57 protein-coding genes and 1 pseudogene (1 of these 58 running past the window's edge) are annotated in these 56903 nt (G+C 64.8%); 30 read left to right on the plus strand and 28 right to left on the minus strand.

The features are described 5' to 3' along the window. Positions 1–485 precede the first annotated feature (485 nt). The 4 genes from QOC76_RS22955 to QOC76_RS22970 all read left to right on the plus strand — a co-directional run bounded on the left by QOC76_RS22955 (position 486) and on the right by QOC76_RS22970 (position 2433). Positions 486–800 carry a hemophore-related protein gene (locus QOC76_RS22955; RefSeq protein ID WP_526360823.1) on the plus strand — a complete coding sequence of 105 codons (315 nt, stop codon included), beginning with the start codon at positions 486–488 and terminating at the stop codon, positions 798–800. A gap of 12 nt (positions 801–812) precedes the next feature. Next, entirely contained in the window at positions 813–1112 is a 300-nt protein-coding gene (locus QOC76_RS22960) for a hypothetical protein (RefSeq protein ID WP_526360720.1), read from the plus strand. Positions 1113–1283: 171 nt separating this feature from the next. Continuing rightward, a complete protein-coding gene (locus QOC76_RS22965; RefSeq protein ID WP_526360722.1) occupies positions 1284–1637 on the plus strand; it encodes a VOC family protein in 354 nt (117 codons plus the stop codon). A gap of 49 nt (positions 1638–1686) precedes the next feature. Next, positions 1687–2433 (plus strand): class I SAM-dependent methyltransferase, encoded by a 747-nt coding sequence (locus QOC76_RS22970; RefSeq protein ID WP_526360724.1) that lies wholly within the window; start codon positions 1687–1689, stop codon positions 2431–2433. Between the two features lie 125 nt (positions 2434–2558). Here QOC76_RS22970 and QOC76_RS22975 read toward each other — a convergent pair whose 3' ends face one another. Together QOC76_RS22975 and QOC76_RS22980 are read right to left on the minus strand one after the other, a co-directional pair. Further along, positions 2559–2996, minus strand: coding sequence for a hypothetical protein (locus tag QOC76_RS22975; RefSeq protein WP_526360726.1), 438 nt, complete (start codon positions 2994–2996; stop codon positions 2559–2561). Continuing rightward, positions 2983–3360, minus strand: coding sequence for an HNH endonuclease signature motif containing protein (locus QOC76_RS22980; RefSeq protein WP_526360728.1), 378 nt, complete (start codon positions 3358–3360; stop codon positions 2983–2985). Before QOC76_RS22980 ends, QOC76_RS22975 begins: the two co-directional genes overlap by 14 nt. Positions 3361–3562: 202 nt before the next feature. On the opposite strand from QOC76_RS22980, the gene QOC76_RS22985 reads away from it, so the two are divergent. Further along, entirely contained in the window at positions 3563–4642 is a 1080-nt protein-coding gene (locus QOC76_RS22985; protein WP_526360825.1) for an LmeA family phospholipid-binding protein, read from the plus strand. A gap of 6 nt (positions 4643–4648) precedes the next feature. Here QOC76_RS22985 and QOC76_RS22990 read toward each other — a convergent pair whose 3' ends face one another. Together QOC76_RS22990 and QOC76_RS22995 are read right to left on the minus strand one after the other, a co-directional pair. Further along, positions 4649–5149 (minus strand): nitroreductase/quinone reductase family protein, encoded by a 501-nt coding sequence (locus QOC76_RS22990; protein ID WP_526360730.1) that lies wholly within the window; start codon positions 5147–5149, stop codon positions 4649–4651. Positions 5150–5292: 143 nt separating this feature from the next. Then, complete coding sequence (locus tag QOC76_RS22995) at positions 5293–5988, minus strand: guanylate cyclase (protein WP_526360732.1); 696 nt, start codon at positions 5986–5988, stop codon at positions 5293–5295. Between the two features lie 27 nt (positions 5989–6015). Between QOC76_RS22995 and QOC76_RS23000 the strand changes: the two genes are divergently transcribed. Next, complete coding sequence (locus QOC76_RS23000) at positions 6016–6177, plus strand: hypothetical protein (protein WP_526360734.1); 162 nt, start codon at positions 6016–6018, stop codon at positions 6175–6177. A 75-nt stretch (positions 6178–6252) separates the two neighbouring features. On the opposite strand, the gene QOC76_RS23005 is transcribed toward QOC76_RS23000, so the two are convergent. Beyond that, positions 6253–7041, minus strand: a complete 789-nt coding sequence (locus QOC76_RS23005; RefSeq protein WP_526360736.1) for an adenylate/guanylate cyclase domain-containing protein — start codon at positions 7039–7041, stop codon at positions 6253–6255. A gap of 25 nt (positions 7042–7066) precedes the next feature. Between QOC76_RS23005 and QOC76_RS23010 the strand changes: the two genes are divergently transcribed. Beyond that, a complete protein-coding gene (locus QOC76_RS23010; protein ID WP_526360738.1) occupies positions 7067–8020 on the plus strand; it encodes a hypothetical protein in 954 nt (317 codons plus the stop codon). A 105-nt stretch (positions 8021–8125) separates the two neighbouring features. Here the strand turns inward: QOC76_RS23010 and QOC76_RS23015 are convergent, their stop codons facing one another. Both QOC76_RS23015 and QOC76_RS23020 read right to left on the minus strand, forming a co-directional pair. Next, positions 8126–8500, minus strand: a complete 375-nt coding sequence (locus QOC76_RS23015; protein WP_526360740.1) for a nuclear transport factor 2 family protein — start codon at positions 8498–8500, stop codon at positions 8126–8128. Beyond that, positions 8497–9924 (minus strand): purine-cytosine permease family protein, encoded by a 1428-nt coding sequence (locus QOC76_RS23020; RefSeq protein WP_526360742.1) that lies wholly within the window; start codon positions 9922–9924, stop codon positions 8497–8499. Before QOC76_RS23020 ends, QOC76_RS23015 begins: the two co-directional genes overlap by 4 nt. Positions 9925–10054: 130 nt before the next feature. On the opposite strand from QOC76_RS23020, the gene QOC76_RS23025 reads away from it, so the two are divergent. The 3 genes from QOC76_RS23025 (at position 10055) to QOC76_RS23035 (ending at position 14472) form a co-directional block, all read left to right on the plus strand. After that, positions 10055–10705, plus strand: a complete 651-nt coding sequence (locus QOC76_RS23025; RefSeq protein ID WP_526360744.1) for a TetR/AcrR family transcriptional regulator — start codon at positions 10055–10057, stop codon at positions 10703–10705. A gap of 106 nt (positions 10706–10811) precedes the next feature. After that, a complete protein-coding gene (locus QOC76_RS23030) occupies positions 10812–13430 on the plus strand; it encodes a helix-turn-helix transcriptional regulator (protein ID WP_526360746.1) in 2619 nt (872 codons plus the stop codon). Positions 13431–13758: 328 nt separating this feature from the next. Beyond that, positions 13759–14472: a TMEM165/GDT1 family protein gene (locus tag QOC76_RS23035; RefSeq protein ID WP_526360827.1), complete on the plus strand. Its 714-nt coding sequence runs from the start codon at positions 13759–13761 to the stop codon at positions 14470–14472. Between the two features lie 92 nt (positions 14473–14564). Here QOC76_RS23035 and QOC76_RS23040 read toward each other — a convergent pair whose 3' ends face one another. Together QOC76_RS23040 and QOC76_RS23045 are read right to left on the minus strand one after the other, a co-directional pair. Continuing rightward, positions 14565–17522, minus strand: a complete 2958-nt coding sequence (locus tag QOC76_RS23040) for an aminotransferase (protein ID WP_526360748.1) — start codon at positions 17520–17522, stop codon at positions 14565–14567. Next, the gene (locus tag QOC76_RS23045; protein WP_526360750.1) at positions 17519–18406 is read right to left on the minus strand and encodes an alpha/beta fold hydrolase; all 888 of its coding nucleotides are present in this window, start codon (positions 18404–18406) and stop codon (positions 17519–17521) included. The genes QOC76_RS23040 and QOC76_RS23045 overlap by 4 nt, the downstream gene beginning before the upstream one ends. A gap of 107 nt (positions 18407–18513) precedes the next feature. Here QOC76_RS23045 and QOC76_RS23050 point away from each other — a divergent pair, with 107 nt between their 5' ends. Both QOC76_RS23050 and QOC76_RS23055 read left to right on the plus strand, forming a co-directional pair. Continuing rightward, positions 18514–19119 carry a TetR/AcrR family transcriptional regulator gene (locus QOC76_RS23050; RefSeq protein ID WP_526360752.1) on the plus strand — a complete coding sequence of 202 codons (606 nt, stop codon included), beginning with the start codon at positions 18514–18516 and terminating at the stop codon, positions 19117–19119. Positions 19120–19205: 86 nt separating this feature from the next. Continuing rightward, a complete protein-coding gene (locus QOC76_RS23055) occupies positions 19206–19679 on the plus strand; it encodes a VOC family protein (RefSeq protein ID WP_526360754.1) in 474 nt (157 codons plus the stop codon). Positions 19680–19736: 57 nt separating this feature from the next. Here QOC76_RS23055 and QOC76_RS23060 read toward each other — a convergent pair whose 3' ends face one another. The 3 genes from QOC76_RS23060 to QOC76_RS23070 all read right to left on the minus strand — a co-directional run bounded on the left by QOC76_RS23060 (position 19737) and on the right by QOC76_RS23070 (position 21542). Then, positions 19737–20048 carry a hypothetical protein gene (locus QOC76_RS23060; protein ID WP_526360756.1) on the minus strand — a complete coding sequence of 104 codons (312 nt, stop codon included), beginning with the start codon at positions 20046–20048 and terminating at the stop codon, positions 19737–19739. Positions 20049–20220: 172 nt separating this feature from the next. After that, a complete protein-coding gene (locus tag QOC76_RS23065) occupies positions 20221–20727 on the minus strand; it encodes a TetR/AcrR family transcriptional regulator (RefSeq protein ID WP_526360758.1) in 507 nt (168 codons plus the stop codon). A gap of 206 nt (positions 20728–20933) precedes the next feature. Beyond that, a complete protein-coding gene (locus QOC76_RS23070) occupies positions 20934–21542 on the minus strand; it encodes an NAD(P)-dependent oxidoreductase (RefSeq protein WP_526360760.1) in 609 nt (202 codons plus the stop codon). Between the two features lie 85 nt (positions 21543–21627). Between QOC76_RS23070 and QOC76_RS23075 the strand changes: the two genes are divergently transcribed. After that, the gene (locus tag QOC76_RS23075; protein WP_526360762.1) at positions 21628–23214 is read left to right on the plus strand and encodes an AMP-binding protein; all 1587 of its coding nucleotides are present in this window, start codon (positions 21628–21630) and stop codon (positions 23212–23214) included. A gap of 9 nt (positions 23215–23223) precedes the next feature. On the opposite strand, the gene QOC76_RS23080 is transcribed toward QOC76_RS23075, so the two are convergent. Then, positions 23224–23376 carry a DUF7156 family protein gene (locus QOC76_RS23080; RefSeq protein WP_526360764.1) on the minus strand — a complete coding sequence of 51 codons (153 nt, stop codon included), beginning with the start codon at positions 23374–23376 and terminating at the stop codon, positions 23224–23226. Positions 23377–23426: 50 nt separating this feature from the next. Continuing rightward, a complete protein-coding gene (locus QOC76_RS23085; RefSeq protein ID WP_526360766.1) occupies positions 23427–24347 on the minus strand; it encodes a spirocyclase AveC family protein in 921 nt (306 codons plus the stop codon). 94 nt (positions 24348–24441) lie between these two features. On the opposite strand from QOC76_RS23085, the gene QOC76_RS23090 reads away from it, so the two are divergent. Both QOC76_RS23090 and QOC76_RS23095 read left to right on the plus strand, forming a co-directional pair. Beyond that, on the plus strand, positions 24442–24948 hold the full coding sequence (locus tag QOC76_RS23090; RefSeq protein WP_526360768.1) for a MarR family winged helix-turn-helix transcriptional regulator: 507 nt from the start codon (positions 24442–24444) through the stop codon (positions 24946–24948). Between the two features lie 46 nt (positions 24949–24994). Beyond that, positions 24995–26116 carry a protein kinase family protein gene (locus QOC76_RS23095; protein WP_526360770.1) on the plus strand — a complete coding sequence of 374 codons (1122 nt, stop codon included), beginning with the start codon at positions 24995–24997 and terminating at the stop codon, positions 26114–26116. Between the two features lie 19 nt (positions 26117–26135). On the opposite strand, the gene QOC76_RS23100 is transcribed toward QOC76_RS23095, so the two are convergent. The 5 genes and pseudogenes from QOC76_RS23100 to QOC76_RS23120 all read right to left on the minus strand — a co-directional run bounded on the left by QOC76_RS23100 (position 26136) and on the right by QOC76_RS23120 (position 31320). Continuing rightward, positions 26136–27323: a cytochrome P450 gene (locus tag QOC76_RS23100; protein WP_526360829.1), complete on the minus strand. Its 1188-nt coding sequence runs from the start codon at positions 27321–27323 to the stop codon at positions 26136–26138. A 79-nt stretch (positions 27324–27402) separates the two neighbouring features. Next, positions 27403–28089, minus strand: coding sequence for a TetR/AcrR family transcriptional regulator (locus tag QOC76_RS23105; protein ID WP_526360772.1), 687 nt, complete (start codon positions 28087–28089; stop codon positions 27403–27405). Positions 28090–28099: 10 nt separating this feature from the next. Further along, positions 28100–29328, minus strand: a pseudogene (locus QOC76_RS23110) (CaiB/BaiF CoA transferase family protein). Positions 29329–29462: 134 nt separating this feature from the next. Beyond that, positions 29463–30248: a FadR/GntR family transcriptional regulator gene (locus QOC76_RS23115; protein WP_526360774.1), complete on the minus strand. Its 786-nt coding sequence runs from the start codon at positions 30246–30248 to the stop codon at positions 29463–29465. A gap of 76 nt (positions 30249–30324) precedes the next feature. Further along, the gene (locus QOC76_RS23120; protein ID WP_526360776.1) at positions 30325–31320 is read right to left on the minus strand and encodes an LLM class flavin-dependent oxidoreductase; all 996 of its coding nucleotides are present in this window, start codon (positions 31318–31320) and stop codon (positions 30325–30327) included. A gap of 1219 nt (positions 31321–32539) precedes the next feature. Here QOC76_RS23120 and QOC76_RS23125 point away from each other — a divergent pair. The 9 genes from QOC76_RS23125 to QOC76_RS23165 are packed head-to-tail and all read left to right on the plus strand — an operon-like array spanning position 32540 to position 42669. Then, positions 32540–33250, plus strand: coding sequence for an MlaE family ABC transporter permease (locus QOC76_RS23125; RefSeq protein WP_526360831.1), 711 nt, complete (start codon positions 32540–32542; stop codon positions 33248–33250). After that, complete coding sequence (locus QOC76_RS23130) at positions 33247–34098, plus strand: MlaE family ABC transporter permease (RefSeq protein WP_526360778.1); 852 nt, start codon at positions 33247–33249, stop codon at positions 34096–34098. The genes QOC76_RS23125 and QOC76_RS23130 overlap by 4 nt, the downstream gene beginning before the upstream one ends. Positions 34099–34102: 4 nt before the next feature. After that, positions 34103–35575: an MCE family protein gene (locus QOC76_RS23135; protein WP_526360780.1), complete on the plus strand. Its 1473-nt coding sequence runs from the start codon at positions 34103–34105 to the stop codon at positions 35573–35575. A gap of 44 nt (positions 35576–35619) precedes the next feature. Next, positions 35620–36648 carry an MCE family protein gene (locus tag QOC76_RS23140; protein WP_526360833.1) on the plus strand — a complete coding sequence of 343 codons (1029 nt, stop codon included), beginning with the start codon at positions 35620–35622 and terminating at the stop codon, positions 36646–36648. Continuing rightward, positions 36645–38105: an MCE family protein gene (locus QOC76_RS23145; protein WP_526360782.1), complete on the plus strand. Its 1461-nt coding sequence runs from the start codon at positions 36645–36647 to the stop codon at positions 38103–38105. Before QOC76_RS23140 ends, QOC76_RS23145 begins: the two co-directional genes overlap by 4 nt. Further along, positions 38102–39559, plus strand: a complete 1458-nt coding sequence (locus tag QOC76_RS23150; protein ID WP_526360784.1) for an MCE family protein — start codon at positions 38102–38104, stop codon at positions 39557–39559. Before QOC76_RS23145 ends, QOC76_RS23150 begins: the two co-directional genes overlap by 4 nt. A 50-nt stretch (positions 39560–39609) precedes the next feature. After that, positions 39610–40695 (plus strand): MCE family protein, encoded by a 1086-nt coding sequence (locus QOC76_RS23155; protein WP_526360835.1) that lies wholly within the window; start codon positions 39610–39612, stop codon positions 40693–40695. 1 nt (position 40696) lies between these two features. Further along, complete coding sequence (locus QOC76_RS23160; RefSeq protein ID WP_526360786.1) at positions 40697–42172, plus strand: MCE family protein; 1476 nt, start codon at positions 40697–40699, stop codon at positions 42170–42172. After that, positions 42136–42669, plus strand: coding sequence for a hypothetical protein (locus QOC76_RS23165; RefSeq protein ID WP_526360788.1), 534 nt, complete (start codon positions 42136–42138; stop codon positions 42667–42669). The genes QOC76_RS23160 and QOC76_RS23165 overlap by 37 nt, the downstream gene beginning before the upstream one ends. Here the strand turns inward: QOC76_RS23165 and QOC76_RS23170 are convergent. Beyond that, positions 42666–43280, minus strand: a complete 615-nt coding sequence (locus tag QOC76_RS23170) for a cysteine hydrolase family protein (protein ID WP_526360790.1) — start codon at positions 43278–43280, stop codon at positions 42666–42668. The two genes, QOC76_RS23165 and QOC76_RS23170, sit on opposite strands and share 4 nt — an antisense overlap. A gap of 81 nt (positions 43281–43361) precedes the next feature. Here QOC76_RS23170 and fadD4 point away from each other — a divergent pair, with 81 nt between their 5' ends. Beyond that, positions 43362–44879, plus strand: a complete 1518-nt coding sequence (fadD4, locus tag QOC76_RS23175) for a fatty-acid--CoA ligase FadD4 (RefSeq protein WP_526360792.1) — start codon at positions 43362–43364, stop codon at positions 44877–44879. 7 nt (positions 44880–44886) lie between these two features. Here the strand turns inward: fadD4 and QOC76_RS23180 are convergent, their stop codons facing one another. The 3 genes from QOC76_RS23180 to QOC76_RS23190 are packed head-to-tail and all read right to left on the minus strand — an operon-like array spanning position 44887 to position 47720. Beyond that, complete coding sequence (locus tag QOC76_RS23180; protein WP_526360794.1) at positions 44887–46068, minus strand: cytochrome P450; 1182 nt, start codon at positions 46066–46068, stop codon at positions 44887–44889. Positions 46069–46082: 14 nt separating this feature from the next. Beyond that, complete coding sequence (locus QOC76_RS23185) at positions 46083–46880, minus strand: SDR family oxidoreductase (RefSeq protein ID WP_526360796.1); 798 nt, start codon at positions 46878–46880, stop codon at positions 46083–46085. A gap of 15 nt (positions 46881–46895) precedes the next feature. Next, positions 46896–47720, minus strand: a complete 825-nt coding sequence (locus QOC76_RS23190) for a mycofactocin-coupled SDR family oxidoreductase (protein WP_526360798.1) — start codon at positions 47718–47720, stop codon at positions 46896–46898. A 172-nt stretch (positions 47721–47892) separates the two neighbouring features. Between QOC76_RS23190 and QOC76_RS23195 the strand changes: the two genes are divergently transcribed. Continuing rightward, complete coding sequence (locus QOC76_RS23195) at positions 47893–48720, plus strand: enoyl-CoA hydratase/isomerase family protein (RefSeq protein WP_526360800.1); 828 nt, start codon at positions 47893–47895, stop codon at positions 48718–48720. A 64-nt stretch (positions 48721–48784) separates the two neighbouring features. On the opposite strand, the gene QOC76_RS23200 is transcribed toward QOC76_RS23195, so the two are convergent. The 4 genes from QOC76_RS23200 to QOC76_RS23215 are packed head-to-tail and all read right to left on the minus strand — an operon-like array spanning position 48785 to position 52722. Continuing rightward, on the minus strand, positions 48785–49564 hold the full coding sequence (locus tag QOC76_RS23200) for an SDR family oxidoreductase (protein ID WP_526360802.1): 780 nt from the start codon (positions 49562–49564) through the stop codon (positions 48785–48787). Positions 49565–49574: 10 nt separating this feature from the next. Next, on the minus strand, positions 49575–50669 hold the full coding sequence (locus QOC76_RS23205; RefSeq protein ID WP_526360804.1) for an acyl-CoA dehydrogenase family protein: 1095 nt from the start codon (positions 50667–50669) through the stop codon (positions 49575–49577). A 28-nt stretch (positions 50670–50697) separates the two neighbouring features. Beyond that, positions 50698–51846, minus strand: a complete 1149-nt coding sequence (locus tag QOC76_RS23210) for an acyl-CoA dehydrogenase family protein (protein WP_526360806.1) — start codon at positions 51844–51846, stop codon at positions 50698–50700. 12 nt (positions 51847–51858) lie between these two features. After that, a complete protein-coding gene (locus tag QOC76_RS23215) occupies positions 51859–52722 on the minus strand; it encodes an SDR family oxidoreductase (protein ID WP_526360808.1) in 864 nt (287 codons plus the stop codon). 110 nt (positions 52723–52832) lie between these two features. Between QOC76_RS23215 and QOC76_RS23220 the strand changes: the two genes are divergently transcribed. From QOC76_RS23220 to QOC76_RS23235, 4 genes are read left to right on the plus strand one after another with little or no spacing between them, the layout of a single operon-like run. Beyond that, the gene (locus tag QOC76_RS23220) at positions 52833–54059 is read left to right on the plus strand and encodes a Zn-ribbon domain-containing OB-fold protein (RefSeq protein WP_526360810.1); all 1227 of its coding nucleotides are present in this window, start codon (positions 52833–52835) and stop codon (positions 54057–54059) included. Next, complete coding sequence (locus QOC76_RS23225) at positions 54056–55216, plus strand: thiolase family protein (RefSeq protein WP_526265060.1); 1161 nt, start codon at positions 54056–54058, stop codon at positions 55214–55216. The genes QOC76_RS23220 and QOC76_RS23225 overlap by 4 nt, the downstream gene beginning before the upstream one ends. A 10-nt stretch (positions 55217–55226) precedes the next feature. After that, positions 55227–56036 (plus strand): enoyl-CoA hydratase/isomerase family protein, encoded by an 810-nt coding sequence (locus tag QOC76_RS23230; protein ID WP_526360813.1) that lies wholly within the window; start codon positions 55227–55229, stop codon positions 56034–56036. A gap of 7 nt (positions 56037–56043) precedes the next feature. Next, positions 56044–56325, plus strand: coding sequence for a fibronectin-binding protein (locus QOC76_RS23235; protein ID WP_526360815.1), 282 nt, complete (start codon positions 56044–56046; stop codon positions 56323–56325). 54 nt (positions 56326–56379) lie between these two features. On the opposite strand, the gene QOC76_RS23240 is transcribed toward QOC76_RS23235, so the two are convergent. Continuing rightward, positions 56380–56903, minus strand: partial view of a PaaI family thioesterase gene (locus tag QOC76_RS23240; protein WP_526360817.1) — the 3' portion only. Its footprint extends 313 nt past the window's final position; only the last 524 of its 837 coding nucleotides appear in the window; the start codon falls outside the window, past its right edge; it ends in the stop codon at positions 56380–56382.

Genomic DNA, 56903 nt, shown 5'->3' on the forward strand with positions numbered 1-56903 from the left:
TGGGCCGGTCGGCGGACAAACCTCAGTGGGGGCGATGCCACGCTCCTATCAAGTCACGCCGGCCGGTCCTTCACACCTGATGCCGACAAAACGCATGCACGCCAACCCGAAGGCGGCACCGATGCTAGGAGCCAGACACCAGGTGCAAAGGATCCAACCACCGCGATAGCGGCAATCTCACCCTGACACTGACGCGATGGTAGGCACTGAGATTCCAGGTGCCCACATCGTCGGCCATGATCATGACGATGTTCGGCTTCTTCTGATCTGCCATCGATCCATGCTCCCCGCTCAGATGATCGGGCGCTTGGTCGGGGCGCGAGGCCGACCCTACGCCGTGGACTGGGCCGAAGTGGCAGGACGCCGAATCGTTACGTGGTTAGCTTCGCGGGTCGATGGTCGTCCGATCACCGAGTGAGGGAGTTTCCATGTTGGTGTCAGGACGTATCCAGCGCATCACAGCAGTCGGGGTGATCGCTGGCGCAATGCTATTCGGTGGCACCGCATTTGCCTCCGCAGAACCAGGACCCCCCGTACCGCCGCCGAACTGCACGGCTGGTGACCTCGCGGTCGCCTCGGGCACCGTCGGAACGGCGATGGGCGATTACCTGTTCAGCCACCCCGACGTGAATGACTTCTTCACCAGCCTGCGAGGCCAACCGAATGAACAGATTCACGACCGTGTCCAGACCTACATGGACGCGCACCCACAAACCGAATCGGAGATCAACGGAATCCGCCAGCCGCTGACTGATCTTCGCAGCCGCTGCGACCTCGCCGCCACGCCCATGGGTGCTTAGGAGATGTGCACGATGACTCGCGGAAAGCGGTCATGGACCGCCACGGCAGCAACTGCATTGGCCATCGCCGCCATCCCCAGCGCGATACTCATCATCCAAACGCCCGGTGTCGCTATTGCTGATGTATGCGCCAGCGGCGGGGGACCACGGGTCCAGGTGAGCGGCTGCGCCAACATCGCCGACGCCGTCGCGCCCTATGTTCCACCGCCCGCGTACTACGCGCCAATGCCCTACGACCCGCCGCCACCAGTTAACGTCAACGCATGCGTGAGCTATAACGGCAGACGGGTCAACGCCGCCGCCTGCAACTGAACCGACGCTCCTCGCCCTTTACCGTGGTGGTGAGGGGTGGGGGGTGTGCCCTGATCGGCTTACGGGAGACGCCTTGCACGGCCAGCGCCGGCTCTCTCTCCCTGCCTTCAGGGATCGCACCCCGTAGCGCTAAGACGGCTGCCGTCAGTGAAGTGCATCTGAGGAGAAACCATGCGCGCCAAACGCATCACCGCCAACCTTCGAGTGTCGGACATCGACGCGGTCAAGAGTTTCTACACGGACTTCTTAGGGCTGAGCACCGAAGAGTTCAACATGGGATGGGTGGCCCGCTACACGTCGCCCGACACCGGAGCGAACGTCCAGCTGGTGACCAAAGATGCAACAGCCGCCGAAGACTCGGTCATCTCCGTCCACACCGATGACATCGAAGCTGCCTACGAAGAGGCCAAAGAACACGGCTTCGAAATCGTGCACCCGCTGTCAACCGAAGCGTGGGGTGTGCGTCGATTCCTGGTCCGCGCACCAGATGGCAACGTCATCAACGTCGTCTATCACCGAGAGTGATTCCGTCATCGCGCAAAAAATGACTCAACCGGCGACGTAGCATTCGTTGGTGAGCTTTGTCGTCTCGCCGGACGCCTATGCACGTTTCATGGGCCGGTACGCCGAGCCTCTTGCGGGGGTCTTCGCGGCGTTCGCCGGAGTCGGTGTTGGCGACAAAGTCCTCGATGTCGGTTGTGGGCCGGGCGCTCTGACGGCGCATCTGCTGTCGGTCGGAGCCGAGGTCGCAGCGATCGATCCTTCGCCGCCGTTCGTTGACGCGATCCGTACGCGCTTTCCCGAGGTTGAGGTCTGTCGAGGGACGGCGGAGGAATTGCCTTACGACACCGCCGCTTTCGACCTGGCGCTCGCGCAACTGGTGGTGCACTTCATGTCGGACCCAGTGGTCGCAGTCAGGCAGATGGCGCGCGTGACCCGGCGTGGCGGTGTCATCGCGGCATGTGTGTGGGACGGGCCGACCGGAGCGCTGGCGCCTTTCTGGGATGCGGTACACGTGATCGATCCTGACGCCGAAGATGAAGCACTTCTCTCGGGTGCGGAGACGGGGCTTCTGACTGAACTGTTCGTAGAGGCCGGACTGCGCGATGTGCAAGAGGAATCCATCGCAGTCGAGCTCGTTCATCCGACCTTTCAGGAGTGGTGGGAGCCCTACACATTCGGGGTCGGTCCTGCTGGTGACTACGTCCAGCGACTCGATGACGATGGTCGCGATCGGCTCGAATCGGTGGCTCGCGAACGTCTGGGCAGTGGCCCGTTCACCGTTACCGCAACGGCGTGGGCCGCCCGCGGGGTGGTGTGATCATTCGCCGCTGGTGGCCGCCGACGTTCAGAAACTAGTGCCGGACTTGCTCGTACGCCGCTTCGCGTTGCGTCAACATTTGATGACGGCTTGCAAAAGGACACCGCCGATGCGACTTCCGGACGTCAGAACATCGGACCGCTCGACGACCGGGAGTCGCCGGGACCCGACAGAAGCGTCGCCACTCCTTCGAACGGACCCATCTCGAACCCCTGCCAGCGGATCCCGGCACTGAAGACCGGTTCGGAGTCGGGCGTGGCCTCCGGTCGAATCTCGTAGGCCACCGTGACATCGAAGTCACCCGATCTGCGGACGTTCCAGCCGGTGATCTGCAGAGGGAGGTCGGCCGCACGGATCCGCTGCGGGTATTTCACCGTCGCCTCCACCAACGATGGCCATATGTTCGCGTCGAACCAACCGAGAAATCCCCAGAAGCAGGGTTCCTCGATGAGCTTGATCACTGCGACACCGTCGAGGGACCAGGCCCGGTCGTAGTCACTTATTCGCGGATATACCTGTCCGACGTGGAACACAGGCATTTCACCGTCGTCAGATCCTGTCATTCATTTCTCCCTTTTCGCGGTCGGTGGCCAAGACCCGTTTGATCTCGGCCTGCCGAAGCAGGAATCCACGTTCGTCGAGCTTCTTGCGCCGCATCCAGCTGGTCACCTCGGTGTTGCACTTGCTCGTATTGCATGAGCGGCAGCTCGGTACGACGTTGTCGATCACATATCGGCCGCCGCGCGAAATGGGCAGTACGCAATCCTTCTGAAGCGAAGTCCCTACGGCACCGCAGTAGGCGCAGCCAGCCCATGCCGCCTTCAGTGCGCTCCACTGGGTGTCGGTGAGGTCGTGCACTTTCGCAGCGATACGTCGCCTGCGGCGGCGCGAATACCGCACCGCGCGCGACGGTCTCTGCGACGGCATGGGCCGAATTATCGCGGTGACGGCTGTATTCAGGCGCGTGGCGTTCGGCGTGTCGTGGTGTGACTACCTGGATTGCGTCCTGTTGCCGGTTCCTGCCCGTCGCCCCGAGCGTCAGAGGCTGGCAGACGTCGGGCCAGCAGTACTCCTGTTCGCGACCGCCTTGATCCGGATTACCGCGAGGTATCCAGCGTGATGAGGCAGAATCGCGCAGGTGACCACGCCGCCGCCGCCGCAACGGCCGGGGCAGCCCGGCCGGCAGGGCAGGGGAGATCCGCACCAGGATCCTGCAACGCGACGGCTTCAGCGCCCGGCCCGGCCGCCTGAACCGCCCGAACCGCCGACCGAGCAGATCCGTGCGCGGAGACAACCTGCCGATGCGGCGCCGACTGAGAGGTTCCGACCGCCACCGCCGGCGCCGCCTTCGGGTGGCCCGCCGCTGCAGCCTCCCGCCGGTGGCCTGCCACCGCCACCACCGCGCGGCACCCCGCCACCACCGCCGCCGCCTGCCGCAACGCCGCCCCAAGACATTGAGCCACCGGCAGCCACGAAGCGGCGGGGCAGGGGTTTCTTCAACAAAACGTCGATCATCCTGATCGCGGTCATCATCGTCGCGCTGGTGACAGGCGGCCTGGCCGGCGCCGAGCTCTACGCCCGCCACCGCGCCGACGGCGTGCTCGTGGAAGTTGCCGAATGCGTCGTTCGCGACGGCGTCACGATCTCGTACGGAGTGAACCCGCCATTCCTGTGGCAGCACATCACCGGCCACTACACCAACATCTCGGTCACCACTGCCGGGCACAATGTCCAGGACGCGACGGGCATGACGGCCGACGTGACCGTCTCGGATGTCCGATTGCGGGATACCGGTGACTCCAAAGGCACGATCGGATCGCTGACCGCGACACTCGATTGGAAATCCGCCGGTATCAAGGACACCTTGGCGGCCAACCTGCCGGCGGTCGGCAACCTGATCACCGGTGTGCGCACCGACCCTGCGGCAGGCACCATCGTCGTCGACGCCGGCGACAACAGCGTCACGGCCAAACCCGTTGTCACCGAAGGTGATCTGAACCTCGAGGTGCTCGATGTCACCGGGCCGCTGCCGAAAGATGCGGTGCAGTCGGCGCTCAACGACCTGACCAAGAAGCTGAATGACAACTATCCGCTCGGAATCCACGCCGACAGCGTCGAAGTGACCGACGCCGGTGTCGTCGGGAAGTTCTCGAGCCAAGACGCGTCGATTCCCAAGGAGAACGCGAACGCCTGCTTCGCGAGGCTGTAGGAACGTCTATCGCGCGATCAGGCGGAAGACCGGAATCGTGCGTCCAACGGCCGCCGTTTTGACGAGGTAATCGCTCCATCCCGCATACACCTGCTGGGCAAGTCCATACAGGCGGTCGTGCTCGGCGGGATCGGTGACTTCGGTTGCGATGAAGGGTTCGTCGCCGAATTCACATTGCGGGTTGGCCTTCAGGTTGTAGTACCACTGCGGATGTTTGGGTCCGCCGTAGTTGGAGGCCGTCAGGATCGGGTCGGCTCCATCGTGGAAGTAGGTCAGCTGATGCTCACGCCGCTGACCCGATTTGGCGCCCGTCGTGACCAGCGGAGCGGTCGACGCCCCGCCGAGAACCCACGGGTAACGACCGCCCGTCGCGCGGAACAACCACGGGTCGATGCGAGGAAAGACGTGATGGGCCATGAACTGTCCCTGCCGCGAGCGGCTCCACGTTTCCAAGGCCTTGTACCAGCGGCCGTGCTTCTTGTGCGGATCCACATAGTGCAGTGGCATGTGCGGACCATAGTCCCGCTCAAACGGGTGACGACCCGATTCGTCAACTCAGTGACTGGGGAGGGCGCTCCCCGCTACCACCTGGACGTGCAGCGGCAGGAAGATGACGGAAAGCTATCGCATCGGGCCCGTCTGAACATGGGTTAACCGAGTACGACGGCGATCTCGTCGCTCAGTGTGTAGCCCTCGGCCAACGGCAGGGTGTCACCGCTCCAGAATTTGCCGGGGTCGAACCAGCTGGAGTGCTTCTCGGTGATCAGCAGCCCCGTCTCCTCATAGGTGATGGCGACGGTCTCGGCGCAGTACGCCGTCTCCAACCCGGCCTTGCGTTCGTCGGCTCTCCGGCGTCGGGCGGACTCGCGAATCCGCCTGTCCAAGAACGGGATACCTCTAGTCCAGTCGCTCGTCGTCGGCACGCGGCCGCGAAACCATCGTCCCGTCAGCCGTGCCGTGCTCGGAAACGGCGTGCCGTCCATTCGCGCGATGACCTTGAGCACCTGGTCTTCCTGGTCGCGGGTCGCATCCGGGGTGAGTTGACGCAGCCAGCACCGCTGCCCGTAGCTGTTGATCCAGCGCTCGACCGCGGCCCGTGCATCATTGAGCTGAACACCGCGGTGGTGGGTGCCCGTCCACATGTCTTGCAGCTTGTCGCCGAGTTCGGCGTGCCACATCAACGGCGGCAGGTCGTCGATCGCGACGGTCATCCCGACATGGTTGACCGGGGCGTTGGTCATCGTCTGGATAGCGCGGTCCGGGCGGGAGTCGCCGCGGAACAGCCAGATGTCACCGGTGCGGGTCTCATTGAGGGCGCGGTCGAGGGTGACCGTGTTCGCATCCACGAGGGCAGCTTAGGCACACTGACGGGCATGCACAGCATCTGGAAGTGGGTTGGACTGGCCGGTGCCGCCGGAGTCGTCGCCGGTGGCGTCCTGGTCGCGCGCGATCAGCGGCGTCGCAATTCCTACACGCCCGACGACATCCGGGCCAAGCTGCACCAGCGGTTGGCCGAGACCGAAAAGAAGGCTTAGCGAAGCGGGTTCGCGGCGATCTCGCCCGGCTTGGTGCGTTCAGTGCCGAGGCGCTCGGATTCGTCCCATTGGGGGTTAGGCGGGTTCGACCGCGTACAGCCTGTGCTTGCCTGAAAAGCCCTTCAACTCGACGTCTTGGCCGTCATCGAAGCCGATTCCGTCCTTGCCGCCGACCGACTCTCGTACCGGTTCGCTGACCAGTGTCTGGCCCCCGTCGGCTTGTCCGGCGACCCTCGCCGCCATCGCGACATTGCGGCCGAACAGGTCGTCGCCGCGCCGCACCGACTTGCCCGTGTGGATGCCGATGCGTACCCGGATTCCGTTGGGCCGCTTACTGAGTGCGCGTTGCACGTCAATGCTGCACCGCACCGCTTGCTCCGGATCGGCGAAGGCGACCATGAACCCGTCGCCCTGACTCTTGACCACGTGACCCCGATGGCTCTGCACGTGCCGTCGTATCAGCTTGTCATGTCTGCCGATCAGACGGACCCATGCCCGGTCGCCAATGCGTTCGTTGAGCGCCGTCGACTCCTCGATGTCGGAGAACAGAATCGCCACATTCCCATCGGGGGCCAGCCGAGCCAGGTCGGGCCGCTCCACCTCGGCCCAGTCGGCGAGGTCCTCGATCGATGAGCGGACGGCAGCGCCGAAGCCCTCCTTGCGGATGATGTTCGCCGTCTGCCACATCGTCTTCACGGCCTCGCGACCGCCGGACAACAGCATGTTGCGGGTGTCGACGCGGCCGCGTAACTCGTCGGCCTCGCGACGCGCGCGGGTCAGCCGCCCCCAAAGGACGACGACCACGACGGCTTCTGCGACGGCGACGGCCGCCAGGACGTAGGCGGCGATCTGCACTCCGGTCACCGCCTAAGTATTGGATGCTGGTCCGGTGAAGCCTTACCCGCCCTATTACGAGAGCAGGTTCATCCGCGCGAACGACCCCGATCGCGCGCGGGCGCTGTGGATGCGCTCGACCCTGCTGCTGCCGACATCAGGCGCACCCGTCGCCGACTCCTGGGTGATGGTCTTCGACCCCGACGGCTCCGGTAACCGGGCGCTCAAACAGCCGTATCCGATCGACCAGTCCGACTACCACTACGACACGTGGTCCGCCCGGATCGGCGCCACGTCCATCGACGACTGGTCGGTATGCGGGTCGATCGGCGGTAGCGGCCGGTCGGCGCGGTGGAATGTACAGATCACGCCGGGCGACGAGGCGCCGGTCAAACTGCTGACCGACCGGGGCTACAAGGCGAAGTTCCCGACCGCCAAGACCATGGTTCGCCACCCGCTCGCGCGGTTCGACGGCAGCGTCGAACTCGACGACGTGAGCCTGCAGTTGGACGGCTGGACCGGCAGCGTCAACCACAACTGGGGCCGTCGCCATACCCCTGCCTACGCGTTCGGTCAGGTGTGCGGGTTCGACGGGGCGCCGCGGTCGAGCCTGGAGGTCGTGACCGCACATGCGGCCGTCGGTCCGATCTCGCTTCCCGCGGCCACGCTTCTGGTGCTGCGCCATGACGGGCGGGAGGTCGCCGTGCGCTCGGTGCTGGCGACCCGCCACACGCGCGGCGAGTACCGGCCGTTCAGCTGGTCGTTCGGCGCCCGCGTCGACGATGTGACCCTGGACGGAGAGATCACCGCGCAGCCGCGTGAGGTCATCGGGTTGACCTATACCGACACCGACGGAGAGTCGAAGTACTGCTACAACTCCGCGCTCGCAACATGTCTGATCCAGCTGTCCGGCAGCGGATTTGCGACGACAGAACTCACCGCCACCCGCCGCGCGATGTTCGAGGTAATGACCGACACCCGCAACGGCTCGGTGCCGCTGCTGACTTAGATTTCTCGGCGAGCAGACGCTAAATCGCGTGCTTCGATGCCATTTCGTGCGAGTTTGCGTCTGCTCGCGCAGGAAGGTGTCGCGCCAGGGAGGTGACCAGCCCGACTAGCCGAACGCGCTGGTGATCGTCGCCATGTCAAAGTAGTCCCGCCACGCTTTGATCCGGCCGTTCTCGATTTCGAAGACCCCGGTGACGGGAAGTGGTATCGGCTCGCCGCCTTTGCGCCGCATGACATCGGTGCGCTCATTCATCACCAGGTCGCCGTCACTGACCTGCCTGTGCACCTGAAAATCAATGCCGTCGAAGCCGACCACGAAGCCCGCGATGAACTGCTCGATTGCGTCGCGGCCCTGCACCGGTTCCATCGGAATATTGTGATAGACGGCGTCTTCGGTGAAGTAGCCGGCCAATTCCTCCGGATCGGGCGTTGCCCACTTCGCACAGAATTCGGTGACCAGGTCGTCAGCTGAGCTTGTCATTCCTCGATGAAACTCATCGAGGCGAAGTAAATCAACCCCGCCAGGACGGCCGACCCGATGGTGCTCAGGTCGACGCCACCGGCGATGCCGGCCAGCGGCCCGACATACAGCGTGGTGTTCACCGACAGCAGCCCGAAGGTGGCGCCGACCACCCAAGCGGTGACCGCAGGCATGTTCCAGCCGCCGGTGAACCAGTACCGGCCACCGCGCCGACCATCTGCGAACGCCTGAAGGTCAACGGGGTCATAAGATTTCGTGCGCAGCGCTCCAATCGCGAGGATCGCCACCCACGGCGTGATGACGGCGTTGAGTGCCACGGTCATCGCGGTGACCGAATCGATGGCGTCGAACACGAACACCCCGACGTAGAGCAGTGCGATGGCGACAGCGGCGGTGATGATCGTGGTCTGCGTCCGCTTCAGCCGGGGCGCCAGGCCCTCAAGGTCCAGGCCGCTGGCATAGACGCACAGCACGCCCTGGCTCATGCCGCCGAACAGCGAGATCACCACGATGGGCAGGACATACCAGGTGGGGGAGGCGGCGACGAGATCGTCGATGTAGGAGTCGGTCGGGTTCGCGAACGTCATCGCGGTGAAGGCGCCGAACAGACTGGGCAGAAGCACACCGACGAACATGCCGACGCCGAGGGCTGTGCAGATCTGCTTGTCGCTGAACCGGATCGACGATATGCGCCGCGTGTAGTCGCCGATGGTCGGTCCGTAGGAGATGGGTGCGGCCGCGAAGAGCACCGCCGACAGCGCCCACGTCTGCCAGAAGCCGCCCAATGCGTACTCGCCGCCGGGCGCGCCGGGGGCGAATCCGTCCGCGAACGCGAACACGCCGAGGATCATCAGCCCGCCGACGACGGGCACGACGATCTTCTGGATGGCGACGATGGTGGCGTGGCCGTACAGCGCCACGGTGACCATCAGCGCAGCCACGGCGGCGTACGCCACGGCGTGGATGATGTCGCTCTCCGGTGTCCCGAGCAATCGGTGGCCCGCGGCGACGAGGGCGTCACCGCTGGTCCACACCGTGACCGCCGCGAACCCGAGGGCGATCGCCAAGGCCAGCCCTGACCCGATGAACCGGCCTCGGATGCCGAAGAAGGCACCGCTGGAGACGGTCATGTTGGTACCGGTGCGCGGGCCGACGATCGCGGTGGGCAGCACGGCCAAAGTGCCGATGGCAGTGCCGACGGCCATCGAGGTGAGCGTCTGCCAGAAGCTGAGGCCGAACAGGATCGCAAAGGCACCGAAGACCACGTTGGTCCAGGTCAGGTTGGCGCCGAGGAACACCGCGGCCAGGTTCCGGGGTCCGGAGTCGCGGGCGTCTTCGGGCAGGTATTCGACACCGGCCGCTTCGACCATGCCGATGCGGTCTTCGGAGAGCTCGGTGGCGGGCGCCGGAAGTGTTGCGGTCATGAGCTGCTCGCTTCGAGTTGTTGAGGGGTAGTTCAATAGTGTTGATGTAGTGTTCAATAAGAATCGGCATTCGTCAATAGGGGGACAGAAATTGAGCGTGCACTCCGCTTCCTCGCGCCAGCGCTCGTCAGTGTCCGTTGCTTCCTCGCGCCAGCGCTCGTCAGTCGAGGTGCGGGACGCCAAGCGGAAGCTTCCTGCCGAACGCCATGGTGAGTTGCTGGCCAAGGCCGTTTCGATCAGTGCCGCCGAGGGCTTGTCCGCGGTGACACTGCGTCGCGTCGCCACCGATCTGGGCGTGACACCGGGCCTGGTCAGCCACTATTTCTCATCGGCGGAACAGCTCATCACCGCCGCCTTCAGGACGGCCGCCGTAGCCGATCTGACCGAGGCACAGTCACGAATTGCGGCGGCCGAGACGCCGACCGCCAAGATGGACGCCCTGATGGACTATGTGCTCGACGAGTCCAGCGAGGACGCCAGCGCTTTATGGCTCGAGGCATGGAGCCTGGGTCGGAGGAACGTGGCGTTGGCCGCTGAGGCCAACGCGTTGACCGACGAGTGGCTCGAGTGCATAGCCGACATCGTTCGATCCGGCGTCGGCGCCGGTGAGTTCCATGTGGCGGATGCCGATGTCGCCGCGCGCAGACTGTTGACGATGATCGACGGCCTCGGTGCGCAGATGGTGGTGCGGGCGGTTCCGGCAGGCGAGGCCAAACACATCGCGCGGTCGTACTTCGTGTCCGAACTGGGCATCGGCGTCTCCAATCGAGCGAACCGCTGATTGCGTCGTCAATCACCCGATCTCGTCGACCGTTGAGACCTATGCTTAGCGTGTAAAACAGTTCATGACCGGCGGAGGGGCGCATGGCCGGTGCGGAGGCGTTGAAATGACCAGCGATCTGCTGACGGGTCGCGACAGCGAACTTGGCGCGATTCGTCGTGCGCTGAGCGGGACGGGGAACTACTCCGGCGTCGTGATCTGCGGTGCGGCGGGTGTCGGCAAGACCCGCCTCGCGCGCGAGGTACTGGCGCGCGCCCAAGCCGCCGGTGAGCGGACCAATTGGATCACCGGAACCGAATCCGCCCGCCCGCTGCCGTTGGGTGCGTTCACCGGGTCTATTACCGATCCGACCTCAGGGACGATGCCCGACGTCGGCCGTCTCATCAATTCCTTTGTCGCTCAACAACGTCAAGGCAAGGTGCTGATCGGCGTCGACGATGCGCACCTCCTCGACGGGTTGTCGGCCCATGTCGTGCATCAGCTTGCGCAGACGCGTGGTCCGCGACTTGTGGTCACCATGCGTACGGGGGAGGCCGAACCCGACGCCGTGACGGCGTTGTGGAAGGACGGGCTGCTGGCGCGCCTCGATCTCGAGCCGCTTTCGGAGGCCGGAACGCGCAGCCTGATCGAGTCCACTTTGGACGGCGCTGTGGACGCCCGCAGCTCGCAACGGTTCTGGAAGCTCACCGGCGGCAACGCCTTGTTCCTGCGACAGCTGGTCACCGATCAGGTTGCGGCAGGGCGGATGCGGCAGGTAGCCGGGGTGTGGATGTGGGACGACCGGGTTGCGGTGTCTCAAAACATCACCGACATGGTCGGTCGCAAACTGGGTGAGCTGAACGAAGGCGTGGCGCTCGTCGTCGACACGCTGTCGCAGTGTGAGCCGCTGGCCGTCGACGTGCTGTGCACAGTGGCCGACCGTTCCGACCTGGAAGCCGCTGAACAGATGCGGCTGGTCACCGTTGAGCGCTCCGGCGACGAACGCATGGCCCGGTTGGCGCACCCGCTCTACGGAGAACTCCGACGGGCCGGCGCCGGCGAGATGTACCTGTCCAGGATTCGCGGCAAGTTGGCGCAGGGCCTCGGTGCGAAGCCCGACGCCGACATGCAATCCACCGTTCGGCGCGCCCTGCTCACCCTCGAGTCGGATCTCCCGCCCGACCCGGACCTCTTCGTCGACGCCGCGCGCTTCGCGATGACGCTGCTGGATCTTGATCTGGCCGATCGGTTCGCCTGCGCGGCGGTGTCGGCGGGAGCCGGTGAAGCGCCCGGCGTCCAGGCGATGAACCTGGTGCTGCGCGGCCGCGGCGACGACGCCGAGAAGTTCCTCAAGGAGATCACCGCCGACGGCCATGAGGACGCCCACCGATGGTCGACCGTGCGGGCGGCCAACCTGATCTGGACGCTCGGCAGGCCCGGCGATGCGGCGGCCATCCTCGAGGGGCTCACCGCCGGTCCGGAAACCCCGACCCAGGCCGCGTCACGTGCTGCGGTTGAAGCGTGCGTCGACGCGGTATACGGCCGCTGCGAACTGGCCGCCGAGAAGGCCACCGCAGCGCTCGACTCGCAGCAACTCGGCGACTTCCACGCCATGATGGCGTCGTTCGCGTTGGTGATGGCGCTCGGTGCGCTTGGCCGAGGCGACGAACTCACGGCCGTCGCCGATCGGGCGCTCGACCGCGCGTCGACGTCCTTCCAGACGGCGCCCCTGCGGTTCTGGTTCGGTGGCGTCTATGCGCGTGCCTGCAGGTTGACCGGACGTATCGACGACTGCGCGAAGGTCGCCAAGCAGATGGCCGACTCCGTGAACGACGTGCCGGGCCTGGCCTACGCGAACCTGGTCTTCCTTTTGGGGCAGTCGGACCTGATGCGGGGAGAGCTGCCCGGCGCGGTGAAGCTTCTGCACGAAGCGCTCGCCGGTGTCGAACATCACGGCATCACAACGGGTTTGCGGCCCGCTACCTGCTTCGCGCTGACCGAGGCGCACGCCAAACTGGGCCAGTCGGCGGAGGCGAATGCGGCGCTCGAGGAAGCGCGTCAGAACGTACCGGACAGCTACGTGTACATGCATACCGCCCTCGCGATCGCGACGGGCTGGTCGCTGGCGGCCGGCGGCTATCTGACCGATGCGGTTGCGACTGTCCGCGAAGCCGCCGTGAAGGCGCGCGACCGCGGCCAGCCGACCCACGAGTTGATCTGCCTGCAGGCGATCGCGCAGTGGGGAGACGCCTCACTGTCGGACAGGGCTCGTCAGCTCGCCGACGAGTTGTCGTTGCCGCTGGCTGATGCCGTCGCCCGCCATGCCGAAGCCCTGGCGGCCAAGGACGGCGAGGGTCTGCTCGCAGCGTCGAACGAGTACCAGGCGCTCGGCGACCGGGCGACGGCCGCCGATGCCGCCTCGCAGGCGGCGGTGGCGTTCTCCCAGAGTCAGTTGCGCAGGCGCAGGTTGTATGCCGCCGCGATCGCCCGGGGGCTGGCCGACGAATGCGGTGGTCTCAGTACGCCCGCGTTGCGGAGCCCGACCGGTCACCCGCTGACCGAGCGGCAACGCGAAATCGTCGAACTGGCCGTCGCCGGTATGTCGAACAAGGACATCGCTAAGCGCCTGGTCATGTCGGTCCGCAGCGTGGAGGGACACCTGTATCGCGCATGCCAGCGGGTGGGCGCCAATTCGCGCGAAGAGCTGGCCGCCATCATCAGGAAAGGCCCGGCCGCGAGCGACTGACCCGAGTTGCCCATACCGGAACTCCGGGGCTGCCACCGATGTTTTACGGGTATCCAAACAATTGCAGCCGGGGGCTCAAACTTATTGCGGCAGAGCGGTTTTGGGTGTGCCCGAGTTGCGCCTGCCGCTGCGGTATGGGTAGCATTAGTTCAGCGAAGGGGAGTAGCCCCCAATTCGGGTGATCGACACACTGGTCCTGCGGGACCCGGTTCCCGAGCCGGCCGAGTTGCCGGTGGGCGAGACCTTCGGCCATACAAACCGTTTGCGGTTGCCGGCCGGAGGATCTGAGAATATCTCCGAACGGCAGCCAGGAACCGAGGAGTTGTTGGTGTTCGCAGCCGTGCTGCTGAGCTTCGCAGTCATATTCGTCGCCGAGTTGGGTGACAAGTCGCAGCTGATGGCGATGACGTTTGCGCTGCGTCACCGCTGGTGGGTGGTGCTCGGCGGGATCACGGTCGCCACCACGGGGGTACACCTGATCTCGGTCGCGGTGGGCCACTACCTGGGTGCCGCGCTGCCGACGCACCTGCTGGGCATCCTCGCCGGTGTGGCGTTCGTCCTGTTCGGATTGTGGACGCTGCGAGGCGACTCGCTGTCCGATGACGAGGCGACGCGCGCGCAACGATCCAGCGCACCGGCGTTCTTCGCCGTCACGTCCGCGTTCCTGCTCGCCGAACTGGGCGACAAGACCATGCTCGCGACGATCACCCTTGCCGCGGACAACGACTGGGTAGGTGTGTGGATCGGTTCCACGCTGGGCATGGTGGCCGCCGATGCGCTCGCCATCCTGGTCGGTGCGATCGCGGGTAAACACCTTCCCGAGCGGTTCATCCAAATCACCGCAGCCGCGCTGTTCGTCGTCTTCGGTGTGTACATGCTCGTCGAGGGCATCTTCCCGGTCGTACCGGCTGTGGCGGTCGCTGCGATCGCGCTTGGTGCCGTGTTGATCATCGGGGCGGTGCTGCGGATACTGCCGGATCGGTTACAGCCGCCGGTGATGCGGGCGAAGCAGTCGCCGACGGCAACTTCTGTTGACGTGTAGCGCCCGCATCTCTTGGCGAGCAGACGCAAAAGTCCGCGTGTCGCACGGCGTGTCAGGTGCTTTTGCGTCTGCTCGCGGTGAAAGGGTGCGCCCTAGAACCCCTCCGTCAGAACGCGGTCCAGGGTGTCGACGTAGAAATCGGCCGCCTCGGGGTCGATGCACAGCGGGGGCTTCGTCTTCAGGATGTTCATCTGGTCGCCGGTGGGCTGAATCACCACGCCGAGTTCGAGCATGCGATTGCAGATCGCCGCGGTTTCCCCGACGGCCGGTTCGAGAGTGCTCCTGTCGCGAACCATCTCGACACCGAGATACAACCCGATGCCGTGCACGGTCCCGATTATCTGGTGTTTCTCTTGCAGCGCTTGCAATCTCGCCTTCAGATGAGCGCCAACCCGCGCGGCGTTCTCCTGCAGTCCTTCGTCGCGAAGCGCGTCGAGGACCGTGATGCCGATCGCACACGACAATGGGCTTCCGCCGGTGGACGAGAAGAAGTAGCCCTGGGCGCGGAACCTGTCGGCGATCTTCCGGCTGGTGATGACCGCGCCGAGCGGAGAACCGTTGCCAGTGGATTTGGCGACCGACACGATGTCGGGGACGACGTTCTGCTGCTGAAAGCCCCAGAACCAGTTGCCAAGCCGGCCGTAAGCAACCTGGACCTCGTCGGCGACCGCCAGGCCGCCCCCCGCGCGCACCGCCGCGTACACCTGCTCGAGGTAGTGATCGGGTAGCGCCATGCCGCCGGCGTTGCCGTACACGGGTTCCGCGATGAAGGCGGCCGGCGCGCGGCCGTCGGCAATCAGACCTTCGATCTGAGTCACCGCCTCGCTCGCATAACGTCCGGCGTCGGCGCCGCGGAACTTGCCGCGGAAGCTGTTGGGCGATTCCACCGTGTGCACCCAGTCCGGGCGCGTGGCAAGCGCATTGGGGTTATCAGCCACCGACGTCGAGACGGCATCCGTTGCGTAGGTCCAGCCGTGGTACGCCTCGCGCACTGCGACGACATCGCGCCTGCCGGTGGCCGTCATCGCCAGGCGCAGCGCGAGATCGCTTGCCTCCGAACCCGAATTGACCAGGAAGACGGTGTCCAGCGGTTCGGGCAGCATGGCCGCCAGCCGCTCGCTGAACTCGACCACCGCCTCGTAGTTGAAGCGGGAATTGGTGTTCAGCTTCCGCAGCTGACGCGCCGCCGTTTCGGCGACGCGCGGATGAGCGTGACCCAGCACCGTGACGTTGTTGACCATGTCGAGATAAGAACGCCCCGCCGTGGATATCAGGAAATGCCGCCAGCCTCGCTCGATCTGCGGCGGCTTGGCGTAGTAGTGCTCCTGCACCTGCGCGAACCTTTCGTCGCGACGCGCCAAAAGGCTATCGGCGGAATGCGTTTCGGGCAGGGCGGGCAGACCGAGCACTTGGCGCGGGTCGCGGCTCAGAGCCAGCCATCCCCTCGACAGTTCCGCGGTCGTCAGCGCAGGTGCACGCGGTGCACCGACGGGCCGCACACCGATCTCGGCCCATCGGCCCGACCGCGCATCGGCGAGCGGATCGCCCGCGCGAAGCCGGGTGCCCGGTGTCGGCACCGGGGCGACACCGGTGAGCGTCAGCTCATAGTCGGCTCCACGGAGCGTGACGCTGTCGTCACTGCCCTCGACCACGTCACCGTCCCACGGCGCCACGGCGCGGATGTCCGCCGCGGGCCAGAGGCCGATGCCCGTCGGCACCACTTCGGGACTGTCGTGGCTCAGTGGTGTGGTCCGGCTCAGGCGCGGCTGCCCGAACCGGGTGATCACCAGAGCGGCGCCGTCATCAACAGCGGCTCTTGCGAATTCGCTCTCGACGTCGGTGCGGAGCCAGCCGCCGGGCACGAACGCCGAGTCGAACGTGTCGGACTGCGATGCCAAGTCCAGCGTCACCACACCTGCCGGGTCGGGGACTTCGATCAGTGGAGTGTCGACGACGACGTCGCGGGGCTCGTCCGCCAGCCCGAGGTCCGCCTTGATCACCGCGGTCATCACGTCGATCGGCATTGATGCCGCCTGCTCGAACATCCGTATCTCGCCGTCGGTCTGCTCGGTGACGTAGGCGTTGTCAGGGTCGAGGGCGGCCTGTTGCGCCCCGCTGACGATCAGCACCGCGGTGCGCAGCACCACCAGCGGCCAGACAACTGCTGCCTCCTCGGCGCTCAACGGACGGATGGCGTGAAACGCCCGGATGCCGGGAAGGATCGACGTCGGATCGCTGCCAACGTGTCCGAGCACAGACGACACCGTGATGGCCAATTCGGACACCGCCCACGTATGCGACAGGTCGCCGAAGTCGATGACGCCATCGGGGTGCGCAGCTTCACCGACGCGACGGGTTGCGACGACGTTGGCATCGGTCAGATCGAGATGCGTCGCTTGCCGGGGCAGGCTCTCGGCCAGCGGGCGGATGCGTAACCAGGCGGCCTCCGTCACTTCCGCGACCGTGGCGCGCCGCGAGGGGTCGGCGACGTGGCAAAGAAGTTGCGTCACAACGTCTGCGCCGTATCGCAAATCCCACTGCAGCGCGCGATCGAGTCCGGGATGCTCGAATCCGACCAGCGCGCGGCTGACTCGACCGGCCACTTCACCGAGGCCCGCGACGGCCGCAGGAGGTAGGTAGCCCGATTCGTAAAGCGTGCCGCCCGGCAGGAAACGCAATAGTCGGATGTACGCGGGCTTGTCGAGCAGCCCGGTGATCACGGTGCACTTGTCGCCGGCGAGGTTGGGCATCGGCACGGCGATGCGCAGCGACGGCTCCGCGTCGGCGACGAGGTCGGCCGCCGCGTCCTGCGCTTCCAATTCCGTTGCATTGAAAGCCGGATTGGCGACCTTGAGCGCACCCACGACGGCGTCCTCGGTGTCGTAGATGAGGAAGTTGCAGTCCTGGTTGCTGCCCAACAGCTTCGCCCGTGCCGTCAACCCGTAGTGCTGCGCGACGATCTGCTCGGCCTGCCCTTCGGTCACCTGAGGGCTGGGCAGCTCAGGTTCTTCGAGGAAGTTGAAGCCGACGGTGCGGCGCGCAGCGTTCACCGGTTTACGAACTGGACCACCACGTCGCTGAACGCGTCGTTGTCGTCGCCGGCAGCGGTATGTCCGGCGTCGGACAGCTCGACGAATTCGGCGTGGCGCACCGTCTCCAGGAAGTGCTTCACACCTTCTTCGCTGACCACGTCGGAAAGCCTCCCGCGGATCAGCAAGATCGGAATGGTCAGGTCGATGGCGGCCTGCTCCAGCTTTTCCTCGCGGACGAACGAATCATCGATGGGCTTGGTCAAAAACGCGGGATCCCAGTGCCAGAACCAGCGCCCGTCGCGGAACCTCAAGTTCTTCTTCAGGCCTTCGGGGCTGCGCGGCTTCTTGCGATGCGGAAGGTACGCGGCCACCACTTCGGCGGCGTCCTCCAGCGACTCGAAGCCGTGGATGCCGCTGGCCATGAAGTCGCGGATGCGGGCGCTTCCGCCCTTCTCGTAGCGCGGCACCACGTCGACGAGCACGAGCTTCGTCACCTTGTCGGGTCCCGCCTCGTCGGCGGCGAGGATGCCCGTCATCCCGCCCATGCTGGCGCCGATCAGGATCACCGGACGGCCGATCTGGTCGATGACCGCCAGCGTGTCGGCGCACAGCGCGTCCACCGAGTAGTTCGCGTCGGGGGCACGATCGCTGTCGCCGTGTCCACGGGAGTCGAGCGCGACGACGTGTAATCCCTCGTCGGCCAGGGTCTGGCTGGTGCCCTTCCAGGAGTACCGGTTCTGCCCGCCCCCGTGCAGGAACAATATGGACGGGCGGTCGGATTCGACGCCCGTGTCCGATGTCGGCGCCGTGGCGGCTCCGCGGTTCCACTCGTCGGCGATCAGCGTGAGCCCGTCGATACCCCGGAACTTCACTGTCTGCATTTCGCTGCGCCTAGTGCTCACCAACGTCCTCTCGGCCAATCCCGGGCCTCACGTTACCCAGGGCAAATACGGCCGTTGGCACATGGTGGCCAAACGGCTGAGAACGCCTATCCCTACAATCTGCGAGCGTGCAGCCCGAGTCGACGAATGCCGATGACCGCCAGGAAATCATCGACGCCGCGTATGGCTGCCTGTCCGAACCGCACAGCGGCCCGATTCCGGTAGCAGCGATCCTCGCCCGCGCCGGCCTGTCCACCAGGGCCTTCTACCGGCACTTCGCATCGAAGGACGAGTTGTTCCTCGCGATGCTGCGGCAGGAGGCGGATGCGTTGACCGGCCGGCTGGACGGCATCGCCGATGAGCTGCCCGGCTCTCCGGCCAAGCAGCTGACGGCGTGGGTGGAGATGATGTTCGACCTGGCGCACGACGCTGAGCTGCGAACGCACTTCACCGTCATCGACTCCGACGAAGTCCGGGCAGCCAAGGGGTATCGGGAGACGCGCGAACGCCTGCACACCGACCGCGAACGCTCGCTGGTGCGGATTCTCGAGCGCGGCCACGACGGCGGCTCGTTTCCGCTGGCGAAGCCGCAACAGGACGCCGTCGCCATCAGCGCGATCGTCAGTCGTGAGCTGACGACGTCGGCGCCCGGCGGTGAGGAGGACCTGCAGCGAGCACGCGCCCGGGTTCTCGACTTCGCGCTACGGGCGTTGGGTGCGCACAAATCCGGCTAGATGAGTTTTGGCGGGCGGCGGAGTCTGCATGGAGTAGCACCACCAGCACCTCATAGCCTCATAGCCTCATGGAAAAGGAAAGCCCAATGCCGGCCATCACCCCTTCGCTGTGGTTCGACGACAACCTCGAGGAAGCCGCGGAGTTCTACACCTCCGTCTTCCCGAACTCCTCGATCGAGTCGTTCGAGCGCTACACCGAAGCCGGGCCTGGAACGCCCGGACATGTCGTCTCAGGCACCTTTGTGCTCGACGGCGCGCGGTTCATCGGAATCAACGGCGGCCCGCACTTCCAGTTCTCCGAAGCGGTGTCGTTCATGGTGCACTGCAAGGACCAAGCCGCGGTCGACTACTACTGGGATCGTCTGATCGACGGCGGCGAGGAGTCGCAGTGCGGTTGGCTCAAGGACCGCTTCGGGTTGAGCTGGCAGATCGTGCCGGATCGGTTGTTCGAACTGACCAGCGATCCAGATCCGGCCCGCGCCGCTGCTGCCACCAAGTCGATGCTCGGGATGCGCAAGATCATCGTCGCCGAGTTGGAAGAAGCGGTCGCTCATACATGAGTCTGGTTCCTCCACTCGCGTTCAAGTTCGCCTCGCTCGGGACTGTTCAGGTGCCGATCAGATGTCTGGGATCGTTTGGCTGACGTAGGTCTCCCAGGTGGCGATACGGCCGGCCTCTTGCATGGCGGCCTGCATCTCGGAATCGCCCATCATCGATTGCTGCACCTGGCCGAACCGTCCCCAGTCCTCGGCGGTGGAGAGCAGTCCGATCGTGTTGGTTGCTTCCCCGCCGATCATGGTCGCGAGGACGGTCACGTTCTCGGCGCCATGCTTGCGGGCGAGGTCACATGCCTTCTTGAGTTGCTTCTGCAGGTCATCCCAGCCGACGCCCTGGTTCGGGTGGATCGTTACTAACGAGACGATGGTCATTTCGGTGCTTCCCCTTGGGTGGATGATGGCCCGAATGTAGACCCGTGCCAGCACCGCCGGATCAACTTGGCAGCAAAATCGCCAAAAATTCATAACCTGCGCATTTAATTGAATTTAATTGTATTAGCAAATACTTACCAGTGAGATGGCGACGGCGTTGCTGCAGCGATCATCAGGTGCGTAGCCGCCCGATCCACTCGATGGTGGCGTCGGTGATCGGCTCGACATCGGCGACGTCGTCGCACATCGCCACCATCAACGATGCCTCCGACATGATCGCGATCAGCACGCGCGAGAGCAGCTGACCCCGCTTGGAGAAGTCGACGTGGAGCACGCCCATCCAGCGATGGAAGAAGGTCAGCGTGTTCCTGCGGCGGACTTCCTCGAAGTCGGCGGGGACATCGCCGGCGGCCATCATCATGGCGGCCCGCCGGTTCTGCCATATCGCGTCCAGGTAGGCCCGTGCGTGCACCGCAAACGCCTGCCGGTTGTCCAGATCGCCGCCTTGCTGCGCGGCCTCGGCGACGTGCAGCTCGACCTCTGCCGACAACCGGTCGTAGATGGCGAGGAACAGCTCCCTTTTCCCACCGAAATGGTGGTAGATGCTGCCGATGCTGGCGCCTGACTGTCCGACGATGTCGGCCATCGTCGCCGCCCAGAATCCCCGCGTGCTGAACACGTCCGTCGCCGCATCGAAAGATGCGCTGCTGTGTGGCGTCGGTTCTTGCCCAACGCCGCGTTGGCGTCACAATGGGATCACGTTGGCGCGCACGGAGATTTAGCGAGGATGATGGACCATGCAGCCAAGTTGACTGCCTATTTCAAGCGTGCCGCAATCGTTTGGCCTGGCCATGTTTCGCGGGCAGCCTACGAGCAATTGAGAGTTCACTTGTCGCTGATGAGCGGCGCTTTGCGGAGGTAGGTGGTATCGGCCGCTTGTTGCAACATGAATGCAGCGGCGTTGGCGCGGGATAGCCGCAGTCCTCCTCTCTGACCGACGTTCCGCGCATTGACCTCACCGATGCCCGGCCCGTTGGACAGCAAGGGGAAGCGAACGAGGGTCCAGTCCAAATCGGACCTCCGAACGGTTCGGCCGATTTCCACAATCGCTTTGTAGGCCGCGGGCTGAAGGCTCACCTTCCAGTCGTTCTCGTCCGCCGGATCTCTCATGCTCGGTGTGCCCGATGCGACCAGCCGTCGGACGCCGTGCTGACGCATCGCGGTGGCGATATTGCGGGTCCCGGCCACGATCGGCGGCACATCAGCAGACTTCGTGCCGGGTCCGAGCAGGCTGAGAACGACATCGCTGCCCGCGACGGCGGCAGCCACTTTCTCGAAGTCGTCCAGCTGACCTTCGACCACCGACAGCCGGTCATGGCGCGGAAGCTTCGATGGCGTCCTGGCAAACGCCACCACCGCGTGGCCCCGAGAGAGGGCTTGGTCCACCAACAGCAATCCCGTCGCTCCAGTGCCGCCAAATATGCTGATGCGCAATAGATCTCCTTATAAATAGCTAGACGTACAAGGCACAGTATGCCTCTGTCAGAGGCTCACTGCGGAGGATCGATAGCATCGACCTGTGCCCGTCGACTACAGAGCGCTGCGGAGCAGGTGGTACCGCGAGGGCTGGTTCTCGGAGCGGACCTGCCTGCACGCGTTCGAAGCCGGCGCACGCGAACACGGGTTGACTCCGGTGGTGTTCGCTACCGCCGACGCGGTCGACACGGTGACGGTCGGTGACATTCACGACCGCGCCCGTGCGCTGGCTGTGGCACTGCAGGACCTCGGCACCCGCAGCGGGGATGCCGTCGCGGTCCAGTTGACCAACCGGGTCGAGTGCGCCGTCGCCTACCAGGCAGTGCTGCTGTGCGGTGCGGTGCTGGTTCCGATCGTTCACATCTACGGCGTGGCCGAGGTCGGGTTCATTCTCGCCCAGTCCGGCGCACGGGTGCTCATCGTGCCCGAACGCTTCCGCACGACCTCCTATATCGAACGCGTACCGGAGTTTTCGCGCATCGACAGCCTGCACCACATCATCGTGGTCGACGCCGACGACGGCGACGGATACCTTGCGTGGTCGCATGTGCAGACAGCGGGAGACCATCGGCGGCCATCCGTATCCGCCGACGCCGTCTGCCTGCTGCTGTACACGTCAGGAACGACGTCGGCGCCAAAGGGTGTGCAGCACAGCCACAACACGGTGCTCGCCGAGCAACGAACCTTGCCTGCACTGATCGCCGGGGCAGCCGACGACGTGTCGCTGGTGACATTTCCGCCGGGACACATCGCCGGAGTCGGCAACATGTTTCGGCCGCTGATGTCGGGCACTCGGACCGTGTTTTTGGACGGATGGAATCCCGCTCGCGCGGTCGAGCTGGGGCACGAGTACAGCGTCACCTCGACTGCGGGTGCGCCCATCCACCTGCAGGACTTGCTCGATCTCGGTGATACGGGTGTGCCGCTGCCCGCGCTGCGCGAGTTCCTCGTCGGTGCGGCACCGGTCAGCGAGGAACTCGGCAGGCGGGCGGCCGCGGCCGGTATCGCCACGTTCCGTTCCTACGGCGCCACCGAGCATCCCACTGTGACGGGCGAACACGCGGGCGAACCCGAGTGGGCGCGGTTGGCCACGGACGGCAAACCGCTGCCCGGCTCGTCGGTGCGCATCCTTACATCCGACGGGATCGAAGCGCCGGTGGGCGCCGATGGCGAGGTCGTCATCCAGGGGCCCGAGCAGTTCGTCGGTTACCGCGATGCCGCCCTGAACGCCGACGCGTTCACCGCCGACGGCTGGTTTCGCACCGGCGATCTCGGTCACGTCGATCCAGTCGGTCGGCTGACCATCACCGACCGCATCAAAGATGTCATCGTCCGCGGCGGCGAAACGATCTCATCGGGTCAGGTCGAAGACGTCCTCAATGACCACCCTGCGGTGGCCGAAGGCACGGCGGTGGCGGCTCCCGATGCCCGGCTGGGTGAGGTGGTCGCGGCCGTCGTCGTCCTCAAACCCGGTGCTGCACTTGACATCGAAACGCTCCGGGAACACTTCGCGGCCGCCGGGCTGGCCAAACAGAAAACACCGGAGCGGCTCGTCTTCGTCGACGAGTTGCCGCGTACGGCGCTGGGCAAGGTGCGCAAGGCCGAGCTTCGCCACACGCACTTCGGCTGACGACGTCCGCTACAGCGTGACGACGATGCCCTGGGTGAGAGCGACGACCACGCCGAGCAGCACGATGAACGCAACGCATCCGCCGACGAGTTTGACGGTCTCGCTCCACAGCGCGGCGTTGGTCTGCGGCGGCAGAAAGAACTCGGCAGGAAGATCTTTCATGCTCACTCGCTTTGTCGGATGTGCAGTCACTTCTGTGATGTCCTCATGGCTCATGGGATGTACGGGCTGTCGGCACCGGTCAACGCGCGCAACGCGACCAGCGGCAGCACCAGCAGGAAGGCGAAGCTCACCTGAAATCCGATGAACCAGGCGCCCAGTCGCATCAGCTCGAATCGCCACCGCGGAACCGTGACGTCGTAGTTGAGGTACGCGTCGAACTCCTGCTGCTTGGACAGGTTCGCCGGCTTAGTGGCCACAGCGAGGCTTCCCAGACCTGCCACATCGGCAGCCGCACCGGTCGAAAGGGGTTTCTTCGGCACCGTGAAGCGGTCGAGCCGGCAGAACCGCTCGAGGTGGTTGAGCCCCCGGATCGGGGGCTTGCCGGCCCAATAGGCGATCAGATTGGGCCAGGTGCACATGATCCCGATGGTCCACAGCAGGGTGATCCGGCCACCGCTGCCCCACTCGAGCACGGGCCCCATGCCCGGGTCATAGGTCCACCAGCCCATCGCGGTTGCGGTGGCCTCGACCACGAAGTCCCAGATGTAGTTGACCGGTATGGCCAGCACGACCATCGATTTCAGCATGCTCCACCCCGTGCGCGATGACACCCACTGGCTCAGCCACAGCACGAGCAGTGCGTGCACACCCCAGTAGACGGCGTATGCAAACGGCATGAACAGCGGGTCATGCGGTGTCTTCAGCGGCAACCAGTCGAGGAGGTGGTGCTCGGCGAAGGTTGGGCTGTAGAAGAGCATCTGGCCCCAGTCGCCGATCGTCTCCATCCAGTACACGGCGATGCTGTTGAACAGGAACAGAAAGCCCCAGGTGAGACGTCTGCGGCGAACCACGTCGGCGATCGCCAGCAGGATGAAGACGCTTCCGGCGATCGGGATCCCCCAGTTGAAGAACCACACACCGGACGGGTCCGCGGTTGCGGGCGGGATCAGTTCCTCCACAGCGAAGACCATTCAGTTCCCCTTGATGGTTTAATCTAGTGAAGGTAGCTTCACTAAAATCTGCCGTGATGTCAACCGTGCGGGCGGCGGCGATGAAGGGATGACAGTGAGCACAGAGCCCACCGGTCCCGGCCACCCAGACGAGCGGCAGGTGCGGGAGTTCCAGTCGGAATCGCTGCAGCGGCATGCGATCGAATTCGGTGAATGGATGGTGCGTGCCAGCAATAGCCGCGCACACGCATTGGGTCACAGAGGTTTACGGCCCGCACATGCCCGTCTGATGGTTTTTCTCGGTTGGGACGGCAGCCGTATCACCGACATCGCGAAGGCTCAGGACGTCTCGAAGAACGCGGTCGGCCAATTGGTGAGCGAACTCGAGGAGCTTGGGTACGTCGAGCGGGTGCCGGACCCCCTCGACGGTAGAGCCAAGATCGTCCGCTACACCGAGATGGGCGTCCAACTGATCGGCGATGCAGCCGTCATCGGGGAAGGCCTGAACGCCGAGATTGCGCAGATCATCGGTCCGCGGCGGCTCCGCGAACTGCGGTCGATACTGGCTGACATCTGCCACGGGCTCGGGCTCGGGCTCGCGCCAGACTCGACGGGGGGCTGAGACAGCCGTGATGAATGTGAGCAATGTGTTGGTAAACGCGCGCGCGATGGCGGAGCTCGCCGCGTCGGCCTCGCCGTGGGTGCCGACGCGCGGACCGTCGAAGGCGTCGGACGTCACGGCCGAATGGCTCACCGTCAAATTCGGGGCACGTGCTCCCGGCGCCGTCGCGTTGTCGGCGACGTCGCTCGGCGGCACCACCGGGACGACGGATCGTCAACGGTTGGCGGTGGAATGGAACGAGGTCGGCAAGCGGGCCCGGTTGCCTGCCAACATCTTCGTCAAGAGCAGTCCCTTGACCGCCAAGAACAGGGGAATGGTTGCCGCACTGGGGATGTCGAACAACGAGGTCCGGTTTTATCAGCAGATGGCCGACGAGCTGGTCGGTGTGTGTCCTAAGTCCTGGTACTCCTATGCGGGGATAGGAGCTCGGTTCCTGATCGTGCTTGACGACATCGTCGCCGACGGCGCGCATCCTTACGCACTTGCCGATCGATGCGGGATCGAGCACGCCAGGGGACTGGTCGACGCGTTCGCCGAACTCCACTCCAGGTTCTGGGAGAGCCCACGATTCGACGGCGACCTGAACTGGGTGCGGGCATGGAACACACGGCCCGGCAATGCGGTCTTGAAGCGATTCTACAAGCGCGGCAGGCGCGATGCGTTGAAGCTCGATCGTGCAGAAGCGACACCGGCGGTGCATGCTGTTGCCGCTGCGCTGGATGCGAACATCGACGCCTACTATCGCGAGTTCGAGGCGGGCCCATTGACACTGCTGCACGGCGACTCGCACCTCGGCAACACCTACTCGCTGCCGGACGGTCGCTCGGGTCTGCTTGACTGGCAGGTCATCTGGCGCGGTCCGGGCCTGCGCGAGATCGCCTACTGGATGATCACCGGCCTTGACACCGATATCCGGCGCGCCCATGAGCGCGAACTGCTCGAGCGCTATCTCGACGGTCTGCGCCGGGGCGGAGTCCCGGAGGCGCCGACCTACGACCAGGCCTTCGAGCGGTACAGGTTGTTCTCCGCCGAAGCGTGGGACGCGGTGGCGATGACGATTGCGTGGCCGGGGCTGCAGGCGCAGGAGAACGCCGAAGCGGGTTGGCGGCGGGCCTGTGCCGCCGTCGAAGACCTCGACGCCGCCCGCGCGGTCAACTCACTTCGCTAATGCATTGCTCAAGAGTCGCTCAGGTATTCCATCTGAGCTTGAGTGAGTTCAGACCCCACACTTGGCCGCCGTGCTCGATAGCCTGTTCGGCCAGCTCGTAGTCGGGGATCCGGCGATGCCACTCCTCGAGCACCACTGCCATCTCCTGACGGGCGAGGTGTGAACCGAGGCAGCGGTGCGGTCCACCGCCGAACGACAGGTGACGGGTGACGCCGCGGTCGAAGTCGACTTTTCGCGCGTCGGTGTACATATTCTCATCACGGCCTGCCGCAGCCATCGGGAACGAGGCCATGTCGCCGGCTTTCACGGGACAGCCGTGAAAATCCATGTCGCGGGTCGCTTTTCGGGCCGTCTGCACGATCGGATAGGCCCTCACCAGTTCCTCGACCGCTTTGGGAATGATCGTCGGATCCTCAACGATTCGTGCCCGGTCGGCCGGATGGGTCGCCAAGTGCAACATGGTATATGACAGCTGGCTCGCCACGGTGTCGAGACCCGCCATGAACAGCAGCAACAGACAATTCAACAAGTCGGTGTCGTTGATCTGCTCGCCGTCGATCTCCCAGCGGATGGCGTTGCTGACGATGTCGTGGGCATCCGGATCGGGGTTGGCGCGACGCTGTTCGACCAGGCCCGAGAAATAACCCATCACAGCCATCATGCCGTCGAGCCGGGTGGCGTTCGCCTCGTCGTCCGAACCGGTGGTGTGCAGAATCTTGTCCTCCCACACCAGGAATTCGTCGAGCTGATCTTCTGGCATACCCATCAGGCGGGTGAACACGATGGACGGGAACACGCGCGCCACCTGCGTCACGAAATCGCAAGAGCCTTGCGCCGCAGCCTTTTCGATTAGTTCGCCGGCGAGCTGATGTTGCTCGTCACGCAGGCTCTTGACGAGCCCGGGGGAGAAGTATTCGGCCAGAACATGTCGCCACTTGGCGTGGTCGGGGGGATCGATCATGATCGGGATCCACTTGTATGGAGGGTTCGGATCCGACGGCACGATGACGCTGCTCGACCAGAGGTCGGGATGCTGCAAACCATCGAGGATGGTTTCGTAATCGGTGAACATCCAGTAGCCGGGCCCCTCGGTGTTGCGGAACACCGGCCGCAAATCATCCTGGGTGGCGTCCAGCATGCCGAAGTGCGTCAAGGCTGGAGCCGACGGCGAGTTGAGATCCACGTTCTTCTCGACCGGACACTGCATGGGCTGGGTCTCGCTCACACTCTTCCTTTCCGATGGCGGCGGGCCGCCATACCATCTCGTATTGACAGGTAGGGCAACATCATTGCGGCCGACCACGCTGCATTTGGTCGGAGAGATTGTGTAATGCCTCGATCGCGGTGTGGACCGCATCCTCGACTTCCCTTGTCCGGGACACATGTTCACCCCCTGGACCGCCCAATGCGGCAAGGGCGGGGATGATGAAGTGGCGGAAGCGCCGTCGCACCTCATCTGCTGACCGATCGGGCTCCTCCGCCGCGATGTAGGTCTGCTCCACCAGGAAGTCGACGAGTTCGTCGATCTCCAGGTCGTCGCGCACCTCGCCGTTTCGCCGGCCTTCCTCGAGCACCGGTCCCACGGCGTCGACCGCGACCTGGTGCACGTTGGGGTCGTGAACAGATGAGGAATGCTGCGCGATGAGCGCGGATATCGACGGATCGGTGGGAAGTTCGCGCGTGGTGTACACCATTGCCGCCTCGAGCTTCGCGAACGCTCCCACTTTTCCTGCCATCAGGGTCTTCACCTCCGCCACGTGCCGACGGGCCCGCAGCAGTGCCACCTGAACCAGGAGCTCTGAGACGCTGCCCAACTGACGGAATGCGGTGGCACGAGACACTCCCGCGCTCCTGGCGATGGATTCCATCTGCACGGCGGCGATTCCACGGGTGACGATCTCCGCGTCCGCGGCGCGGATCAGCCGGTCCTTGACGGTGCCGTCGTCTGTCGACGTGATGTCGACGGCCGTCACGATTGACCGCTCATGTGATCGCTCCGGAGATCTTGAGTTCGATGAGCTCGTCGTCGCTCAGGCCGAGTTCGCGTAGCACGTCGTCGGTGTGTTCGGCGAACTGCGGGGCCCGTGACATCGCGACGGGCTCGTCTCCGAACTTCACGGGGCTAGCGACCAGCTTCTGTGAATTGCCCTCCGCATCAACGATATCGGCGATTCGGCCATTGGCGATCAGTGCTTCGTCGTTGGCCAGCTCCCAGGCGTCCTGGACGGGCGCCCACTGTCCGGTGCCGCGATCGAGCACCTTCTTGCACTCGGAATACGTCAACTTGCCGATCGCCTCCGCGACGAGCTCGTAGGCTTCCTCGGCATTGGCGGCCATCGATTCCATCGATGTGAATCTCGGGTCCTCGGCGTAGTCAGCCAGCCCCATCAGCCGACAGAACTCCGGCCAGTAGCGCGTTGGCTGCAGCATCGACAGTTGAACGAAACGATCGTCGGCGGTGCGGTAGGCCCCGGTGAGAGGATTGCCAGGGGCCTGCGTCTTGCGTTCGAACTTCGGTAACGGTCCGCCCATCAACATCGCCATGTTGACGCTGAACTGGGTCGTCCAGGCACCGACGGCCAGCAGAGACACGTCGAGGACGGCCGGCTCACCGGTGACACGTCGACCGTAGAGCGCAGCGGCGACCCCGCCCGCGATCGCCAGGCCGCCGATGTTGTCTCCGTAGGCCCCGGCCGGCATGAAGGACACCGAGTCGGCGCTCGGCGGGGTGACGCCGTCGGCGCTGCCGCCGCGCGCCAGAACGCCGTCGCGTCATAGGCGCCGGCGTCTCGGTCCGGTCCGTTCATTCCGAATCCGCTGCCTGCGACATAGATGATGTCGGGATTGATGCGACGGACGTCTTCGACGTCGATGTGCAGCTTGGTGCGCACCGACGGCAGATAGTTGGTCAGGAAAACGTCGCTGCGGCGGATGAGTTCCTCGAGCACAGGTCGCGCGTCGTCGTTGTCGAGAGCGAGACCGACACTGCGCTTGCCGCGGTTGGGCGCCTCCATGATCGGCGCGAACGAGGACCCCTCCGCAGTGGCGGCCCTGCCCAGCACCTTCACCAGACCGCGCTGCGCGTCACCGGTCACCGGATGCTCGACCTTCACCACCTCTGCGCCCCAATCGGCGAGCACGGCGCCCGCGGACGGCACGAACGTGAATTGCGCAACCTCGAGTACTCGGATGCCGCCTAGTGGCTTGGTCACGGAGCTCCCTGCGATTACAGACATCAAGTGATGCACTTTTGCGACGTACGAATCACAAAGTATCAGGAATCGAGACAGGATGCGAGACCTGGATCACAAAAGAGGCGGCGAAGGCGGCGTCGGAGTCGCAGCCCTCAGTCCATGATGTCGCGGACCTTGGTCTTCTCGTGGCCCTTGAGCAGGGCGGCACTGGCCGCCTCCATGTGGCGGCGCCAATGCGTCTCGGCCTCGGCGCCCTTGCGGGCCGTGACGAGGTCCACCAATCGGTGGTAGGACTTCACCACTTTGTTGTACTGAGCCTTTGGCACCACGTTTTGGACGCCCAAAAAGGCTGCGGCAGTATGCCGTTCGCTGATCTCGTGAAGCATTCCGGCAATCATCCCCAGCGTCGCGTTGCCCGACAGTTCGACCATGCGGCGGTGCAGATTCGCGGTTGCAGGCCCCAGCCTGCCCGCCTGCCACGCTTCGGGAATGTCGTCTATCAGGCGGGCCAATTCCTCGTGGGATTCGGCGGTGCCGTCCTCGGCGAGCAGTTTGGCCGCCGCGGGTTCGATCGCGGTGCGTGCGGTCATCACGTCTGCCAGCGTGGCACCGGACAGGGCCAGCAAGAGCCCCGCAGGTCGCGCCACAATCTCGGCGCCCGGCACCCGAACTTTGGCACCCGTCCGCGAGCCACGGCGGACCTCGACGAGCCGCTCGGACTCCAGCACTCGCACCGCTTCGCGCAGCGTCGGCCGGCTGACCTGGAAATGCGTGATCAGTTCTGCCTCGTGCGGCAGGAAGTCGCCATCCTTGAGTTGGCCTTCGACCACCATCCGGCGCAATGTCCGCGCGACCAACTCCGCTGTCTTGGGGGATCGCACGGCGCCAGATGCCGTCTCGGGTGAGATCATCGGAGCGAGCGGTTCGGGTCGAGACACGGTGGCCTCCTACTGCTTGCAGTTGTACTACTCAGTAAACCATGTGTGACGCCGGATCGGCCGATGACATTGCGCCTCAGTGCAGCTCGGACGCCAATCGAACAGCGGCCGCGTCGTACTCCGCACGTCGGCGGCGGCCGACCAGAAAGCTCGGCGCGCCGAAGAACGCCGTGTCGGGTAGCCGCTTGCGGTGCGCGAGCATGTCGCGGGCCTGCGCGGCGTCGCCGCAGATCGCCACAGCCCACAACATGTCGTCGGTGACGTGGTCGGCCATGGCCTTCGGGCGCCCGTTCCGGAAATCGGTGCGGATTGCGGCGACTTCGTCCTGCCAGCCGTGCAACTCGACCAGCGAGTCGTACGTCCGCACGGTCAGGTAGAAGGCGATCTGCAGGCGTGCCTCGGTGACGGCACGCTTCGGATCGGCATCGTCGATCGCTGTGATCAGCCAGCCCCACCGCCGAAGGTTGTCCGGCTCGCGGCCGGCGCCGTCGGCGCCACGGGCGAGCTCGGGATCGACGACCTCCTCCCACCAGCGGTCGGTGAACAGCCCATGTCCGAGGATTCCGTCAGCGGTGCGGCCTGCGGTTCGGATCATGATCTTGTTGAAGGCGCCGATCAGGATCGGCACGTCCAGTCGGCCGAACACGGGAGCGCGGATGTCGGCGTCAATGGAGTAGAAGTCGCCGTCATATCGGATGCGCTCGCCATTCTCCGCGTGCAAGAAAGCTCTGATCACGTCGATCAGCTCGGCCATCCGCGGTGCCGGGTGGGCGGAGTCGACGCCGAACCAGTCCCGGTTCATCCGTGAGGTGCCTGCCCCGAGGCCGAGAAATACCCGCCCCGCGGCATGCTTCGACAGATGCCGTACCGATGCGGCGTGCACAAACGGTGATCGGGCGAAGGCGTAGGCGATGCCAGGACCGATCATCGCGGTCGACGTGGCGTGCGCCATCTCGGTAGCGGTCACATATGCGCTGAGATCGGCGAATTCACCGGCGCAGAAGGCGCCGGCGCCTGCAGCCTCCGCCGCTGCTGCCAGCTGCTGTCCCGGCCAAGGTAGTCCCCACTTCATCGTGCCGTCACATCCTGAGTCGGAGAGATCGCTTACTTAGTAAGATATGTAAGTCTACATCCCGGGGCGCCGCGTCGGACGGACACCGCTGCCAGATGATAGGCACGCTGTTGCCCGGATCGAAGCGAGCTCCGGATGAGAGGCTCACTCGGCACTTGGTCCGCACGCTCCGGCCGCCGAGCAACCGAGTCGGGGCCGAAAGGCCTGTTTATGAAGCGACCGCCTCAGCGTCGGGCTTTTGGCTGGCAACAGTTTCTAATTAGCTATATAGATAGATCTTTAGATGTTATTTGCGCGGAACCCGCTTGATTTGCACTCTCTGCGTCGGAGGATGGTCGGTAATGGTAACCGTGGGGACGATTTATGCCCTCCGGCTGCCGACGCGGCCCGCGGCCGCCGTGCTCAGCGGGCCGACTTTGGTGCGATGTCACGGTTGTGGCCTGAGGCGATCCGCCGAACGCCGGACAGCACGCCTGTTCCTCTGGACGATTGGTGCCTAATTGATGCGGCAATTCGACGCTGCGGTAAATCTAATTCATTAGCGGACCGATAAAGCGTTGGTCAAATACACCGTCAATCCAATAGGGCGGGTTCAAACGCCATTATTAGGTGGATCAGCAGCAATCGTTTGTCCGCCGCTATTCTTGCTACGAATTTCTCGCCCTTGGAGGTAGATCGCGAAGCCCGAAACAGTCAGCAAACACCAAGCGACAACATGTGGCCGTCGACGCCTGTAGTTCGCCAGGGTGCGTACATGTGGTCCGAGGTCGTTGGTCACGCGTCGAATCGCGCAATGCCAGTGCTCTCAACTGTACTGATGGTCAAACGGCTGAGTTGTCGAGCGACACGGTCCTTGGCTCAACGGCAGACACTTTTCGCTGGTATCGACCGGTGAGACGTTCCCCGCGGATCTGTCGCATACAAACAGAGCAAACCTGACCTATCGAACTAGGTGAACTGAGCCGTTAATGCTATAAATGCCGCCGAGTTGTTGCTATGGCCGAAAAAGTTGGTGTACGGTTTGTCGGCAGTCGCCTGTGCCTTGAATCACTCTGGGCGGGGCAGTCGCCGAGCTTGATGGAGGGGATTCGCAGTCTATGAAGTGTGCCACCGCCGGGGCTGCTAATCCTGCCGAAGGGGACGGGGAGATCCGCTAGTGGCAGGACACAAGCAGTGGGATGTAGCCAAGCCGCTGCGGTCCGTCGGCGACTTCTTCGCAATGTCGATGGACGCAATGGTCCAGATGTTCAAGCCGAACTTCCCCTTCCGTGAGTTCGTCCTGCAGACCTGGTTCGTTGCGCGGGTATCCGTCCTACCGCTCATCCTGATGGCGATCCCATTCGTGGTGTTGACCGCGTTCATCCTCAACCTGCTCCTGATCGAGATCGGCGCGGCCGACGCATCCGGCGCCGCGGCTGCACTCGGTGCGGTCCTCTATATCGGTCCCATCATCACGGTGCTGGTGATCTCGGGCGCCGGGGCGACGGCTATGTGCGCCGACCTCGGTTCGCGCACCATTCGTGAAGAGATCGACGCGATGCGTGTACTCGGCATCAATCCGATTCACCGGTTGGTGGTGCCGCGAGTGCTGGCAGCAACGCTCGTCGCGACCATGCTGACGTCGTTGGTGATTGTGGTGGGCTTGACCTTCGGCTTCTTTTTCTCGGTCTTTCTTCAGGGCGTCACGCCCGGCGCCTTCGTCGCCAGCCTGACCCTGCTGGTCGGAATACCCGAGTTGATCATCACCCTGTGCAAGGCAATCTTGTTCGGCTTCTTCGCCGGCCTGATCGCCTGTTACAAGGGGCTCTCGGTGGGCGGCGGCCCGCAGGGCGTCGGTACCGCCGTCAACGAGACTGTCGTTTTCACGTTCCTGGTTCTGTTCCTCATCGGCACGATCACGACGATCGTCGGCGTGAAGGCGACCCTGTGAGCACCCCAGCGCGCGCCATCGCGCCGCGGATTCAACGCACCGCCCGGAATTGGGCCGACGGCTGGAACAAGGTCGGCGAGCAGACCCAATTCTTCGGCAAGACGATTGTCGGCATCAAGGATGTCTGGATCTATTACAGGGTGGAGCTGCTGCGCCAGATCGCTCAGATGGGCCTGGGCGTCGGAGCGATGGCTCTCATCGGCGGCACCATTGTGGTCGTCGTCTTCCTGACCTCGCAGGTCGGCTCACTGGTCGCCGTACAGCTCTACGGTTCACTGGCCAACATCGGGGTGGAGGCGCTGAGCGGCTTCGCATCTGCGTACATCAACACCCGCTTCGCCGCTCCCGCCGTGGTCGGGATCGCGATGGCCGCCACGATCGGTGCCGGCTGCACGGCGCAGCTGGGGGCGATGCGGATCAACGAGGAGATCGACGCCCTCGAAGTCATCAGTGTCCGCACAGTCAGCTACCTCTGCTCCACCCGATTGGTGGCCGGAGTCGTGCTGGCGATCCCGCTGTACTGCCTCGGGCTGATGGCCGCCTACCTCGCGACCCGCTTCGGCACAGTTCTTGGTTACGGGCAGTCGACGGGCGTCTACGACCACTACTTCGACACTTTTTTGAACCCTACGGACGTAGTGCTGTCCTTCACCCAGGCAATCGGAATGGCGACCATCGTGATGCTGATACACACTTATTACGGTTACACCGCATCGGGCGGGCCCGCGGGGGTGGGCGAGGCCGTCGGTCGCGCGGTTCGCGCATCCCTGGTCGCCGTCATCGTCGTTCTCCTGTTCGTCGCGCTGGGCATTTACGGCCAAGGCGGCGGCCTGAATATTTCCGGGTAGCGGGATGGCGGCAGCAGCGCGAACCAAAAAACGAGCGGGGGAATCAGGCATCCACCCGGCATGGTGGACCCTCGGGTTGATCGTCACGCTTGTTGGGCTGGTAGTGCTCGACGGCGTCTTGTTCACCGGCAGCTACCGGTCCTCCATCCCGGTCACGGTGATGTCCGATCGCTCGGGATTGATCATGGAAACCGGTAACGATGTGAAGCTGCGGGGCGTCGTGGTCGGCCGGGTGGACGATATCTCGAAGGGGAACCCGCCGGTTGGCCTGAAACTGGAGATCAACTCCGATCAGGTGAAGTACATTCCGGCCAACGTCGAGGCGGAGATCAAGGCGACGACGGCGTTCGGCAACAAGTTCGTCGATCTCGTCGTCCCGGATGACCCGAGCGCCAAGCGGCTCTCGGCGGGTGAGGTGCTCAGGGCGCGGAACGTCGCGACCGAGGTCAACACCGTGTTCGAGAATCTCGTCGGAGTGCTCCAGCAGGTGGACACCGCCAAGCTGAACGCCGTGCTGTCCGCGCTGGCCGAGGGCGTGCGTGGCCAAGGCGAGAGGCTCGGCGAAGCGATCACCGCCGGTAATGAGGTGCTGATGCAACTCAATCCCCGCAGCGAGACGATCCGCCAGGACTGGAAGGCGGTCAAGGGGTTCAGCGACACCTACAGCGCGGCGGCGCAGAACATCATCACCGTGCTCGACGCGGCCAGCACCACCAGTACCACGATCACCAACCACGCGAAGCAACTCGACTCGCTGTTGCTCAACGTCATCGGGCTGTCGAACAGCGGCGTCAACGTCCTCGGTCCCAGCAAGGACAATCTGATCCACGCGGTCAACGTGCTCGATTCCACGACCAGTCTGCTGATGAAATACAACCCGGAACTGACGTGTCTGTTCACCGGCGGCAAGAACGTCATCGACTTCGGGTTCGAGAACGTCGCGGGCGGCAGCACCGGTAAGTCGGTCATCCTCGACGTGGCGTTGCTGTTCGGTGACGACCAGTACAAGTACCCGGACAACCTACCGATCAACGGCGCGAAGGGCGGTCCCGGCGGCAAGCCAGGCTGCGGTTCGCTGCCCGATGTCGCTCAGAACTGGCCGCAACGCCAGCTGATCACCAACACCGGGTGGGGCACCGGCGTGGACATTCGGCCGAATCCGGGCATCGGCTTCCCGGGCTACGGGAATTACTTCCCGTTCACCCGTGGGGTGCCGCAACCGCCGACCATGAATCGCATCGGACCGCCGGCACCGGGACCGATCCCGTACCCCGGGGCCCCGCCGTACGGTGCGCAGCAATATGCACCGGACGGCACCCCGCTCTACCCGGGTTTGCCGCCCGCGCCACCGCCGGGGCAACCAAAGGAACCGGGACCCCGGGCGGGAGAAGAGCCGTTCGTGGTGCCCTATCCCGCACAGGTGCAACCGAATCCACCGCCCCCCATACCACCGGGGCCGGTCACCCCGGCGCCCTGACCAGACCAGCCAGATGAGAAAGCAGACGATGAGAGACCACCGCCATCATGGGTAGCTTGCGCGGCACCCTCGTGCGCATCGCCATATTCCTGGTTGTGTGCACGCTGGGCTGGTTTGTGACGGTGGCGGTCTTCGGACAGTTGCGCTTCGACGAACAAAACAAGTACAACGCCGTCTTCAAGAACGTCTCGGGACTGGAGACCGACGACTTCGTGCGTATCGCCGGAGTCGAGGTCGGGAAGGTCAAGGGCATCAAGGTCCGAGACGACGCCACGGTGGACGTCGAGTTCGCCGCTGACAAGTCGGTGGTGCTCACCGAGGGCAGCAGGGTAGCGATCCGCTACGAGAACCTCACCGGGGACCGGTTCGTTGCGCTCGAGGAAGGCGCAGGCGGAACGAGGAAGCTGAACGCGGGCGACACGATACCGCTGGAGCGAACGGAGCCCGCACTCGATCTCGACGCCTTGATCGGAGGATTCCGTCCGCTCTTCAACGCCCTGAGCCCCGATCAGGTCAATGCGCTGACCGGCCAGCTCATCGAGGCGTTTCAAGGCCAGGGCGCGACGATCAGCTCGTTTTTGAGTCAGACTGCTTCGCTGACCAACACTCTGGCCGACCGGGATCAGCTGATCGGACAGGTCATCGTCAACCTCAATACGGTATTGGGATCCCTCGGCGACCAGAAAGAGCAGTTCGGCAAGGCCGTCGGCTCGTTGTCACAGCTGGTGCAAGGCCTGGCCGAACGAAAGCAGGACATCACCAACGGTGTGGCGTACGCCAATGCGGCCGCGGGGTCTGTCGCGGACCTCCTGCAGCAGGCGCGGCCGCCCTTGAAGAAGGTCGTGACCGAAGCGGACCGGCTGGCAGGCAACATCGTCGCGGACGCCGACTACGTCAACAATCTGCTCGATACGCTGCCGGACTCATATCGGATTCTGAACCGTCAGGGCCTCTACGGCGACTTCTTCAGCTTCTACCTGTGTGATCTCGTGCTCAAGCTCAACGGGAAGGGCGGCCAACCGGTGTACGTGAAGTTGGCCGGCCAGGACACGGGGAGGTGCACTCCGCGATGAAGTCCTTTCAAGAGCGCAACCCACTCATCATCGGTGCCATCGGCCTCACTCTGTCCGTCGCTGTGGCTCTCGGCGCGGTTAATTACGACAAGCTGCCGGGCCTGTCGGTGGGCAAGGAGTATTCGGCGTACTTCGCAGAGGCCGGTGGTCTGCTGTCGGGCGCCGATGTGCGGGTGAGTGGGTTCGCCGCGGGCAAGGTCGAAGACATCACGCTCGATGACTCGCGCGTGCTGGTGACCTTCAAGGTCGACGACGACATCCGGCTCGGCGAGCGCAGCGAAGCGGCGGTGAAGACACGAAGCGCATTGGGCAGCAAGATCCTCGAGATCACCCCGCGCGGGGATGGCCGGCTGTCCGGTCCGATCCCCCTCGAGAGGACGACGCCCGCCTATCAGCTGCCCGATGCCATCGGAGACCTCACCACCGCCATCAGCGGCCTGGACACGAACCAGTTGTCGGATTCGCTGAAGATGTTGTCGGAGACATTCGCCGACACACCACCGGACGTGCGCGCCGCGGTGGAAGGGGTGGGTCGGTTCACGCAGACCCTGGACGAGCGTGACGCGCAGCTACGAAGCTTGTTGTCCAATGCCAACAAGGCGACTGCAGTGCTCTCGGAGCGCAGCGACCAGATCGTCACCCTCGTCCGAGACACGAACGCGCTGCTCGCGGCATTGCGAAGCGAGAGCGCGTCATTGGACCAGATCTTCAACAACATCTCGGCCGTGAGCCAGCAGTTGAAGGGTTTCATCGCCGAAAACCGGACACAGTTGAAGCCGGCTCTGGACAAACTCAACGGCGTGCTCGCGATCGTCGACAACCACAAGGAACAGGTCAAACTGGCGCTCCAGGGACTCAATCGGTACGCGCTTGGCCTTGGTGAATCGGTTTCGTCGGGACCCTTCTTCAAGGCTTACCTGGTCAACCTGTTCCCCGGACAGTTCGTCCAACCGTTCGTCGACGCGGCGTTCTCCGACCTCGGCCTCGACCCCAACGTGCTGTTGCCGACACAACGCAGCGACCCACAGGTGGGGCAACCGGGCACGCCGGCACTGCCGATCCCGTACCCACGAACCGGCCAGGGTGGAGATCCGAAATTGACGATTCCCGACGCCATCACCGGAAATCCCGGCGATCAGGGTTGCGGTCCGCCGGGAGTGCCGTTGCCCGGCCCGACGGGCTGTTACCCGTACCGCGAGCCGTTGCCTGCGCCGCCGCCGGGCGGCCCGCCGCCGGGACCTCCCGCAGCGGCATCCCCGGGGCAGGAGTCCACCGCCACGCCGCCGCTTCCGATCTACGCGCCTGCACCCGGTGAGCAGGTACCGGCAGGCGCCCAAAGCCGGCCACCCGGCGACCCGGCGGTGGTAGGACCCGGCGCACCTGGAGCAGCCGACGTGACTCCGGTCCCGCTCGGCCCGCCGCCAGGGCCGCCCGCACCGGCGGGAGACGGCCAGTGAACAGGCTCAACTCGCGGACGGGAAAGATCGGGCTCGCCGTAGCCCTGGTGGTGTTGTTGGTCCTCGCAGGCGTGACGATCTTTCGAAGTGGAGCAGCGAGCAAGACCACGATCGTCGGATACTTCGACAACAGCAACGGCATCTACACGGGCGACGACGTGGTGATTCTCGGCGTGCCTGTCGGCTCCATAGACAAGATCGAACCGGAGCCGTTCCGCACCAAGATCACCTTCTCGGTCGACGACAAGTACAAGGTGCCCGCCGACGCCAAAGCCGTCATTCTCTCGCCGGCGTTGGTGACGGCTCGCGCCATCCAGCTCACGCCGACTTACAAGTCCGGGCCGAAGATGCAGGACGGCGCGGTGATTCCGCAGGAGCGTACCGCCGTACCGGTTGAGTTCGACGCGTTCCGCCAGCAGCTAGAACGACTCGCCGACACGTTGCAGCCCACCACGCCGGGCGGCGTGAGCACCCTTGGCGCGTTCATCAACACCGCTGCTGACAATCTGCGCGGTCAGGGCGCGAACATCCGTGACACGTTGATCAAACTGTCGCAAGCGTTTTCGGCGCTCGGTGATAACAGCAAGGGCCTTTTCGGCACGGTCAAGAACTTGGCGATATTGGTGTCGGCACTGCGCGACAGTAGCGACCTGCTACGGCAGCTGAACGGAAACCTGGCCTCCGTGACGGGGCTTATCTCCAACGACCCCAACGAGGTCGGCAACGCGGTGAAGGACCTCGCTGACGTCGCCGGCGATGTCAGAAGCTTCGTCGCCGAGAACAGGGAGACCCTCGGCACCACCTCGGACAAGCTCGCGTCGGTGACGCAGAACCTGGCCGACAACATCGACGAGGTCAAGCAGTTGCTGCATGTCGCACCCAACGCGTTCCAGAACTTCCTGAACATCTACCAGCCCGCGCAGGGCACCCTGACCGGAGCGTTGGCGTTGAACAACTTCGCCAACCCCATTCAATTCCTCTGTGGGGCAGTGCAGGCCGCCTCTCGGTTGGGCGCAGAGCAGTCCGCGAAGCTGTGCGTGCAGTATCTGGCGCCGATCATCAAGAACCGCCAGTACAACTTCCCCCCGTTCGGCCTGAACCCATTCGTCGGTGCGACCGCTCGACCCAACGAGGTCACCTACAGCGAAGACTGGATGCGGCCCGACTACATCCCGCCCGCCGGTGCGGGGCCGGCGCTGCCTGCAGAAGCGCCCGGATCGCAAGCACCTTCAACGCCACCGAGCGGTGGACCCCTGCCGCCGCCGGGCAGTGTTTTCACCAACTTCGGTGAGCCCGCCGATCCCAATCACGGTCAGCCGCCGTTCGTGCCGGCCAGGCCACCCGATCCACCGCCACTCAACCCGGGCGACGCTCCGGCCGTACCCGCGCCGGTCTCCACTGATCCGGGCACCGGGCTGACCGGCATGATGGTTCCGCCTGGGGGTGGCCAATGAGCGGAAATCACCTGCGGCGGATACTGCTTGGCGTCGTCGTCGTCGTGGTGATGGCGGTGCCGGGCTGCGCCAACTGGCGGGGCCTCAACTCAATAACGTTACCTGGGACGGCGGGCGGCGAGGCCGGGGCCTACACGATCAAGGCGCAACTGCCCGAGGTCGTCAATCTGCAGCCGAATTCCCGGGTTCGGGTCGGCGACGTGACGGTCGGCAACATCACCAAGATCGAGCGCCAGGACTGGCATGCGCTGGTCACGATGACGATCGACGGGAACGTCGACCTGCCTGCGAACGCCACCGCAAAGCTCGGGCAGACCAGCCTGCTGGGATCACTGCACATCGAGCTCGCCCCGCCCAAAGAGGTTCCACCGCAAGGCAAACTCAAGAACGGGTCGCTGATCCCGCTGTCGAGTGCGGGCACCTATCCGACCACCGAAGAGACGCTCAGTGCGCTGTCGTTGCTGCTGAACGGCGGCGGTGTCGGCCGAATCCAGGAAATCACGAAGGAACTGAGCACCGCATTCTCCGGCCGTGCCGACGACCTCAGGAGCCTGCTGTCGCAATTGGATGTGTTTGTCAAATACCTCAACGACCAAAAGGACGACATCCTGGCCGCGGCCGACAGCCTGAACAATCTGGTTGGTCAGATCGCCGACCAGAAACCTGTGGTCGACAAGGCGCTGAAGACGGTTCCGCAGGCGCTCGCGATTCTCAAAGACGAACGGATCACCCTCGCCGATGCGCTCGACCAGCTCGGTAAGTTCAGCGCACTGGCCGCCGATTCGGTCAACCAAACGAAGGAAAATCTGGTCAAGGAGCTCAAAGACCTTGGGCCGGTGCTGGAATCGCTGGCCAACGCGGGCCAGGATCTCACCCGTTCGCTCGACTTCTATGCCACCTTCCCGTTCCCCAAGCCGACACTGAACAAGTGGTTGCGCGGCGATTACGCGAACTTGACCGCCGTCATCGACCTGACCCTCAGCCGCCTGGACGCGTCGTTCTTGACCGGCACGCGCGCCGAAGGCGAATTGACCGAGCTGGAATTGCAGTGGGGCCGCACCATCGGCCAGATGCCCAGCCCGTATACGGCCCGCAATCCGCTGGTCGCTCCTTACCGCTTCGATCAGGGGCCGTGACATGAACATCACGAGGCGAATCTGGATTCAGCTGGGCGTGGTGTCCCTGGTGTCACTCGCCGGTGTCTTGCTGATGTTTTTCCCGGTCCTGCATCTGCAGGAACGGTGGTTCGGGGTCGGGCGCTACACGGTGACGGTGCAGCTGCCGCAGACGGGCGGGCTGTACGAGCGGGGCAACGTCACCTACCGCGGGTATCAAGTCGGCCAGGTGAAATCCGTGCAGCTGACCAATATCGGTGCGGAGGCGGTGCTTTCGCTCAACTCGGACGTGAAGATTCCCTCGGACGTGAACGCCGAGGTGCACAGCGTGTCAGCGATCGGCGAGCAGTACATCGATCTTCTTCCGCGCAGTGCCGACGGTCCACCGTTGAAGGACGGCTCTGTCATACCGGTCGGACAGACGTCGGTGCCGCCGAACATCAGCTCGCTGTTGGACGCCACAAACAAAGGGTTGGAGGCGATTCCACGCGACAACCTGAAGACCGTGGTCGACGAGTCGTATATCGCGTTCGGTGGTCTGGGACCCGAGCTGGCACGGTTCGTGAAGGGCGCCACGGCTCTGGCCATCGACGCGCGGGCCAACATCGACGACCTGACGACCCTTGTCGACCAATCCAAACCGATTCTGGATTCGCAGATCGACTCATCGGACTCCATTCAGGCATGGGCGTCGAACCTCGCGACGGTCACCAGTGAGCTGCGCGCCCAGGACGGCAATCTCGCGACAGTGCTGCAGGATGCGCCGGGGGCTGTCGACGAAGCTCGTGCGCTCTTCGATCGGCTGCAGCCCACGCTGCCCATCGTGTTGGCGAACCTTGTCACCGTTGGTGACGTCGCCGCCGTGTATCGCGACAACCTCGAGCAGCTCTTGGTTCTCCTGCCACAGGGCGCGGCGGCTGTTCAGGCGTCCGGGGTGGCCAACCGGAACACCAAGCAGGATTACAACGGCGCCTTTCTGAGCTTCAATTTGAACCTCAACCTGCCGCCAGCATGCACGACAGGGTTTCTTCCCATCCAGCAACAGCGGGCCGCCGCGTTCGAAGACTACCCACCGCCGCCGGTCGGCGATCTCTATTGCCGCGTGCCCCAGGACTCGCCGTTGAACGTGCGTGGGGCGAGAAACTCGCCATGCGTGGAGAAGCCTGGCAAGCGCGCGCCGACGGCGAAGATGTGCGAGAGCGACGAGAACTACGTGCCGCTCAACGACGGTTATAACTGGAAGGGCGACCCGAACGCCACGCTCTCGGGTCAGGGTATTCCGCAGCCGCGTGATCCGTCAGCGCCGGGTAGCGGCCCGGTCGAGGGCGTACCGCCCGCGCCGGCACCCGCACCGCCGCCGGTGGCTTTCGCCGAGTACGACCCCGCCACCGGTACCTATGTCGGACCCGACGGTCAAACGCATACCCAAGCAAACCTGGGCGAAGCCAAAGGAAAGCAGACGTGGCAGGACATGCTGACACCGCCGACGGGGGGGTGATGAGTCACCCCCAAAAGGCTCGCGCCAGCAGGCGATTGGCGAAAGGGTTGGGTCAGATCGTCGAACTGATCGGACCGGTGGTGCGGCAAGCCGGCTGCAAGGACTTCGTTATCTCCTGCCAGCATCCCTCGCCGGTGGCAGTGAAGGTGCCGCTGGCGGGGGATGCCGGGATGATGACCTCCGTTTTACTCCATCCCGGCATCTTCTTGCAGTGCCCCGGACTGTTGGGTGTCGACAAGCACACCGTGACGTCGGTCGGCTGCGCCGCCGGGTCACAGGTTTTCGGGTTGAGGGTGGCTCTGACCGCTTTGGCGCCGCCGGGAAGCACAACGAGTTCGGGTGGCGTCAATATGTATTGGCAGCCTGCGGCGTCCGACGATTCGTCAACCGGCACGGCTGACGCTATCGCCGTGGCACCGCCCAAGGCACTTGCAAAGGTCGCGGCCGCGGCAGCAGATGCGAACATCGAACGGAGCACAATCATCGGCATAGTTTAGTCCTTCGAGGCCCATTCGGCGACGAGTTCGTCGACTGTGGTGATCCGACCAAGCACCGCAATCGTGTTGTCCAGCACGCCATTTGCGTAGTCCAATGGTGTCCCGCCGACTGCGTCGCGTGGAACGACGAGGCGGAATCCGGCCTGTGTCGTGTGGCCGGCGGTGGTCGGCAACGCGAGGTTCAACGACACCCCGGTGAGCACAACCGTGCGCACACCCAGACCCTTGAGCACTGGCAACAGCTCGGTATCGAGGGTCGGGAACAGTCCGTGATGGCGCGGCAGCACCATGTCGGTCGGCGCCAGAAGCTCTGGCAGGACCTGCGTTTCCGTGCCGCCCGGCGCCCAGCCGGCGGTAGCCGGCCCTAACGCGCGCCACAGTCGCGCGGTGCCCGTCGGTTCACCGCCCAGCGATCCCTCGTAGGTGGCGTGAACCACGCGGACGCCGCGCTCGCGGGCTCCGTCGAGAAGACGGCGCAGATTTGCGACCAGGCCCGCGCTGTCAGCGGCCAGCGCGGGCAACACGGATTCGGGGCCCAGCACGCCGTTCTGGCACTCCACACAGACAACGGCGGTGGCGGCGAGATCATCTTCTTGCGGTGTTGATGGCATCGACTATCACTCTATGGGAAAGCCGTTAGCAGGAAAAGAGTTTCGCTTCGACGATGGGCCGCCGACTTCTAAAATAAAGCCATGCAGATCCGTGAGCATGTGGGCTCGGCCAAGCCGGCCATCATCCTGTGTCCGTCACACACGGTGATCGGCTTCGCCGAGTTGGAGGCACGGGCCAACCGGCTGGCGCACTGCTTCCGGCAAGCCGGGCTGCGCGAGGGCGACACGGTCGCGGCCATCATGGAGAACAACGAGCACGTTCACGCGGTGATGTGGGCGGCGCGGCGCAGCGGGCTGTACTACGCGCTGATCAACACCCATCTCACCGCCGCGGAGGCGGCCTACATCGTCGACAACAGCGGCGCCAGGGCAGTGATCGGCTCTCGCGCGCTGCGAACGGTCTGCGAACAACTCGGCGAGCATCTGCCCGATGGCCTCCCGGACTTGCTGCTCATGGCTGACGACGATCTCGAAGGCTGGCAGCGTTACCCGGAATGTGTAGCCGACCAGCCGTCGGAGCCGATCAGCGACGAGCTGGAAGGCGATCTGCTGCAGTACTCTTCGGGCACCACCGGTCGCCCCAAGGGCATCCGCCGTGAACTCCCGCATCTCGCCCCGGCCGATGCGCCGAACATACTGGCGCCGCTGATGACCGCGGTCGGAATCACCGGCGATTCCGTGTATTTGAACCCGGCGCCGCTCTATCACACTGCACCGTCCTATTGGTCGATGGTCGTGCAGTCGATGGGCGGCACGACTGTGGTGATGGAGAAATTCGATCCCGAACGTGCGCTGGAGTGCATTCAGCGATATCGCATCACTCACGGTCAGTTCGTTCCGGCGATGTTCGTCCGGATGCTCAAACTGCCTGGTGCCGTTCGTGACTCGTACGACGTCTCCAGTCTGCGCAGAGTGGTGCACGCCGCCGCTCCGTGCCCTGTGGAGATCAAGAAGCAGATGATCGATTGGTGGGGCCCGATCATCGACGAGTACTACGCCTCCTCCGAGGCGGTCGGTGCGTCATTCATTCGCGCCGAGGACTGGCTCACACATCAGGGATCCGTGGGCCGTCCCTTGGTCGGCGTCCCTCATATCCTCGATGAGGGTGGCAATGAGCTGCCGCCAGGCGAGGTCGGCGAAATCTATTACGAAGGCGGCCACTCCTTCGAGTACCTCAAGGACCGGGAGAAGACGGAAGCGTCGCGCGACCGGCACGGCTGGGTGACAGTCGGTGACGTCGGTCACCTGGATTCCGACGGTTTTCTGTTTCTGACTGACCGCCGCCACCACATGATCATCTCCGGTGGTGTTAACATCTACCCGCAGGAGGCCGAGGACCTGTTGGTCACGCATCCGAAGGTGCTCGACGCCGCGGTGTTCGGCGTCCCCGATGACGAGATGGGTCAGAGCGTGAAGGGCGTTGTGCAGACGGTGGATCCCGAAGATGCCACCGAACCGTTCAGCGAAGACCTACTGGTCTGGCTGCGAGAACGCTTGGCGCACTACAAGTGTCCGCGTTCAATCTCGTTCGAGCCGCAGCTGCCCCGCACCGACGCAGGCAAGTTGTACAAGCAGGAACTGGTGAAGAAGTACTCCTGACCGCCGGTCAGCCAAACCGGAGCGGCAGACTGGCGAGCACGAAGGTGTTAGCCGGAAAGATGATTTCGGGAGTGTAACCCGGCGCCAGTTCGAACGCGGGGACCCGCTTCAGCCATTCATCGATGATCAAGGTCAGCTCCATGCGGGCCAGGTGCGAACCCAGGCAGCGGTGCGGGCCGCCGCCGAATCCCCAGTGCCGGTGCACCTTCCCATCCATCACGACGTGGTTGGTGGAGATCTCATCGCTTTCGTCGCGGTTGATCGCACCCAAAAGCAGTCGAACCTGCGATCCGGCCGGCAGTGTCACGTCGCCGATGGTGACGGCCTCAGTCGTCACCCTGGGCACCAGTGGCGCTGGCGGTTCCAAACGCACGATCTCCTCGATGAAGACCTTGATCTGTTCGGGATCGCCACGCAGCGCCGCCTGCAATTCGGGGTTGCGGGCGAGTTCCAGCAGTGCGGAACCCATCGACGACGTGACGGTATCGAGTCCGGCCAGTACGAACAGGTAGCTCAGGCCGATTGCCTCGGCGTCGTCGAGCGGGTGCTCCCCGGTGAGCACCTGCGACAGGATGTCGCGCTCGGGGTGCTGTCGGCGTTCGTTGATCGCGTCGGTGAGGTAGGAGAACAGTTCGAGTGCGGGGGTGAGATCCAGGCCCTCCAGCGACGGCCGGTCGGCCAGGTTGATAACGGCGTCTTTCCACGCGATAAGACGGTCACGATCCTCCAACGGGAGCCCGAACAGCGTCAGAAACACCTGCGATGGATAGGGAATCGCGATGTCGGCCATCACTTCGCACTCGCCTCTGGCGGCGAGGGCAGCCACGATGTCGACCGCCTGTTGCTGCAATGCCGGCAGCATCTCGCCCAGCGTATGGGGGCTGAAGAACGGCTGAAGGATGTGGCGGAATCGGGTGTGCTCGGGCGGGTCGAAGGCGATCGGTACGAGCGGCAGTGGACTTCCGAGCATGTCGAACGCCTTCTTCGACGAGAAGACTTCCGGTTTCCGCAGTGCGTCGAGCACGTCGTCGCGACGGGTCAGATAGAACCAGCCGTCCATGTACACGACGGGCCCGGTGTCGCGTGCGGCCGCCCACCCAACACTTCGGTCGGCCGCCATCGGCAACTTCGCCCATTCGAGCTTCGGGGCGCCGTATGTGTCGACCTGATCCTCTTGCTCGGTGGTCATGGATTCTCCCGTTCTCAGAAGGCCGACCTGTGCAGGCCGCCGTCGACCTCGATCCAGCTTCCGGTGATGTATCCGGCATGATCCGAACACAGATACGCGACGAGCGAGGCTATTTCGTCTGCCTTGCCCATCCGTGCCGCGGGAACGCGCGCCTCGCCGAGCATGAATTCGCGCCGCGCCTCGGCCGTCCCTGCGCCCAGATTCTTCTCGAGGTACGCGACGGAGTTCGCGGTCTCGATCCAGCCCGGCGCCACGGTGTTCACAGTGATGCCGTAGCGGGCGTACTCGTCGGACACCGTCTTGAGGAGTCCGATGGTCGACGGCCTGCTGGTGTTGGCCACCACATGATGAATGTTTCCGGCCGGCTCCTTGGCCGTGGCCGAACCGATGTGTACGAAGCGGCCCCACCCTGCGTCCCGCATCGCGGGGAGAACGGCGCGCAGCAAGAAGATCTGGCTCATCGTGTGAGACTCGAAGGATTCGCGATAGGTGTCCAGATCGTCGATGTCGGCGAAGTCGCCGGGCCGCTGATATTTCGCCTGACCGACCACGATCAAGGGCGGTCCGATCTGCGCACGCATCTCGGCAAGTGCGTTCTGGAGCGCTTCCTGTTGGCCGACGTCTGCGCATACACCCATCGCGTCGCCGCCGGCACCGCGGATCGTGTCGACCGCTATATCGACATCGACCTTCGTCCGTGCGAGCACCGCCACCCGGCAGCCTTCGGCGGCAAGCATTTTGGCGACTTCGAACCCGATGCCCTTACTGCCGCCGACGACCAGCGCCGACGTGCCAGAGATTCGGTAGTCCACGAATAGGCCTCCGCGCTAGCGCCGTACGTCCATCCCCGCGTCGACCTTGAGGTGGCTGCCGGTAAAGGACCGTCCGGCGTCGGAGATGAGGAACAGGATGGCATTGCTGACATCCCTGGGTTCGATCAGCGGCAGATCCGGCAGCGCCGTCTGCATCGCGTTCGCCAAGTGCGGCATCTCTTCGATCACCTTGAACAGGGCCGGGTTCTCCGTGATCATCGGCGTGGCGCAGTTGGTCGGGACCACCGCGTTCACCCGAATGCGATCCTTGGCGAGCAGACTCGCGTACGCACGCACCAGGCCCAGGACCGCCACCTTCGCCATGAGGTAGGCGTCCGAACCACCGCGACCGTCGGTCATGTCCAATAACGCGATCATGGAGCTGGTCGCGATCAGATTTCCGCCGCCTTGCTCCCTCAAGTGTGGGACCGCGATCTGGAAGGCGTTCCACACGCCGATCTGCATGATGTCGATACCGATGCGCAGTGCCTCTTCAGCGTCGCGCTCGTCGGCGTTGGTGAGGATGACGCCGGCGTTGGCGATGACCGTGTCGATATGGCCGAATTGCTCGACGCCCGCGTCGAACGCTTCCTGAAGCGCGGCCTTGTCACGCACGTCCGCCTTCCGGAAAAGCATTTCCTGGCCGGTCTTTTCGACAAGGCGAGCGGTCTCTTCGAGGTCTTCGTAGGTGCCCAGCTTGTAGGGCACAACGTCGAGGTCTTCACAGATGTCGATTCCGACGATGTTTGCGCCCTGCTCGGCACACGTAACGGCGTGCGACCGGCCCTGGCCGCGCGCAGCCCCCGTGATGAACACGACGCGCCCGTCGAGTGAACCCATTGGTGCATTCCTCCGGTGATGATCGGCAGCTGGCCGCGCTGGCGCGCGGCGCTCAGGATGAAGGCGCGTGTGAAATGCGCCACGACGGATGTTACGCCGCCGGTTTGGAATCATACAACTATTTGGCTAATTTGAGTCGACAGGCTCATCCATGCTCCGGAAGGGAATCCACATGTCCGACACCCTCGAAGGCGGTCCCCGCCCACCCGACGGCGACTGGCTCGGAAGCCCCTATCTGAGGTTCGAACGCGAAGGGGCGTTCGCGATCTGCACCTTGGACCGTCCAGCGGCCCGCAACGCGATGACACCGGCGATGTATTTCGGCATTCGCTATGCGATCAATCGGGTCAACGCCGATCCAGAGCTCGCGGGCTTGCTCATCACGGGCACGGGTGACGTCTTCGCTCCCGGTGGCGATCTGGGTCAGCGCGGTGAAGACAACTGGATGGACTTCGCCTCGGTGATGGGTATGGACGTGACGCCGTTCGACGTCCTTCGACAGTCGGCCAAGCCGGTGGTCGCGGCCGTCAACGGTCTCTGCCAGGGCGGCGGTCTGCAGATCGCCATGTGCAGTGACCTCGCCGTCGTCAGTGAACGAGCCACGTTCCGCGTCCCTGAGCTGTTCCGCGGAATCGCCGACACCTATTACAGCCAGATGCTGGCGCGCATGATCGGGCCCGTCCGTACCCGCGACCTGATGTTCACCGGCCGCACGTTGTCGGCTGCCGAGGCGCTGGACTGGGGCATGGTGACACGCGTCGTTCCCCACAACGAGTTGTTCGATGTATCGCGGGAGCTTCTCGCGCAGTGCTGCCGAACTGCGCCGGCCGCACGGGGAGTGATCAAGGCCAGCTTGGACAACTACATGGGTCTCTACGACCGGATCGGTATGCAGACCAGCTTGTTCGGGCCCGAGACGGGCGAAGGGTTCGTTGCGTTCAAGGAGAAGCGGTCGCCGTCGTGGGTCCATCCGGACCTGCGAGTCGACGGCCGCCTTTAGATGGTGAGCCGCCGCGGTCTGGCCTGCGGGGGTGTCGACCAGACCGCGGCGGTTGTCTCGGTGCCTATTTCGGCGTGAAGCGCTGTGCACCGTCGAGGCGCATGACCTCACCGTTGACGTAACCGTTGCTGAGTAGGAAGGCGGCCGCATCGGCGTATTCGGACGGCGCACCCAGCCGCTTCGGGAACGGGATGTTGGCGGCGAACTTCGCGATGGCTTCCTCGCCGACCGACTCCATGATCGGCGTCTTCATGGTGCCGGGCGCGATGGTGTTGACGCGGATCCCTACCGAGCTGAGGTCACGGGCGGCCGCGATGGTCAAACCGATGACACCGGCTTTGGCTGCGGCGTAAGCGGTCTGGCCGATCTGACCTTCGTAGCCCGCGACCGAGGCGGTCATCACGATGGCACCCCGTTCACCGTCCTCGCGGGGTTCCGCGGTGGCCACCGACGCCGCCACCAGGCGAGTCATGTTGTAGGTGCCGTTCAGGTAGAGGTCGATGGTCTTGATGAAGCCGCCCATGTCGGCCGGGCTGCCGTCGCGCTGCACGATCCGTTGTGCGACACCGAAACCGCCATGCGCCACCACCGCGTAGCGCAGCTGACCGAGCTGCTGGGCCTGGTCGATGGCGCCGAGAACGCTGTCGTCGCTTGTCACGTCGGTGCTGACGAATATCGCCTTGCTGCCGAGCTCGTCGGCCAGCGCCTTGCCTTTGTCGGCCGCCAGATCGGCGATCACCACACCCAGACCATCGGCGTGAAGCCGACGCACCGTCGCCTCGCCCAGGCCCCCGGCACCGCCGCTGACAATTGCCGATGCACCTTCGAATTGCTGTACCGTCACCGGTTCTCCCTTATCCATTGTTGTTTTCCAGATGAGTAACATCGCCGGTCACCAGATGCCACGGATCGTCGGCGGCCAGCGCCAAGCGCCCCAGTCGGCGTGCGAAGTGTGCGGTAGTGCCGTAGTCCCCAGCCCAACTCTGGGCGCGCAAGGTGAACAGCCAGAGCGGGTGCTCGCTGGTGACCCCGATGGCGCCGTGCAGCTGATGAGCGGTGGTGGTAACAGGACCAACGGCTCGCCCGACCGCGATCTTGGCGACGGTGACGGCGTAGTCGGTGCGTGGCGAGTCGAAGCCGTGTTCGGCGGCTGCGGCCACTGCCAGTTCGACCGCGGCGCGTGCCCGTTCGATGTCGCCGGCCATCCCCGCGAGGGACTGCTGTACGGATTGAAATGCGCTGAGCGGACGGCCGAACTGGACGCGCCCGCGGGTGTGCGCCACAGTCAGCGCCGCGGCGGCATCAAGGGCGCCGATGATCTGTATGCATCGCGCCCACGCACCGCGTCGCGCAAGCTGGGCCTCCAACGCGGAGTCCACGGAGAGCAACTCCCGGGTCGGCACGTCGAACGCAATCGCATCGCGCGGCTCGCCGGCCAGGTTGTGGTTTTCCTGCCGGTCGACCGTTGCCGCGTCGAGAACTCCGACCCGTAGCCCGTCAGCACCGCGGACGGCGAGCACCGTGCTGCACGCACGCGCCCACGGCACCCCCTGCGCAGTTCCGACGACTCGCTCGTCCGTGGTTTCCGCCTCGGCGATTGCGACGGTCAGCGGTCCGTCGGGAAGCTCGATGCCGGCCTCGTGCCCCAGCCAGCCGGCGAGCGCGTCGGTTTCGGCAAGGGGCACCGCGCCGGCGTGGCGTGCCACACCGTAGAGGACGATGGCCAGCTCGTGCGGTCCCGCGCCCATGTCGGGGGTGCTCGTCAATCGGGTGAGACCGGTCTCGTCGAGGTGGCGCCACAACTCAGCGTCAAGGTGGTCGGGCACGCCGCGGCGGCCCAGCCTTGCGTCATACGAGCGCTGTCCGAGTTCGTCGACAAGAGAACGTAATTCGGCATCACCGTCTTGAGCCGCACTCGCAGCGAAGACACCACCGGCTAGCGCGGTCATCTGGGCCCTCCGCTCTTCGCGCAAGCGCTCATCGCAACCCCATTCCGCGAGCTACCACGCCCCGCAACACCTCATTCGTGCCGCCGCGCAGGGTGAACATCGGCTTATGCAGCCAGGCCGTGGTGAGCATCGCCGACAGCTCCGGGTTCGGCGTCGACCCCTCGAGCAGGTCGGCGATCAACTCGACCGACTCAGCTTCGAAGCGGGTCCCTAGATCTTTCACCAGCGCCGCGAGGTTCGCCGCGTCGCCGCCGTCGGTGAGTGTGCGAGCCACCGACAACGACAGCTGGCGCAAGGAGACAAGCCGCGCAAGCAGATCGCCGACGGCGGCGGCGGTCTGGTCGTCGGGGGCGGGACCTTTGCCGAGCATACGGATCGCCGACAGCAGCAGAGGGCCGGTGGACAGGATGCGCTCGGGGCCGCTGCGCTCGAAGGCCAATTCGGCGGTGACCTGGTGCCAGCCGTTGCCGACCTCGCCGAGCACGTCACCATCGGGCACGAAGACCTCGTCGAAGATGACCTCGTTGAAGTGGTGTGCCCCCGACATCAACAGGATGGGTTCAACGCGCACGCCCTCGGCATCGCATGGCACCAGGAACTGGCTGAACCCGTCGTGTCGGTGCTCGGGATCCGGTGGGCTGGTGCGTGCCAGCACCACCACCTGATGAGCGTAGTGCGCTCCGCTGGTCCATACCTTCGTGCCGGACAGCACCCAACCGCCTTCGGCCCGAACCGCTTTCGTCGAAACGGCGGCGAGATCAGATCCGGCGCCGTGCTCGCTCATGCCGATCGACGAGTACAGCTTGCCCGCAACGATCTTCGGCAGCAGCCTTGCACGCTGCTCTTCGGATCCGTATGACAGCAGACCGGGCGCCACCTGACGGTCGGCGGTCCAGTGCGCCGCCACGGGTGCGCCCGCGGCGATCAGCTCCTCTGTCACGACGTAGCGGTGCAGGTGCCCCAGCTCGTGGCCGCCGTAGCGCTGCGGGATCGTCAGGCCCAGGAAACCCGCCGCGCCCAAGCGGGCCGAGAACCCCTCGTCCCACTGGCCCAACCACGAGTCGACCGCGGGTTCCCAGGCGAACTCGGCGCGGTCGGCCTGTAGGAAGTCTCGCACCGAGGCCCGCAGCTTCACCAGTTCGGGACCGTTGGCGCTCAACTCGTCAAATGAACTCACTGGAGGAGACTCCTACACCGCGGGCAACGGCGTCGACGGCAGGTAGAAGTTCGGGGTCAGGTCGTCGTCGGTGGCGGCCAGCCGGTAACGCGACAGGTCGGTGACACCCTCTGCGCGCAACACCTCTTCATCGGTGTAGAAGTGGCCGCTGCAGTCAGCGGCCGGGCGGGTCACCAGAGCGTGCAGCGCGTCGGCCATGATGCGCGGGTCGCGGGCCTGGGCGCGCACCACGTCCTCACCCATCGCCACGATCATTCCGGTGCTCGCGACGGTAGTTGCGGGCCACAGCGAATTGACGGCGATCGGAATCGACCCGAATTCAGCGGCCCATCCCAACGTCAGCAGACTTTCGGCGTACTTGCCGACCGTGTGTCCCACGTGCGCGCCAACCCACCGCGGGTCCAGATTCAGCGGTGGTGACACGTTGACGATGTGCGCGTTGTCGGAGTTCCGCAGATACGTGAACGCCGCCTGCACCACGGCGAACGGACCTTGGACGTTGACGGCGAGCAGGCGGTCGAAGTTCTTCGGCGGCAGTTTCGGGGTTGGCCGCAGGTCCAGCGCGCCCGCATTGTTGACCACGACATCGATGCCGCCGAACTCCTCGGCAGCAGCCGCGATCGCATTCGCCACCCCGTCGGCGTCGCGGACGTCGACCGCGAATGGGAATGCACGACCCCCCGCGTCGCGGACCGCCTCGGCGGTCTCGGTCAGGGTGCCCGCGATCTTCGGGTTCGGCGTCTCAGTCTTGGCCAGCAGCACCACCGCCGCGCCGTCCGACGCCGCCCGGACCGCGATTTCGCGGCCGATGCCGCGGCTGGCACCGGTGACGACGACGACACGATCCTTCAGGGTGCGAGGACCGAGAATTCCCACGACGCCGTCCTCTCCCTGGCTTAGATGCCGAGCTACTGAAATGCTATAACTATATAGCTCATTAACGTAGGCGCAGAATCGCGGTACCCCCGGTGGAGGAGAAGCACACCATGACGCACGTCGTCTCGATCGGCACCTACTTGCCGCCGTGGACGGTGCGCGAGCGACGGGTCAAGGGACCGGACGAGGATGCGCTGACGATGGCGGTCGCCGCCGGCCGGGCCGCCGATCCCGACGCGACGGCAGCACGCGTCGTGCTGGTGTCGCGCGACTTCCCGCTGCTGGAAGGCGGCAACGGCGCCGTGCTGCTGGCTGCGCTGTCGCTGCCTGCGAACACTCCGGTGACCGAGGTGCTGGGCGGTGCGCCCGCCGCACTCGACCAACTCGTGAGCGCTTCACCGGGCACCCTGGTCATCGGTGCGGACGACAACAACCTCGCGGCGGGCGCGGCCGCCGCGCTCACCGGTGGAGACGGCGCGACCATAACCGGCGTCGCCCGCCAGACCCGGAGCCTGCCGTTGACCGCCCGCGGTGAGGACGGCACCCGGCACGCCTACGTCGACCCGCGACTGCAGCGCGAGGTCGGTGTGCGCTCAACGCTCGCCCGGCTTGGCCTGACCGGGACGCCCACAGTCGCCGCGGTGGCGGGCGCGCCGCCGGCTCAGCTCGGTGCCGGCTTCGACACCTCCGACGCCGCGGGCGACGCGACGCCCTCCGCCGGTGCGATCATCGGCCTGCTGGCCGAGGCGATCGAGGCAGGTGCACAGGGACTGGTGCTCGCGGTCGAACAGGCCAGCGTCAGCGCGGCCGAGCTCACGCTGGGAGGAGCGAAGCCACGGATATCCCGCGACGAATTCTCGCCGCAGGAGCTGCCTAAGACCCGCGTGGCAGACGGCGTAGGGATCCCGATCAGCATGCCCGCCTATGCTCGAGCATTCGAGCCGAAAATACGTTGGGAAGCAGCAGTTTTCGAGGAGAGCCCTGGTATCGACTCCGCCCCGCAGTTTCCGCCGAGGTTGCGCGTGAACAACGCCGGGGAGCTGGTGGATACCTACCGGCTCGAAGCGCTGCCGCGTACCGGCACGGTCTACACCCACACGACGGTGCGGATTCCGGTGCCCGACCTGCCCAGCCCCTACTCGCTGGCCGTCGTACAGCTCGACGACAGCCCGGTTCGCGTGTTGCTCAAAGTCACCGGCGTGCCCGCCGGCGAGACGACGATCGGTCAGCAGGGTGCCGTGGTGCTACGCAAGATCGCCACCCGCGCAGGCATCCCCGATTACGGGTATGCGTTCTGGCCGGGGCGCACACTTAGTCCCGAAGGAGCCATCGCATGAGAAATGTCGCCATCGTCGGCGCCGGGATGACGCCCTTCGCCGAACACTTCGAGCTCGGTGTCAAGGATCTGGTGCCGATGGCCTACGCAGAAGCGGTAGCCGGTGTCGACAAGGGCATCGACAAGTCTGAAATCCAGGCGGCATGGTTCGGCGAGTTGTCCACCACCGACGGCTTCCCTTCGGGCATTCTGGCCGACACCCTCGACCTCACCGACATCCCGGTCACCCGTGTCGAGAATGCGTGTGCCACAGGCAATGACGCAATCCGCAATGGGACCATGGCTATCGCCTCGGGGCTCTATGACGTGGTGCTGGTGGTGGGTGCCGACAAAGTCCGCGAAACGTCGTCGAACACCACGTTCTGGGACTGGGCGGCGATGACACGCGACAACGCGTGGGACTACCCGCTCGGACTGGTGGCGCCCGCCAACTTCGCGCTGCACGTCATCAGGTACCTGCACGAGTCGCCTGCGACCAAGGAACACATGGCGATGGTGGCGGTGAAGAACCACTTCCATGCGCTGAAGAACCCGAAAGCCCAACTGCGCTACGAGATCACCGTCGAGCAGGCACTCGCGGCGCCGATCGTGGTGGAGCCCTTCGGCCTGTACGACTGCACCCCGCAGAGCGACGGTGCCGCCGCAGTGATCCTGGCGGCTGAGGAGGTCGTGGACCGGTACACCGATCGCCCGGTCTGGGTGCGTGGTGTGGGACTTGGCATGGATCGCGTGATGCATCAGCACAAGAGCGACATGACGACGTTCCCGCCGACGGTGCGCGCGGCCAAGTCCGCGATGACGATGGCAGGCGTCACACCTCGCGACATCGACGTCGCCGAGGTGCACGACTGCTTCACCGGTGTGGAACTCATCAGCTACGAAGACCTCGGCTTCGCCAACCGGTTCGAGGCCTACAAGCTTGTCGAGGGTCGCGAGCACTACGTCGGGGGGTCGATCCCCGTCAACCCCAGCGGTGGCCTGAAGGCCAAGGGTCACCCGCCCGGTGCAACGGGGGTGGCCCAGTGCTATGAACTGTTCAACCAATTGCGCGGCCAGGCCGAGAACCAAGTGGACGGTGCCCGGATTGCGTTGGCCCACAACATCGGTGGTCCGACTGCTGTCTCGGCGGTCACCATCCTCTCGACCGAGAAGAACTGACAGGAGTGCCATGACCACCTCACAAGTCGCGACGCTGGCCGGCTATGAGCAGTTCGCGCCATGGCTATTGGTCGAAAAGCGCGACAACGTCCACGTGGTGAGCATCAACCGCCCCGAGGCACTCAACGCTGTCACCGAAGAGGTGCATCACGCCTTCGCCACCATCTGGAAGGTGCTGGATGCAGATGATGACGTGAAAGCAGTCGTGACTACCGGTGTGGGCAAGGCGTTTTCGGCCGGCGGTGACATGGTGATGTTCGGCAGGCTGATCGAGGACGAGGTGGCCCGCACCTTCCAGATCCATGAGGCCCGGACCGTTTTCCTCGAGGTCATCAATTTCCCGAAGCCGCTGGTGTCCGCGGTCAACGGCCCCGCAGTTGGATTGGGCTGTTCGATTGCCCTGCTTTCCGACCTGCTGGTGATGGGGGAGAGCAGCTACCTGGCCGACCCGCATGTCGCGGTCGGACTGACCGCGGGTGACGGCGGCGCTGCCATGCTGCCTCTCCTGATCGGCATGATGAAGGCGAAAGAATATGTGTTGCTCGGCGATCGAATCACCGCACCCATCGCGGAGAAGCTGAACCTGGTCACCAAGGTGGTCAGTGACGACACCGTCCTCGACGAGGCGCTGGCTCTCGGCGAACGGCTGGCCGCCCTCCCGCCTCAGGCGTTGCGGTCATCGAAGGTGGCGCTCAACATGCACCTGGCCCGCGCCGCACAGGGTGTGCTCGAGTATGCGCTCGCCGAAGAGCTGACGTCGTTCTCGACGCCGGAGTTCAAGGAGCGGGTCGCAGCCTTCCGTGCCCGTTCCAAGAAGTAGGGCGGTCGTGGTCACGATGAAGATGCGAGCAGCCATCGTTGTCACGGGCATGATCGCAGCGGCGTTCGGCGCGACCGCGCCCGCCGGCGCCGATCCCACGGACGATCCTTGCCAACTCGCCGTCACTTTCCTGTGTCGATTCGTTCCGATGGCACCCGACCTGGACCACAACGTCGACCTGACGAAGGAACCCGCCATCGTCGACGGCCAACCGCTTCCTGAAATTCCTGCTGGGACACAATCACAGGACACGTCACCGGCTGACATATGCGTCGACGGCTGCGCCTAGTCGGCTTTGAAACGGGTGCCGAAGGCACCCTTGTACCTGCGACGAAGTGGGCTGCTAGCGATACGCCGTGATGCGCGCGCTAAGCGCAATCTTGCCGTCGTCGCCGATGGCCACTGCGTCCGCGATTCCGGTACTGCGGCCGACCCGCACCGGCCTGCCTACGTAGCGGGACGCGGTGCCCGCGAGGAACGGGCGCTGGAAGTTGACCCGCAGCGATGCAGTCTTGAGAAAGCCGGCGGACGGGTCGGGGTTGATCGCCGCCGACGCCGCCAATTCCAGGCCCGCCGAGGCCATCCCGCCGTGGACGATGCCGATGTCGTTGTTGAGGTCCGGATCGGCGTGCTGCTTCAACACCCGTGAACCGTCTCCGGCCGGTTCGGCTTGTGCCGCCATGAGATCCGCCAAGGTGGGTGTCCCGCCCAGCAGCGTCTGCGGCGGACGCTTATCGGTGACGCCGTCGGCAGGAATGAAGAACGAGCGCACAGTGCCGGTGCCGATCACAGTGGCGCCACAGGTGAGCGTGCAGATCGACAGTGCCGTCGTCCCAACGGAACCCACTGCGCCTGCGCTGGCCACCA

It is taken from the genome of Mycobacterium sp. (assembly GCF_032159565.1).
Lineage (GTDB): Bacteria > Actinomycetota > Actinomycetes > Mycobacteriales > Mycobacteriaceae > Mycobacterium.

Excerpts from the sequence above, each read along its gene's own strand:
- QOC76_RS22955 (WP_526360823.1), top strand. The coding sequence starts at position 486 with ATGCTATTCGGTGGCACCGCATTTGCCTCCGCAGAACCAGGACCCCCC.
- QOC76_RS22960 (WP_526360720.1), top strand. The coding sequence starts at position 813 with ATGACTCGCGGAAAGCGGTCATGGACCGCCACGGCAGCAACTGCATTG.
- QOC76_RS22965 (WP_526360722.1), top strand. The coding sequence starts at position 1,284 with ATGCGCGCCAAACGCATCACCGCCAACCTTCGAGTGTCGGACATCGAC.
- QOC76_RS22975 (WP_526360726.1), bottom strand. The coding sequence starts at position 2,996 with ATGACAGGATCTGACGACGGTGAAATGCCTGTGTTCCACGTCGGACAG.
- QOC76_RS22980 (WP_526360728.1), bottom strand. The coding sequence starts at position 3,360 with ATGCCGTCGCAGAGACCGTCGCGCGCGGTGCGGTATTCGCGCCGCCGC.
- QOC76_RS22990 (WP_526360730.1), bottom strand. The coding sequence starts at position 5,149 with ATGCCACTGCACTATGTGGATCCGCACAAGAAGCACGGCCGCTGGTAC.
- QOC76_RS23000 (WP_526360734.1), top strand. The coding sequence starts at position 6,016 with ATGCACAGCATCTGGAAGTGGGTTGGACTGGCCGGTGCCGCCGGAGTC.
- QOC76_RS23015 (WP_526360740.1), bottom strand. The coding sequence starts at position 8,500 with ATGACAAGCTCAGCTGACGACCTGGTCACCGAATTCTGTGCGAAGTGG.
- QOC76_RS23020 (WP_526360742.1), bottom strand. The coding sequence starts at position 9,924 with ATGACCGCAACACTTCCGGCGCCCGCCACCGAGCTCTCCGAAGACCGC.
- QOC76_RS23030 (WP_526360746.1), top strand. The coding sequence starts at position 10,812 with ATGACCAGCGATCTGCTGACGGGTCGCGACAGCGAACTTGGCGCGATT.
- QOC76_RS23055 (WP_526360754.1), top strand. The coding sequence starts at position 19,206 with ATGCCGGCCATCACCCCTTCGCTGTGGTTCGACGACAACCTCGAGGAA.
- QOC76_RS23060 (WP_526360756.1), bottom strand. The coding sequence starts at position 20,048 with ATGACCATCGTCTCGTTAGTAACGATCCACCCGAACCAGGGCGTCGGC.
- QOC76_RS23080 (WP_526360764.1), bottom strand. The coding sequence starts at position 23,376 with ATGAAAGATCTTCCTGCCGAGTTCTTTCTGCCGCCGCAGACCAACGCC.
- QOC76_RS23085 (WP_526360766.1), bottom strand. The coding sequence starts at position 24,347 with ATGGTCTTCGCTGTGGAGGAACTGATCCCGCCCGCAACCGCGGACCCG.
- QOC76_RS23095 (WP_526360770.1), top strand. The coding sequence starts at position 24,995 with ATGGCGGAGCTCGCCGCGTCGGCCTCGCCGTGGGTGCCGACGCGCGGA.
- QOC76_RS23100 (WP_526360829.1), bottom strand. The coding sequence starts at position 27,323 with ATGCAGTGTCCGGTCGAGAAGAACGTGGATCTCAACTCGCCGTCGGCT.
- QOC76_RS23120 (WP_526360776.1), bottom strand. The coding sequence starts at position 31,320 with ATGAAGTGGGGACTACCTTGGCCGGGACAGCAGCTGGCAGCAGCGGCG.
- QOC76_RS23125 (WP_526360831.1), top strand. The coding sequence starts at position 32,540 with ATGTCGATGGACGCAATGGTCCAGATGTTCAAGCCGAACTTCCCCTTC.
- QOC76_RS23135 (WP_526360780.1), top strand. The coding sequence starts at position 34,103 with ATGGCGGCAGCAGCGCGAACCAAAAAACGAGCGGGGGAATCAGGCATC.
- QOC76_RS23145 (WP_526360782.1), top strand. The coding sequence starts at position 36,645 with ATGAAGTCCTTTCAAGAGCGCAACCCACTCATCATCGGTGCCATCGGC.
- QOC76_RS23155 (WP_526360835.1), top strand. The coding sequence starts at position 39,610 with ATGGCGGTGCCGGGCTGCGCCAACTGGCGGGGCCTCAACTCAATAACG.
- QOC76_RS23160 (WP_526360786.1), top strand. The coding sequence starts at position 40,697 with ATGAACATCACGAGGCGAATCTGGATTCAGCTGGGCGTGGTGTCCCTG.
- QOC76_RS23170 (WP_526360790.1), bottom strand. The coding sequence starts at position 43,280 with ATGCCATCAACACCGCAAGAAGATGATCTCGCCGCCACCGCCGTTGTC.
- fadD4 (WP_526360792.1), top strand. The coding sequence starts at position 43,362 with ATGCAGATCCGTGAGCATGTGGGCTCGGCCAAGCCGGCCATCATCCTG.
- QOC76_RS23180 (WP_526360794.1), bottom strand. The coding sequence starts at position 46,068 with ATGACCACCGAGCAAGAGGATCAGGTCGACACATACGGCGCCCCGAAG.
- QOC76_RS23190 (WP_526360798.1), bottom strand. The coding sequence starts at position 47,720 with ATGGGTTCACTCGACGGGCGCGTCGTGTTCATCACGGGGGCTGCGCGC.
- QOC76_RS23195 (WP_526360800.1), top strand. The coding sequence starts at position 47,893 with ATGTCCGACACCCTCGAAGGCGGTCCCCGCCCACCCGACGGCGACTGG.
- QOC76_RS23205 (WP_526360804.1), bottom strand. The coding sequence starts at position 50,669 with ATGACCGCGCTAGCCGGTGGTGTCTTCGCTGCGAGTGCGGCTCAAGAC.
- QOC76_RS23220 (WP_526360810.1), top strand. The coding sequence starts at position 52,833 with ATGACGCACGTCGTCTCGATCGGCACCTACTTGCCGCCGTGGACGGTG.
- QOC76_RS23225 (WP_526265060.1), top strand. The coding sequence starts at position 54,056 with ATGAGAAATGTCGCCATCGTCGGCGCCGGGATGACGCCCTTCGCCGAA.
- QOC76_RS23230 (WP_526360813.1), top strand. The coding sequence starts at position 55,227 with ATGACCACCTCACAAGTCGCGACGCTGGCCGGCTATGAGCAGTTCGCG.